Here is a 53,277-nt window from a genome sequence, read left to right on the forward strand (position 1 = left end):
CGCCAGCGTTCGTCCTGAGCCAGGATCAAACTCTCCAATAAGATTGTTTGACTTGCTCATAATTTAATGTCTTTTTTAAAAAAAGATCAAAAGTTTTAAACGTTGACGTTTTGTTGTTCAGTTTTCAAGGAGCAAATGTGCCATCTAAAAGCGACATCTATTACTATACCACTTTTCAATAAATGAGTCAATAATTAATTTGTTTTTAAAAAAACGCATTGTCTTACTGACCTGAATTATTATATCAGGATGATAATGCATATGCAATGTTTTTTTGACAAAATTAAAAGATTTCCTCGATATATAGATTTCTATTTTCCTCTAGATTCAAAATCTCTTCTGTATCAAAAAGCTTAATCAAAGGCCTCGTTGGGGACTTTTCAGTGATAAATAGGACTTCACCAAACCACCCGTTAGAAAGCTTAATTTTACTACCAATTGAAAAGTTAATAATACCACTGCTTAAAGCCCTTAAAGCAGCTAAATCAAACTGTCCAAAATAGTCCTGCTTCATCAATTCAAGAACTCGAAAAGGCGATTGCTTTTTCCTATATAATCGTTCTGATGTCATTGCGTGGTATGTATCTGCCACTGCAATTATTTTTGCTATTGGATGAATCTGATTACTTTTTAGTGAAATAGGATAACCGCTTCCGTCCAATCGCTCATGATGCTGAAGAACTGCAATCTTTGCACCTTCCTTCAGCAATGGTAAATCGTGAACCATATGATAGCTGTATTTCGGATGATTTTTTACTTCTGCAAACTCCTGGATTGTTAAAGCTGACTTTTTTTGCAAAATTCTCGGATTGATTTTTGCCATACCACAATCAGCTAATATTCCAGCTAATGCAGCCTGCACTACTTCTCCTTTAGGGTATTTAAGCTTGTTAGCAATATAACCACAAAGTAAGCCCACGGCAACAGCATGCTGGTAAGGATAGCTTTCGTTATTTGATAGATGATGTATGACAAATATCTCTGATGAGTCAATCATCCCTTCATTTAATAACGGCAAAAGAAGAAATCTTATTTTTGACATATTAATCGGTATTCCCGACTGCCAAAGTTGAAATTGCTTGTTATATTCCTGTGAGGCATAAAGAAACTGCTTGGTAAAGTCAACTTCGCTATCGTTATTATTCTTTGTATTAACAGCTGCCTTTATCGTCATTTCTGATTGAATTACATCAGGCGGAATGTATGGATCTCCTGTCACAAGTATTTTTTCAACTTCAACAGTGCTAATTAGAAATAACCTTAAAATATCAATCAGTTGATTTGTTAATACGGTATTTTTCTTCACGATTGGGTGGCTTGTTCTTCCGAATACATCCTCTGATACTATGCACCCCTCTATCAAATGACCTGTTTTGACACGCATGACTTCACCCTCACAGAATACACTTTTCCTTTATTTTACTAGTATATGAAAGTATACTGCAATAGCAAATAAAAGATCGATAATTACACGTTTGGATAAACAAAAAAGAAGCGCTATAATTTAGCGCTTCCCTTCTCTATTGGTTATTCCTCTTCATTCGGATCGGGATATTCCTCTGCATCGTCTATTACAGCATCCTCATCGCTGTTTTGCGTTTCTTGTTCAGAAACTGTTTCTTCTTCTCCCTCTTCTATCTCAGGAGATACCCTCTCAGATTCTTCATCCTTTTCAACCTTCGCAACAGTTGCAACAAACTCATGATCGTTTTCATCAAGACGAATCAGCCTTACACCTTGCGTATTTCTTCCCATTGAGGAAATATCACTAACAGCCATACGTATTAATACACCGCCTGTTGTAATAATCATGATGTCCTCTTCACCATTGACTACCTTCATGGATACCAGGCTGCCATTTTTCTCTGTGATATTACATGTTTTAATTCCTTTACCGCCTCTATTCTGAAGACGATACTCAACTGCAGCAGTACGTTTTCCGTAACCATTCTGTGTAACAATCAGAACTTCTGAGTCTTCCTCAAGCACTTCCATTCCGACTACTTCATCATCTTCATTTAACGATATCCCCTTAACACCTGAAGCTGTTCTACCCATTGATCGAACATCCGTTTCAGGGAATCGAATCAAGAGGCCGTTTTTCGTTCCGATAATAATCTCCTTCGTTCCATCCGTTAAACGAACAGAGATTAACTCGTCTCCCTCACGTAAACCTAAAGCAATCAATCCGCTGTTTCGAATATGGGCAAAGGACGTAATTGGCGAGCGTTTTGAAATTCCATGCTTTGTTGTGAAGAATAGGTACCAATCCTCTTCGAATTCCGCAACAGGAATAATGGCATTTATCCATTCATCCTTTTCAATCCCAAGCAGATTAATGATTGGAATCCCTTTTGCAGTCCGGCTGAATTCTGGAATTTCATATCCCTTCGCACGGTACACCTTTCCTTTATTCGTGAAGAATAGAATCGTGTCATGGGTAGACGTTGTTATCAAATGCTCGACAAAATCATCGTCATTTGTTCCCATGCCTTGAATCCCGCGCCCGCCCCGCTTTTGCGAACGGTATGTAGAGACAGGGAGTCTTTTTATATAATCATTATGCGTTAACGTAATAACAATGTTTTCGCGTGGAATTAGATCCTCATCCTCGATATCTTCAATTCCACCTGCAACAATTTCAGTACGTCTTTCATCGTTAAAACGCTCTTTGATTTCAGTTAATTCCTCACGGATAATTTCAAGGATCTTCTCATCGTCAGCCAAAATTGCCTTTAATTCAGCAATTAATTTAACAAGAGTTTGATATTCCTCCTCGATCTTTTCACGCTCTAAACCAGTCAAGCGCTGCAAACGCATATCGAGAATAGCCTGTGCCTGCTTTTCAGATAAATTAAAGGTTGTCATTAATCCTTCGCGGGCAATATCTGTTGTTTGTGAGTTCCGAATTAACGTAATAACTGCATCGAGATTATCAAGTGCAATTCGCAACCCTTCTAAAATATGCGCCCTTGCTTCTGCTTTTCTTAGCTCAAATTCTGTTCTTCTTCTAATAATTACTCGTTGGTGGTCAAGGTAATGAACAAGACATTCCTTTAAATTCAGAACCTTTGGTTCACCGTTTACAAGTGCAAGTGTGTTAATTCCAAAGGTTGTTTGTAAAGCCGTATGCTTATAAAGATTGTTTAATAAGACATTGGCATTCGCATCCTTGCGAACCTCTATGACGATTCGTAAGCCCCTTCGGTCAGATTCATCACGAAGATCTGTAATTCCATCAATTTTCTTTTCGCGTACAAGTTCAGCAATTCTTTCAATCAGTTTTGCCTTATTCACCTGGTAAGGAATTTCATTAACAATGATAACTTCTTTTCCATTAGATTTTGTCTCAATTTCAACCTTTGCACGGACTTTAATTGAACCTCTACCTGTTTCATAAGCCTTTCGGATACCGCTTCGACCAAGAATCATAGCACCTGTTGGAAAATCTGGGCCAGGAATAATATCAATAAGCTCTGGAATTGTTATTTCAGGGTCGTGGCTGACAGCAAGTACTCCATCAATTACTTCGCCAAGCTGATGCGGCGGGATATTGGTTGCCATACCAACTGCAATACCGGAAGTACCGTTCACAAGCAGGTTAGGGAAACGAGAGGGTAATACAACCGGCTCTCTCTCTTCACCATCATAGTTATCCTGATAATCAATGGTATCTTTATTAATGTCTCTTAATAATTCCATTGAAATTTTAGACATACGTGCCTCTGTGTAACGCATAGCCGCCGCTGAATCACCGTCGATTGAACCAAAGTTACCATGACCGTCAACCAGCATATAACGTTGGTTAAAATCCTGCGCCATCCTTACCATTGTTTCATAAACAGCCGAGTCACCGTGCGGGTGATATTTACCGATAACATCCCCAACAATACGGGCTGACTTTTTGTAAGGCTTGTCAGAGTGCATGCCAAGGTCATGCATAGCATACAATATACGACGATGGACAGGCTTCAATCCATCCCTTACATCGGGAAGGGCACGCGATACGATAACACTCATCGCATAATCCAAGAAGGATGTCCGCATTTCCTGACTAATATTAATTTCTTTAACCTTAGAATTTGGTGTTTCAGACAATTGATAAACCTCCCTTTTATGAAACGATATTGATCGTTCCTGGGTCGAAATTTATTATTTATAGTAAAGATGCTTAGACCTCTGTAAGCGGTTAAAGCCCCCAGCTTTTACCGAAAAAACCATGAAAGCGGGATAGAATCATATCTATCCCGGCTGTTTAAGTGACACACTTTATATATCAAGGTTTTTAACATATAATGCATTTTCTTCAATAAACTGACGCCTTGGCTCTACCTTATCTCCCATTAGCATTTCAAAAGTTTCATCGGCTTCAATAGCATCCTCCAAGTTTACCTGCAAAAGAGTCCGTGTTGCCGGGTCCATAGTTGTTTCCCACAGCTGTTCAGGATTCATTTCTCCTAACCCTTTATAACGCTGTACGTTAGGCTTTTGTGTAGGCGAGAAGGTTCCCATAACTTCCTCAAGCTGTTTATCATTATAGGCATACTCAATTCTTTTACCATGTTGTACTTTATATAACGGCGGTTGGGCAATATAGATATAACCCGCTTCAATAATTTGTCTCATGTAACGATAGAAGAAGGTTAATAATAGTGTACGAATATGCGCACCGTCTACATCCGCATCTGTCATGATGACAATTTTATGATACCTTGCCTTAGAAATATCGAAGTCTTCCCCAATACCCGTTCCGGCTGCTGTAATCATAGCACGTACTTCGTTATTTGATAGTATTCGGTCAAGGCGAGCCTTCTCGACATTCAGGATCTTTCCTCTTAATGGGAGAATGGCTTGGAAATGACGATCTCGACCTTGCTTTGCAGAACCTCCCGCAGAGTCACCCTCTACGATATAAATTTCGCTAATTGAAGGATCCTTGGATGAGCAATCAGCAAGCTTACCTGGTAAACTGGAAACCTCCAGGGCACTCTTACGTCTTGTTAATTCCCTGGCCTTTTTCGCAGCTAATCTAGCTCTTGTAGCCATCAATCCTTTGTCGACAATTTTTCTAGCTACTGAAGGGTTTTCTAGTAGAAACTTCTCAAAATGATCAGCAAAAACTGAATCAGTTATTGCACGAACTTCAGAGTTACCTAGCTTTGTTTTAGTTTGGCCCTCAAATTGCGGATCTGGATGTTTAATCGATACAATCGCAACTAAGCCTTCTCTAACATCTTCACCAGAAAGATTTGTCTCACTTTCCTTGATTAATCCATTTTTCCTTGCATAATCATTTATAACCCTTGTTAGAGCCGTTTTAAAACCAGACTCATGGGTACCACCCTCATAGGTATGAATATTATTTGCAAATGAATAAATATTCCCAGTATAGCTGTCATTGTATTGAATGGAGACCTCTACTGAAATTCCTTCACGTTCGCCTTCCATATAAATCGGATCTTCATGAAGTACTTCCTTTGTTCGGTTTAAATGTTCAACGTATGATTTAATACCGCCCTCATAGTGAAACTCAGCTTTTTTATTTTCAACACGCTTATCCTCTATGGTTATCAATAAACCTCTGTTCAAAAAGGCAAGTTCTCTAATTCTCGTTGCAAGTACATCATACTCAAATTCTGTTGTTTCTTTAAAAATTTCAGGATCTGGAGTGAAGTGAATGATTGTACCAGTCTTATCCGACTCACCGACAATGGCTAAATCAGCGCATGGTACTCCCCTTTCAAATTTTTGATAGTGAATATGCCCATCAAGATGGACAAAAACCTCTAATTCAGTTGAAAGGGCATTAACAACCGAAGCACCAACCCCATGCAATCCTCCGGAAACCTTATAACCGCCGCCGCCAAACTTACCACCGGCATGAAGAACAGTTAAAATAACCTCAACTGCAGGGCGACCAGTTTTTTCTTGAATTCCAACAGGTATACCACGTCCATTATCTGTTACCGTAATACTATTATCCTTTTCAATTACAACGTTAATCTCAGTACAATAGCCCGCTAAAGCCTCATCAATACTATTATCAACAATTTCCCATACTAGATGGTGAAGACCTTTTGCACTTGTTGAACCAATATACATTCCAGGACGCTTTCTTACTGCTTCAAGACCTTCCAGGACTTGTATTTGATTGGCATCATATGCTTGTTCAGGAACTGCATTTTGCTCCATTGCCATAACAGTCACCTACACTTTCCTTTGGCGTTGATTACAAAATCTATAGAAAACTTAACTTTTACAAGTAAATGAAGACATCTTAGGTAATAATAATTTCTTTAAAAGAATAGATATTAAAATATAAAAATGAGTAATAAGATAAAACTATAATAAAAATAGCCATGGATGAAAAAGTTTCTATTTAAAACTTTTGATGTTGAAATGTAGTCCCAGCACTAGACTATCAGTCAGAAACGGCCCATTTCTGCGACCGTCTTTTCAAGGTACTAGAAGCTAATGGGGAAAAGTAGATTTGTTCTGCAGTAACAATTACGGATTTATAAGATCCCTTAGCAATGTGTTCTGATTGATTGTTATACTGTTGTAAAAATTCATCCATGTTTGTTGAAGAAGTAAAGCTTTTCTTATCAATGATTGCGATAATATCCTCTGTCTTTATAACAGTTTCCTCTCCAAAATGAATATACAATCTTCCACCTCACTGAATCTTCTCTATCGTTCCGTTTTTCACATAAAAGGTAGACGCCTCTTTTAAGGTTTGATGGTCTATCCCCTCGACACTTGTTGTTGTCACAAAGGTTTGAACCTTTCCTTGGATAGTATTTAACAAGTGGGATTGCCGGTAGTTATCCAACTCTGATAGAACATCATCTAATAAAAGTATCGGGTACTCCCCAATCTCGGCATGAATAAGTTCTATTTCTGCCAATTTAATTGAAAGGGCTGTTGTCCTCTGCTGGCCTTGTGATCCAAACGTTTGAACGTCACGGTCATTCACAAAAAAAAGAAGGTCATCCCGCTGAGGACCAAATAATGTTACTCCACGGTCAATCTCTCTTTGTTTTACTTGATTATATTTATTTTCATATATACTTTTCATTTTCGACAAATCTTGCTCTTCTGATACATCAACAGATGGTTTGTATTTAATTTTTAATGTTTCAAGCCCGCGCGAAATCCCTTCATGAATGGGCATTGCCCAATTTTGCAGCAAATGAAGGAATTCAAATCGTTTTAATAGTATTTTTACAGCGATGGTAATAAATTGTTCTGTTAAGATATCAAGCATTGTTTCGTCAGTTTGTTTCTTAGTTTGCAGCTGCTTTAAGTAGTGGTTGCGCTGCTGAAGAATTTTATTCAACTGTCCAACTTCATGCAAATAGACAGGAGAAATCTGCCCTATCTCCATATCAATAAAGCGTCTTCTTACTTGAGGACTGCCTTTAACCAAATTTAGATCTTCCGGAGCAAACATAACAACATTCATATTTCCCACATATTGACTTAGCTTTTTTTGTTCAATATGGTTGTATTTTGCCTTTTTTCCTTTTTTTGAAATAACAAGCTCCATTGGCAGAGATCCATTACTTTTTTGAACTCTACCTTCTATTTTAGCATAATCTCTGTCCCAAAGGATAAGTTCTTTATCATTCGAAGTACGATGAGATTTAGCCATCGCCAGAACATAGATGGACTCCATCACATTTGTTTTGCCGTTTGCATTTTCACCGAGGATTACATTCACGTTGTTTTGGAACTGAATTTCGAGTTCTTCATAATTCCGGTAGTTTTTCAGTTGCAGTTGTTTGATAAACATTTAATTCATCCTTTGGAAATTGATCACCCTATTGAAGGATGTATGTGTCAAGACCAAGGATTTCAACCTTATCACCGGAACGAAGCTTCCTGCCTCGCCTTTGGTCTTTTTCTCCGTTGATGTGTACCTCATATTCACTTAAGAACCATTTAGCCATTCCACCAGTTGCAATTACATCTGCAGCCTTTAGAAATTGACCAAGTGTAATATAATCCGTATCAATTTTTATGGTTTTCATGCTGACTTCACTCCGTCATCAATAATATCTAATACTTCATTTTACTAAATATTTGTGAAGAATTCAAAGGTAACAGGAACCATTTTCGTGAGTTTATAGAGAAAACACCAATATCCTGCTAAATTCAGGAAAAGCCGCCGACATAATCGGCAGCTTTTCATAAGGGTATATCGATTTTATTCTGACTAGCTGAATTAATAGGTTCGAACAGGCAGAATCAATTGCAGGATTGTTTCATCATTGATTGGTTGAATGATAAACGGTCTCATTGCACCGGTAAAGCTAACTTTAATTTCTGTTCCTTCTAAGGCCTTTAGGGCATCCATCATATATTTGGCACTGAATGAAATTTTCAGCTCTTCCCCATCGACAGATAGTCCCTTAATTTCCTCGACTACCTTTCCTACTTCCGGGGTATTAGACGAAATTTCAACAATTTTATCCTCTAATGTTGCAAACTTAACGACATTATTTCGGCCCTCTCTTGCTAATAATGAGGCCCGGTCAATCGCCTGAAGAAACTCTTTTGTTTGTAAAACAACATCTGTTTTACTCTCGTTTGGAATTAATCTCGACGTATCAGGATAATTGCCTTCTAATAGTCTTGAGAAAAACAGCAGATGCTTTGCTTTAAATAAAATTTGATTTTCTGTAATAACGATTTCAACTAATTCATTGTTGTCCGCAAGAATCTTGCTCAATTCATTTAGACTTTTTCCTGGAATAACAACATTGTAATGCGCCGCTGGATCAATTTCTACTTTTGCTTTTCTTAATGCAAGACGATGACTGTCTGTTGCAATACAGTTTAGTTCGTTGTTTTCGATCTTCCAGTTGACACCTGTCAAGATTGGGCGTGTTTCTGAGGTGGACACTGCAAACGAAGTTTGTCGAATCATAGCCTTAAGCAGATCAGTAGGTATTTTAAATAGATTTTCTTCTTCAATTTGTGGAAGATGCGGATATTCATCTGCATCGAGACCAATTAAGTTAAATTCAGAGTTTCCAGAACGAATAACTGTTTGCAGATGGTTTTGTACTTCAATCTCAACTGTATCTGAAGGCAGTTTTTTGACCATTTCACTGAAAAATTTAGCTTGAAGCACAATCGCACCAGTTTGTTTAATATCGACAATTTCTTTATCCTCTTCTTCCTTTGGGATAAAGGATTCTATTGAGACATCTGAATCACTGCCGGTTAACGTAACGCCTTCATCTGAAGCGACAATTTTAATTCCAGTCAGGATTGGGATGGTTGTTCTACTCGTTACTGCTTTCATAACATCCTGGACACTTTGAACCAAGTGATCCCGTTGGATTATAAATCTCATTATTTTTAATCCTCCGTTTTAGGCTAATTTATATATATTTTTTTAATAAAAATAATAATAGTAATAGTAGGGCCTGTGATTATGTGGATAACTCCACAAGTCTAAGGAAACACAGCCTATCCACATGTGGACAGACTGTGCGTAAATTCAGCAAAGTTATTCACACTATTCTATTGTTAAAAGGTTAAGTAGATTTGTATTTAGGAACAATTGAATAAAGGTATTTATAGAATTGCAGTAAAACGAATTAAATGGAGTTAAACCTTTAATTCCTCATGAATATCTTTTAACTCTCGTTGCAACTGGGTATCCGATTGGAGTAACTTTGAAATCTTTTCATGAGCATGGATAACCGTAGTATGATCGCGTCCGCCAAACTCTTCGCCAATTTTCGGCAGTGAAAAGTCTGTTAGCTCCCTTGATAAATACATGGCAATCTGCCTTGGAAAGGCAACGGATTTTGTCCGTTTTTTTGCTTTGAAATCTTCCAATTTTACATTATAGTGCTCTCCAACAACTCGCTGAATTTCTTGAATCGTAATGACTTTAGGCTTTGACGTAGGAATAATATTCTTAAGAGCCTCGGCAGCTAAATCGGCATTAATATCTTTATTAACCAGTGAAGAATAGGCAACTACTCGAATTAGGGCACCCTCTAATTCTCGAATATTTGAGTCGATTTGATTAGCGATGTACAGCATGACTTCATTTGGAATTTCAAGCCCGTCCGCTTTTGCTTTTTTACGCAAAATAGCTATCCTTGTTTCCAAATCCGGTGGTGTAATATCCGTAATAAGTCCCCATTCAAAGCGTGACCGCAGCCGTTCCTCAAGTGTTGGAATTTCCTTTGGCGGACGATCACTGGAAATAACAATTTGCTTACTTTCCTCATGTAACGTATTAAATGTATGGAAAAATTCCTCTTGTGTTGATTCTTTTCCAGCTAAGAACTGAATATCATCAATTAGAAGAACATCTACATTTCGATACTTATTACGAAACTCTTCGGCCTTATTATCCCTGATGGAATTGATAAATTCATTTGTAAACTTCTCCGAAGACAGATAAACAACCTTTGCAGAAGGGTTATGATATAAAACATAATGGCCAATTGCGTGCATTAAGTGGGTTTTTCCTAGACCAACCCCTCCGTAGATAAATAATGGGTTGTAGGCTTTTGCAGGTGCTTCAGCTACAGCAAGTGAGGCTGCATGTGCAAACCGGTTTCCTGATCCAATAACAAAGGTATCAAAGGTATTCTTTTCATTCAGCATACTGGCAGGAAATTCCGAATGGCTATCAGCATTCTTCGTTTCTTTAGGAGGAGACGGCAGTTTTTCTCCTTTTTCGGCTTGACTTTGCGGAATAATGAATTTGACAGTGAATTCCTCTCCGGTGATCTCGTATAAAACCCCAGTGATTAACGGAGAATAACGTTCTTCAAGCCAATCTCGTGCAAATTCATTCGGAGCAGTTACAACTAAAGAATCTCCTTGAAGGGAATGGGCCTTCGTAGCTTTTAGCCATGTATCAAAGCTGGGCTTTGAAACCTTCTTTTCTACATTAGCTAATATACTATTCCAAAGATCCGTAATATTTTCCAACAGTTATCCCTCCTTTACTCTAGTTCGCATAAAAAACAAAAGGTTATACGGCAAGTACAACCTATTAGTAATCTATTTACGAAATGATGATTGTGGATAAATATATTAATAAGGAAATAATATAACCTTTCGACAATATCCACTAGTTGTGGACAACCTTTATAAACCTCCGTGAATAACTTATTCACAACTTATCAACAAACTGTGGATAAAATCGTTTTGTGGACAACTTGCTAAGGGTGAAAACACAAATATAATATCAAATAAATGCTAGCTATGCAACGGTTTTTGGGAGTTTATCCACAAGCTAAACAAGCTGTGATTAATAAATGTCCACAGGTAGTGGTTATGTGCAAAACCTGTCAATATATGTTGTGGATAAAAGGAAAAACTGTCGAAAATAATCCACAAGCCGTAAAAAAACGGAGTCGAATTCATTTCTGTGAAAAAATATTTTTTCATGGATTATTTTGTATATAGAATTACCTCGGACAAATAGCTGGAATGATGAAGTTTACTATATGATTTTGTATTCTCGTATCATTTATGTTATTTTTGTCCGTGACAGTAGTTGAAATTCAAGGTAATATTTGGGGGTAGAAAAATTATTTATGGGGAGTTATACTATTAAGAGTGTTGACATTTTTTGTTCACCTTATATATAATTAGAATACTGTCTTTAAGAGCAATTCCTCGAGGGAGGTGTCATATAATGAAAAGAACATATCAACCTAAAAAACGTAAACATAGTAAAGTTCACGGATTTCGTGCACGCATGAGCAGTGCAAACGGACGTAACGTTCTAGCACGTCGTCGTCGTAAAGGAAGAAAAGTATTATCTGCCTAGACCACTGAAATGTCAGTGGTCTTTTTTCTCATTAGGTGAAAAACTAGCATGGTGCTAGTAAAATTGTTGGCCCATTAAAGTTTCTGAAAATGCAGAGTGGGAATAATGAATAGAGAAGCCATTCCTTTAACGAATGTAAATGTAGGTGGATCCAGAATGAGAAAAGAGTATCGAGTTAAAAAAAATGAAGAATTCCAAGAGATATTTAAAAAGGGAAAATCGGTTGCCAATAGACAATTTGTTGTCTACACGTTAAAAAGGCCGGAGCAAAAACATTTTAGAATCGGACTATCTGTAAGTAAAAAAATCGGTAATGCGGTTACCAGAAATCAAATCAAACGATATGTCCGACAGGTATTTCATGAATTTGATGGTTATATACATAACGATGTTGACTATATTATTATTGCTAGAAAACCAACAGCCGATATGGACTTTTATGAAGTCCAAAAAAGCCTAACACATGTACTTAAATTAGCAAGAGTCCTTAAGAAATCCTTTGAGACTGTAAAGAAAGCGGAAGATCGCGACTGACTTAAATAAATTTCAATTAATAATATGCCATTTTAAAAGCGTTTACTTATAAAAGATGGTAAAATGGTTTAGATTGGACGTTGAGTGGAAAAAATATGTCATTATTAATCAGGCTAAATTTAAAGTAAAAAATACCTTATATGCTTTAAGGAGGAAAAAACGGTTGAAGAAAAAGCGAATATTTTTATTGATCGGTTTAATTTTGATGATTGCCCTTTTAGCGGGTTGTAATCAGACGAATGTTCCGATTACTTCTGAAAGTGAAGGCTTTTGGAATCAGTATATTGTATATCCGCTTTCATTATTCATTGTGAAAGTTGCTGAATTTGCAGGTGGAAGTTTTGGACTGGCAATTGTCCTTGTTACGATTATTATTAGGCTTGTTCTATTGCCGTTAATGATTAAACAAACAAAAAGTTCTAAAGCGATGCAAGCCATTCAACCTGAGCTGCAAAAGCTAAGAGAAAAGTATAGTTCTAAAGACCAAAAAACACAGCAAAAATTACAACAAGAAACAATGGAGTTATTCCAAAAATCCGGTGTTAATCCACTTGCTGGATGCTTACCGCTTGTTGTTCAAATGCCAATTTTAATCGGTATCTATCATGCAATTATGAGAACTCCGGAATTACAGGAACATGCTAATTTCCTTTGGTTTGATTTAGCGGCTCCAGATCCATTCTACTTATTACCGATCATTGCTGGTGTTACAACGTTTATCCAACAAAAAATTACAATGGTTGGAATGGAAAATAATCCGCAAATGGCTATGATGCTTTGGCTTATGCCAATTATGATCATTGTATTTGCAATAAATTTCCCAGCAGCCCTTGCACTCTACTGGGTTGTAGGAAACTTATTTATGATTGTCCAAACATACTTTATTAAAGGGCCGGATTTAAAAGCAGCTGCAGCGGCCGGAAAATCAGGAGGAGCAAAAAAGTGAAACAGGTTACTGCTACGGGACAAACAGTCAAAGAAGCAGTTGAATCAGCTTTAGCTCAATTACAAACAACAGAGGATCATACAGAAATTTCGATCATTGACGAGGGTAAAAAGGGGATTTTTGGAATCTTTGGCGCACGCCCTGCTGTTGTAAAGGTTTCAGTCAAAATGGACCCCATTGAAGAAGCAGAAAAGTTTTTAATAAGTGTATGTGAGAAAATGGGTGCTCCAATTACGATTGATGTAGAGAAAAGCGGAAAACAGGTTAAATTCATGCTATCTGGCGAAAAAATTGCATTACTTATTGGTAAAAGAGGACAAACACTTAATTCTCTGCAGTATTTAACCCAGCTGGTGATTAATCGTTTTTCTAATCAATATCTAAATGTCATCCTGGATGCTGAGGATTATCGGAAGCGAAGAAATGAAACGCTTATCCATTTAGCTGAAAAGTTGGCACAAAGGGCAGTTCAGTCAGGTAAAGAGGTTGCGTTAGAGCCGATGCCTTCGTATGAACGCAAAGTCATTCATTCTGCTTTAATGAATAATAAAAGAATTACTACGTATTCTAGTGGCGTCGATCCTCATCGACATATTGTGATTGCGCCAAATAAATAATGATTGTTAAAAGAAGCTGGTGCCCTTGGGGGTGACAGCTTCTTTTTTTACTTTCTCAATTAGAAAATGATTGCTGTAGAAATATAACGAATAAAGGAAACTGGGAAATAATATTGCCGTTTAGGAAATTTTCTTTCGTTCTTAGAGAAGTGCTTTGTTGTTATTCACATGTGGATAAGTTAAAATAAAATAATGGGTTTAAATAACTGTGGATAAGGTATAGAACTTTCTCTTTCGTGCAAACAATGGTAGTGGATAAAACAAGCTCATAAAATACAGCTTATAAGGATAGATGAGGTTTTTTCTTTAAGAGAGGTGAAAAGAGTGGAATTTGATACGATTGCAGCAATTTCGACTCCGATGGGAGAGGGAGCGATTGCGATTGTCCGCTTAAGCGGGAATCAGGCTTTTTCTATTGCAGAAAGGCTTTTTCGAAGTGTTAGCGGAAAAAACATAAGTGAGGAACCATCCCACACAATCCATTATGGACATATTATTGATCCGAAGACAAATGAGGTCGCTGAAGAAGTGATGATGTCTATCATGAGAGGACCGAAGACTTTTACTAAAGAGGATGTTGTTGAGATCAATTGCCATGGCGGATTGGTATCGGTAAACAGAGTATTACAGCTTTGTTTAAGAAATGGGGCTCGAATTGCAGAGCCTGGAGAGTTTACAAAAAGGGCATTTTTGAACGGCCGGATTGATTTATCTCAAGCCGAGGCTGTTATGGATTTGATTCGTGCTAAAACAGACAGGGCGATGAACGTCGCTCTTGGTCAAATGGAAGGCAGATTGTCCAACCTGATTACAAGGCTTCGCCAAGAGTTGATCGAAACCTTAGCGCAAATTGAAGTAAATATAGATTATCCTGAATATGACGATGTTGAAGAAATGACCCATAAGATGCTGAAAGAAAAGGCATCCTATGTGAAAAAGGAAATTGAACATTTATTGCAGACTTCCTCACAGGGCAAGATTCTTAGGGAGGGCTTGTCAACCGTTATTGTTGGTCGTCCAAATGTGGGTAAATCCTCCCTTCTGAATAGTCTTGTCCAGGAAAATAAGGCCATTGTGACAGATATTCCAGGGACAACTCGTGATGTAATTGAGGAGTATGTAAATGTCCGCGGGGTTCCGTTACGGTTGTTAGATACTGCCGGTATTCGTGAAACAGAGGACATTGTTGAAAGAATTGGTGTCGAACGGTCACGGCAGGTGCTAAAAGAAGCAGACCTTATTTTGCTTGTTCTTAATTATTCTGATGAATTAACGACGGAAGACGAAAACCTTTTTGATGTTGTAAACGGCATGGATGTTATTGTGATTGTGAATAAAACAGATCTTCCACAAATGATTGATATGGAACGTGTGAAGGAGTTAGCCAGTCATCATAAGCTGATTACCACGTCACTTATCGAGGAAAAAGGGATAGAGGAACTAGAAGAAGCGATTGCTGATCTCTTCTTTACGGGTTCCATTGAAGCGGGCGATATGACTTACGTATCGAACAGCCGCCATATCGCTTTACTAGATCAAGCCTATACGTGTATTAATGATGTGTTAGAAGGAATTGAGCTAGATACTCCGGTTGATATTATTCAAATAGATTTAACAAGAACATGGGAGCTTCTGGGAGAGATTATCGGTGAAAGTGTACAAGACAGCTTAATTAACCAATTATTTTCCCAATTTTGCTTAGGAAAATAGAAAAGCGGAAGCGCCTTCGGAACAAAAAGATTTTTGTTCCTGCGAAGCAAATTCAAGGAAGATTTCCTTGGGTGCTCACCCCCGACAAGCATAAGACGAGCCGGCATGAAGGTTGTTCTTTAACCTTCTTGACGGATTGTACGAAAAGTTTAGGCGACTGACCAGGGACGACCGGCATAAGACAAGCGCTGACAGAAGGCGTTCTTTGCCTTCCGAAGTGATTGGCTTATGTCCCGAGTCCCTAGGAGCCGACACTAGACATGCTTATGACCTCGAGGGGGTAGGCGCTGGAGCTAGACAAATAGAATAGCGGAGGCGCTCTTTAGGGCGGCCTCGAGACGCAAATTAGTTTAGGAGGCAACACCACCATGCAATATGAAGCAGGTAATTACGATGTGATTGTTATTGGAGCAGGACATGCGGGCTGTGAGGCAGGACTTGCAGCAGCCCGCCTTGGTGCTAAGACACTGATGGTCACAATTAATTTAGATATGGTCGCTTTCATGCCGTGCAACCCATCTGTCGGGGGTCCAGCAAAAGGAATCGTCGTAAGGGAAATTGATGCTCTCGGCGGGGAAATGGGAAAAAATATTGATAAAACCTACATTCAAATGAGAATGCTGAATACAGGTAAAGGTCCTGCTGTCCGCGCGTTACGAGCACAGGCTGACAAGGTTTCCTATCAGTTTGAAATGAAGAAAACACTAGAAAATGAAGAGAACCTTACCTTGATTCAAGGAATGGTTGAGCGTTTAATCGTAGAAGATGGTGTATGTAAAGGGGCCATTACCAAGACAGGGGCTATCTATCGTGCCAAAACGGTTGTCATCACAACGGGAACCTTCCTGCGCGGTGAAATTATTCTTGGGGAATTAAAATATTCCAGCGGTCCGAACAACCAGCAGCCTTCTATTAAGCTCTCTGAGCATTTAGAAGAACTTGGTTTTAATTTAGTCCGTTTTAAAACAGGAACTCCACCAAGGGTTAACAGCAAAACTATTGATTATAGTAAAACTGAGATTCAGCCGGGAGACGAAGAGCCCCGTGCATTCTCTTATGAAACAACGAAATATATCACGGATCAGCTCCCTTGCTGGCTTACGTACACAAATGAAGAAACACATACGATCATTGACCAAAATCTCCACCGAGCACCCATGTTCTCAGGAATGGTAAAGGGTACTGGGGCGCGCTATTGTCCTTCCATCGAGGATAAAATTGTTCGTTTCAGTGATAAACCTAGACATCAAATTTTCCTTGAACCTGAAGGACGTAATACAGAGGAAGTATATGTCCAAGGACTATCTACAAGTATGCCTGAAGATGTACAACATCGAATTCTACAATCCATTCCGGGTCTTGAAAATGCGCAAATGATGAGGGCGGGTTATGCCATTGAATACGATGCAATGGAACCATCACAATTGTGGCCTACATTAGAAACAAAGAAAATTAAAAACCTTTATACTGCGGGCCAAATTAACGGAACTTCAGGTTATGAGGAGGCCGCGGGTCAGGGCTTGATGGCTGGAATCAATGCTGGATTAAATGCACTCGAAAGAGATGAATTGATATTAAGTCGCTCTGATGCCTACATCGGCGTCTTAATTGACGACCTGGTTACAAAAGGTACAAATGAACCTTATCGTTTGCTTACTTCAAGGGCTGAATACCGATTGCTGCTTCGCCACGATAATGCAGATTTACGTCTTACTGAAATTGGCCATCAAATCGGTCTGATTTCGGAAGAACGTTACGAGCGCTTTACGAAGAAGAAAGAAGCAATTGAAGGTGAGAAGAAACGCCTTCAGAACCTCATTCTGAAACCAAATCAAGAGGTTCAAGGGTTAATTAAAAGTGTGGGAGGCAGCGAGCTGAAGGATGGAATCAGAGCATCTGATTTATTAAAACGTCCGGAGATGAGCTACGAGCATATTGAACAGCTTGCGAAAAGCGAAGCAGAGCTTGATTCAGAAGTAAAAGAGCAAGTGGAAATTCAAATTAAATATGAAGGCTATATAGAAAAATCTTTGCAGCAGGTTGAGCGGTTAAAGAAAATGGAAAATAAGAAAATCCCGGAAAATATTGATTACCAGGCTATTACAGGCCTAGCTACGGAAGCAAGGCAAAAATTAGAGAAGATTCGTCCACTGTCACTTGCACAGGCATCCAGAATTTCAGGGGTGAATCCTGCTGATATTTCAATCCTGCTTGTATATTTAGAGCAAGGGAAAATTGCGAAAGTCTCAAATGACTAAGGCACAAGGTATATCAAGCAAAAAGTGGGAAAGGATTTATTGATGAATACAGACCAATTTATCAAGTTGCTTGAGGAGAAGGGCATTTCCCTTACCTCTACTCAAATTGAACAATATGAAACGTATTACCGGCTGCTTGTCGAGTGGAACGAAAAGATGAATTTAACGGCGATTACGGAAAAGGAAGATGTGTATTTAAAGCATTTCTTTGATTCCATAACAGCCGGTTTTTACTTCAATTTTGATCAGGAGATTCAGGTTTGTGATGTCGGAGCTGGTGCCGGTTTCCCAAGCATCCCTATTAAAATTGCATTTCCAAAGATTCATGTTACGATTGTCGATTCTCTCAATAAGAGAATTCACTTTCTCGAGCATTTAGCAGAGCAGCTGCAGCTTAAGGATGTCCGGTTTATCCATGATCGTGCTGAAACATTCGGTCAATCGAGAGAACATAGAGAGGCCTATGATGTTGTGACAGCAAGAGCCGTAGCAAGAATGTCAGTATTAACTGAACTTTGCCTGCCGCTTGTGAAAATCGGCGGTACCTTTATTGCAATGAAGGGTGCCAGCGGAATTGAAGAACTCCATGCTGGAGAAAAGGCAATATCTTTATTAGGTGGTGCACTGAAGGAGTCCTTCGCCTTCTCCTTACCGTTTGAGGAGAGCGAACGGAATATCTTTTTAATCAGGAAAGAGAAGCAATCGCCAAAGAAATATCCTCGAAAACCTGGAACGCCTAATCGAAGCCCTATTGAATAGAGTTACTTTTTCTTTTCAAATATGGCATAATTCATTTATAAAATAATAAATAATGCTTTTTTACCATAGAGTTTAACTTCATTCAGCAGAAGTCTCTCACTATTATAAGTGTGGGACAAATGTAAAAAACTCTCTGATTCAGAGTTTAAACCCTGGCTGAATGAAGTTAAGCCTCCGGCGGATACCTCGGATTTTTCATCGGTAATTTATCGAGCGAGCTCGATAAAAATCCGGGTGCAAATTCGGCGGGGCGAATTTGATTATATAAGAAAAAAGATGACTTAGCTTGCGAGGGAAATGATTAGGTCAAAATTCACTTTTGTTGCAGGAGGACTTGTCGTTTTCTTCGAGAATAAGTATTTAGGGAGTTTCGTAAAGGTGGTGCAGGGTGATGAAGCAATCTATTTCACGCTTTTTTGGCCTCGGCGAAAAGGAAAACCGGCTGGAAATCGAGAATACGGCTGAAACCGATCTCGATGAAATAGTTAAAAATGAAGAAATTAAGAAGATCCCGATTGATCAAATCGTACCAAATCGGTTTCAGCCAAGAACTATTTTTGATGACGATAAAATTGAAGAATTATCCCGTACAATTCATACACATGGTATTATTCAGCCAATTGTGGTAAGGGAATTTGGACGGGATTCTTACGAAATTATTGCCGGTGAACGAAGATGGCGGGCAATGAAAAAGCTTGGATGGGACTTAGTTCCAGCAATAATTAAAAACTTTAATGACACTGAAACAGCTTCTGTTGCGCTGATTGAAAACCTCCAGCGGGAGGAGCTCTCTCCTATTGAGGAAGCTATTGCCTATGGTAAGCTGCTTGAGCTTCACCAATTAACACAGGAGGCACTGGCGCAGCGGCTTGGCAAAGGGCAGTCAACGGTTGCAAATAAGCTGCGTTTACTTAAACTGCCGCAGGAAGTACAGGATGCTTTATTGAACAAAACCATTACAGAACGCCATGCCCGTTCACTTATTCCACTAAAAAACCCGGAAAAACAAGTGAAATTATTAGAGGAAATTATTGAAAGAAATCTGAATGTGAAACAGACTGAAGACCGAGTTGCGAAGTTGCTTGAGCAGGCAGTCGAAAAGCCGAAGCCGAAACGAAAAGCGTTTAGCAAGGATATGCGTATTGCCGTTAATACAATTCGGCAATCCTTATCAATGGTGACAGACAGCGGAATTAAGCTTGATACACAGGAAGAGGAACACGAAGAATACTATCAATTTACAATTAAAATACCAAAAAAGAAATAGGAAAAGCGGATGTGGTCTAAAGCAGGCCGCCTGCCTTTTAATAGTTTACTATGTTTCTCCTGTAAAAGAGGGTGTTTGCGCACCCTCTCTTTTTTTTGTAGACAAGCCCTCACTATTTTTATAAAGAAAAGTTCTATTAACCTATTTGATTCATGATAAAATAGAATACATATATAAAAGCGGAGACGCCTTGCCCAGCCGCGACCAGCTTAAGACGAACCGGGGAGAAGGTTGTCCTTTAACCTTATCATCGGGGCGGCTTAAGACCTCGAGCGGCTAGGCGTCGCAGCTGGATAGTATAAAAGCGGAAGCGGCTCGACTTGCTTAATTAATTTCCATGGAAATAAAGGTAGGTGGTAATATGGGAAAAGTGATTGCAATAGCAAACCAAAAAGGCGGTGTGGGTAAGACAACCACTTCTGTTAATCTTGGAGCTTGCTTAGCTTACATAGGAAAAAAGGTGTTATTGATAGACATTGATCCGCAAGGGAATGCGACCAGTGGTGTAGGAATTGAAAAGGCCGACGTTGACCAATGTGTTTATGATGTACTGGTTGATGATGTGGAGGCAAATCAAGTAATTAGACCGACTGCAGTGGAAAATCTTTATTCCCTCCCTGCCACCATTCAGCTTGCAGGAGCGGAGATTGAATTGGTCCCTACGATTTCAAGGGAGGTTCGTTTAAAAAGGGCTCTGGAAAAAGTAATTGGCGAGTTTGATTATATTCTAATCGACTGTCCTCCGTCTTTAGGACTCTTGACGCTTAATGCATTGACAGCTGCCGACTCTGTCCTTATTCCCGTGCAATGTGAGTATTATGCCTTAGAGGGACTAAGTCAGCTTTTGAATACTGTTCGTTTGGTACAAAAGCATTTAAATAACGATTTAAAAGTAGAAGGTGTTCTTTTAACAATGCTTGATGCCCGGACGAATCTGGGAATCCAGGTCATTGATGAAGTCAAAAAATATTTTCAAGACAAGGTGTATAAGACCATTATTCCTAGAAACGTACGTCTAAGTGAAGCACCAAGTCATGGTGAACCAATTATTATTTATGATTCTAAATCCCGAGGTGCTGAAGTGTATTTAGATTTGGCAAAGGAAGTGGTTAAGAATGGCTAAAGGGCTTGGTAAAGGTCTTGGCAGAGGTCTTGGGAAGGGACTCGACGCATTATTGCCTAATGAGGATAAAGATGTCGTTATTAAGGAAATTAATATTAGGGATTGCAAGCCTAATCCTTATCAGCCGCGGAAAATCTTTGATGAAGAAGCAATCGAGGAGCTAAAGCAATCCGTCATAGAGCATGGTATTTTGCAGCCGCTTATTGTAAGAGCGACAATTAAAGGCTATGAAATTGTTGTTGGTGAAAGACGGTATCGTGCTGCAAAAGCGGCAGGCCTTACAAAGGTTCCTGTTATTGTAAGGGAGCTATCCGAGCAGCAAATGATGGAATTTGCGATACTAGAGAACCTGCAGCGAGAGGATTTGACTCCAATTGAAGAGGCCTCAGCCTATCAATTATTAATAGAAAAATTAAAGGTTACGCAGGAAGAACTAGCGAAAAGACTAGGAAAAAGCAGACCACATATTGCGAATCATATTCGGCTTCTGTCGCTTCCTCAAAAAATTCAGGAGCTAATTTCAGAAGGTAAAATTTCAATGGGACATGGACGTGCCCTTTTAGGCCTTCGTAAAAAAGAGGTAATCCCTAACGTCGTTGAAAAGATTTTAAAGGACGGGTTGAATGTTCGGCAGTTAGAGCAATTAATTCAGCAATTAAACAGCCCTGTTCCACGTGAAACGAAGAAGCCTGTTCCAGAGAAGGATATTTTTATACAAGCACAGGAATCTAATTTACGTGAACGATTCGGTACAACGGTCCATATTAAGCAAACAAAGAATAAGGATAAGGGGAAAATAGAAATTGAGTTTTTCTCGAACGAAGACCTTGAACGAATATTGGAAATGCTAGAAACAAGATCGGTCAATTAAACCATCAAATCTGGATGGTTTATTTTTTTGAAATGGACAGAATAAATGAACTGACAAATGACAGGGAGCCTCTTCTCCCTTCTTCTTATGGGGTGAACAAATGTTTTTATTAGGTACGGCAGTAAATAGTCTGCTTATTATTATTGGTTCCATCATTGGCAGGTTTCTCAACCGGATTCCGGAGCAAATGAAAACAACAGTTATGTATGCCATGGGTCTTGCTGTTATAGTGTTAGGCATGCAAATGGGATTTAAAAGTGAGAATTTCTTAGTTGTTATCCTGAGCCTGGCGTTTGGAGCGATGATTGGTGAAACCTTAAAATTGGAGGATAAGCTGAACGATTTAGGAGTTTGGCTGGAAAATAAGATAGGCTCCAAAGCACAGGGAAGTATTTCCCAAGGATTTGTTACAGCTACCTTGATTTTTGTTATTGGTGCGATGGCTATTCTTGGAGCACTGGACAGCGGAATTCGTGGGGATCACTCTGTTTTGTATACAAAGGGGATTATTGATGGAATTACTGCTTTTATCTTAACAACTACATTAGGAATTGGTGTTCTGTTTTCAGCAGTTCCTGTCTTTTTATATCAGGGACTTATTGCTTTATTTGCTACCCAAATTGATCGGTTGGTTCCTGCTGCCTTAATGGATCAATTTATTGTCGAAATGACGGCAACAGGCGGAATCATGATCATTGCCATTGGCTTGAATGTGACAGGATTAACAAAGATTAGAGTTGCAAACCTATTACCAGGAATCCTCGTTACTGCAGTGATAGTGACTGTAATGTACTTTTTCAACCGTTAATAAAGGGTGTCAGGCACCACAAAAAGACAAATCGCTTCTATTTGTCTTTTTGTGGTGCCTGACACCTTATGGAGTTTGCTCATGGTCTATTGCCCATGAGAGTTTGGAAAAGGAGTATTTTGGTTCATAAAATGTACTTGAATGGTATATGCCGTCCGCGATTGTTTTGGCCATTTCCATTACAAGATGCAGTCTGGTGTTTTGTAGAACAAAATATTCCATAAATCCACTGACGTTTACAATGCCAGTTATATGGATATCTCCAACAGCTGGAAGGTCCTTATTGACCCCTGATCCAGGCTTTACCGGTCCACAGCCTATTTGGATGACTCCTACGCTTTTCAGTCTCCCTAAGCAGGCATCAATACCGATAATAAATGGATTTATATGTTTGGCTTTAATTTCAGTTAATTTCTCTGCTAAGTTTAAGGCGTGAATGGGATTTTCTAACGTTCCATATACATGAAAGGATTGGGGTGTTTTTTCTTGGAGTAAAGTGCCGATAAGCGGCCCTAATGAGTCACCAGTTGAGCGATCTGTTCCGATACAGACAAAGACAATGGGACGATTGAGTGAGTCAGGCATTAACGCTATTAATTCCCTTGCCACCTTGTCTACGGCATCCTGCTCATCGTGGTTTACTCTGAATGCTTCATTTTTTATTTTATTAAAAATGCTCGATTTATAATTCAACACGCACTCTCCCCCCTATTTAAAGGCTAGAAAATTATTTGTGGGACCTTTTTTAAAATAGTCTTTTTAGGCCATAATCGTTTTTCATTTATTGGTGGTACGATCAGATTTCTTTTCAAATAAACAGTTTTCTATTAGTATACGGATAATTTTCTATATCTATACATATCTTTGCTACTTTAATTTTTTAAGTGCGAATCGGAAACCTTATGGTATAAGGAAGTTAGATGGAGAAAGGGAGACTTTATTCTTCAAAGATAAAGGGATAGTTGTTAAAATGAACATGTCTTATGAGATAGAATGAAACTCAATAAATATGTAGGGTGAGAAGATGGATTATATTGGAAAAATGATACAACGTATTTTAGGAAAGTTGTCTAATGAGGACGTCTGGCTACGCATTGGTGAAGGTTCCTTAAAGATTTTGGGCATTATTATTGTATCTATGCTTGTTGTTCGGTTAGGGAAATTGGCGATTCAAAATATCTTTGCTGCAAGGAGACATTCTCCCTTAAGAATCTCTGAACGCCGAGAGGCAACACTTTTAAAGCTATTGCAAAATATTCTGACGTACGTCATTTACTTTGTTGCTATATTAATGATTCTTTCAACCCTTACCATCGATGTAGGCGCATTGCTTGCAGGGGCTGGAATTGTCGGGCTTGCGGTTGGATTTGGCGCACAGAGCCTTGTAAAGGATATTATTACAGGATTTTTTATCATATTTGAAGATCAGTTTTCTGTCGGTGATCATGTTAGAATCGGTCAATTTGAAGGTACGGTGGAGGAAATTGGTCTAAGAACAACGAAAATTAAGCAATGGACGGGAGAGCTTCATATTTTACCGAACGGAAGTATTATTGAGGTTACAAATTTTTCTTTGCATAATAGTGTAGCCGTTGTTGACATTAGCGTTTCATATGATGAAGATATAAAAAGAGTGGAACAGATTATTGAAGATTTTCTTGTAACGGCGAAAGACAAATATGAGGATATTGTCGATGAGCCGAAGTTATTAGGGGTCCAAAGCATGGGTGCATCGGAAGTAATGCTGCGGGTTACTGCTGAAACCGCTCCTATGAAGCACTTTCCGATAGCCAGGGAATTGAGGAAGGAAATTAAGCTTTGTCTGGATAAACACGGAATTGAAATCCCATATCCAAGGCTTGTTATGTATTCTAGGCAGGAGCATGAGTCTGCATATAAAAAGGGAGTATAGCGGAATAGGAGGAATTTTAATTGGAAACAAAAGAATTTGGTTTAAATGATGTTGTGGAAATGAAAAAGGCCCATCCTTGTGGAACGAACCGCTGGAAAATTATTCGATTAGGGATGGATATACGGATAAAATGTGAAGGCTGCTCACACAGTGTCATGATTCCAAGAAAAGAGTTTGCCCGCAAAATGAAGAAAATACTCGTAAAGCACGAAGAGGTGTCTGAATAATCATTTGCGCTTTTCTAAATAAATCACTATAATTGTTTGAGGTTTGTATTCGTTTAAAATGAAATGAATTTTTCTTGAAAATAGAGGATGTATGATTGAGCTACTATACTTGAGGAGTGACGAGGATGGCTTTAACAGCTGGAATAGTAGGATTGCCCAATGTTGGTAAGTCTACTTTATTTAATGCAATAACACAGGCAGGTGCTGAGTCTGCGAACTATCCATTTTGTACAATCGATCCAAATGTTGGGGTAGTAGAGGTACCGGATGTCCGTCTAAATAAATTAACGGAGCTGGTTCAGCCGAAAAAAACAGTACCGACAACATTTGAATTTACAGATATTGCGGGAATTGTAAAAGGTGCAAGTAAAGGCGAAGGTTTAGGAAACAAATTCCTTTCCCATATTCGTGAGGTGGACGCCATTTGTCAGGTTGTCCGTTGCTTTGAAGATGAAAATATTACACATGTTTCTGGCAAAGTAAACCCGATTGATGATATTGAAGTAATCAATCTTGAGTTGATTTTGGCAGATCTTGAGTCAGTTGAAAAGCGGATTGGTCGTGTTGAAAAGCTGGCTAAGCAAAAGGATAAGGATGCGGTTATTGAGTTTGAAGCCCTACAAAAGTTGAAGGAAGCTTTTGAAGCAGACAAGCCGGCGAGAACGGTTGAATTTACAGATGAAGAGCAGAAATTTGTAAAGGCACTTCACCTTCTTACAATTAAGCCTGTTCTTTATGTTGCCAATGTAGGAGAAGATGATGTGGCGGATCCATCAGAGAATCCTTATGTACAAATGGTTAAAGAATATGCTGCAAAAGAAGATGCTGAGGTCATTGTCATCTGCGCCAAAATTGAGGAAGAAATTTCAGAGCTTGAAGGGGAAGAAAAGGAAATGTTCCTTTCAGAGCTTGGAATTGCGGAATCTGGTCTGGATCAGTTGATTAGAGCTGCATACAGCCTATTAGGATTAGCGACATATTTTACAGCTGGTGTACAGGAAGTACGTGCGTGGACATTCCGTACTGGTATGAAGGCGCCGCAATGTGCTGGAGTTATTCACTCAGACTTTGAAAAAGGCTTTATCCGTGCCGAAACGGTTTCATACGAGGATCTGTTAGCTGCGGGAAATATGGTAGCAGCAAAAGAAGCCGGTAAAGTTCGCCTTGAAGGTAAGGATTATGTAGTGAAAGACGGAGACGTCATGCACTTCCGTTTTAACGTTTAATATTTATAGAGGTGTCAGGCACCACATATGGACAGTTTCAACAATTTGTCCTTTTGTGGTGCCTGACACCTTTTTTTTAACTTCATTCAGCAGAAGACCTCCACTTCTAAAGTTTAGGGGTGGATGCAAATAAGCTCTCTGATTCATAAGAGTTGAAATCCCAGCTGAATGAAGTTAAGCCTCCGGCGGATGCCTCTGATTTTTTAATGGAAATTTATCGAGCGAGCTCGATAAAAATCCGGGCGCAAATTCGACGAGCGAATTTGATTTTTTGATTCGACATTGCTTTTCATTTATCGATATGCTATAATCTTTTTCTGTGAGTAATTAATAATTGCTCCTTGCCCAATGATGGGCCGCTTAGACCAAAAGGAGGTGAACGTGATGAGAAAGTACGAAGTTATGTACATCATCCGCCCAAATATTGAAGATGAGGCCAAAAAAGCTCTTGTTGAGCGTTTTAACGGTATCCTAACAGATAATGGCGCGGAAATTGCAGAAGCTAAGGATTGGGGTAAACGTCGTCTTGCATATGAGATCAATGATTTCCGTGACGGTTATTATCAACTAATCAATGTTAATGCTGAGCCAGCTGCTGTTGAAGAATTCAGCCGTTTAGCTAAAATCAGCGAAGACATCATTCGTCATATTGTTGTTAAAAACGAAAAGTAAGCTTAACATAAATAATTTTCAAACCATTTGTTTCAGCAGGAAACAAATAGCTGTTGGAAGGAGTTGATTCTGATGTTAAATCGTGTTGTTCTTGTTGGTCGTTTAACGAAGGATCCTGAATTGCGTTACACGCCAAGCGGTGTAGGTGTTGCTACCTTTACATTGGCTGTGAATCGTACATTTTCAAATCAACAAGGTGAACGGGAAGCAGACTTTATTAATTGCGTGGTGTGGCGTAAACAGGCAGAAAACGTGGCAAACTTTTTGAAAAAGGGAAGTCTTGCTGGTGTAGATGGCCGTGTCCAGACACGGAATTATGAAGGACAAGATGGCAAACGTGTTTACGTTACGGAAATTGTTGCTGAAAGTGTACAATTCCTTGAACCAAAAGGTGGTTCTGGCGGCGGCGGTAACAGAGGCGATTTTGGTAATGCAGGCTTCGGCGGCGGTCCGCAGGATTACGGATATGGAAACAACAATCAGAATCAGCAACGCCAACAACCAAACAAATCAAATAACCAGGGCTATACTCGCTTAGATGAGGATCCATTTGCTCAGGATGGTCAAATTGATATTTCTGATGATGATCTTCCATTCTAAGAGTATAACTACCTGAACGTGATAAAATACCTATAAAGGAGTGACTGAACTATGGCAATGGGTGGACGCAGAGGCGGACGTGCAAAACGTCGTAAAGTTTGCTATTTCACAGCAAATGGTATCACTCACATCGACTATAAAGATGTAGATTTACTTAAAAAATTCATCTCTGAACGCGGTAAAATTTTACCTCGTCGTGTGACTGGTACAAGCGCTAAATACCAACGTAAATTAACAACTGCTATCAAACGTTCTCGTACAATGGCATTGTTACCATACGTATCTGGCGAATAATAATTAAAGCGGAGGCAGCCTTGCTGCCGCTCCCTTTTTAAAGGACATCTGAATGGATGTCCTTTTTATTTTGTTCACAAGATGCTACTGGTTGATTTGTTCGTGAGTAGGATGGTTGAACATCAAGAGGATAGTCGATAAAATGGAGTAATAAAAGATGATGAATATAATCCTCAGTAAGGGGTGTAAAATTGAAAAATGTACATAAGCTGACAGAGGGGGCTATTTTATTAGCAGCATATACTATCATGCTGTTAATCACAATCTACGTGCCGATACTTGGTGCTGTTGTTAACCTATTCCTGTCCCTTCCGTTTATTATGTTTGCTGCAAAACATAACCGACAGTCTTCCATTGTCTTTATGGTTGCTGCCACACTGTTATCATTAATCGTTGGTACCTTTTTTGCTATTCCATTAACGCTGGCCTATGGGTTAACAGGAATTGTGATGGGTGATTTTGTCCGGAATCAAAAAGGCAGAGCTGCTGTATTCCTCGCAGGTTCGATTACCTTTCTTCTAAACTTAGTCATCCAATACGCGGTAGCGGTTGCCTTTTTTAAAATGGATTTTATCCAACAAAGCATTGATTTAGTTAGAGAATCTGTCGATCAATCCATGGGCATGCTGGAAATGCTGGGTCAGGAACCAAATACAGTACTACTTGAACAGTTGAATGCAGGGATTGACCTGCTTCAGTCGCTTATTCCAAGTATATTTGTGGTGATTTCCTTAGCAACGGTATTTCTAATCCAATTAGTTAGCTTCCCTATCGTGAAAAGGTTTGGAGTGAAAATTGGAGAATGGAGTTCCTTTAGAGACCTGACACTGCCAAAGAGTCTCCTTTATTATTTTATATTTGCTCTCTTGGCGTCCTTTTTTATTCAAACTGAAAATGGGGGCTACTTCCACTTAGCTTTAACAAATATCCTATTTGTACTACAATTATTAATGGTTGTACAGGGACTTTCTTTTATATGGTATTTCAATCACTCCAGAGGATGGTCAAAGGCTCTGCCCATCATTATAACCGTCATGGTATTCGTTATGCCGTTTCTTCTTTATATTGTTTGGATTTTAGGTATAATTGACTTAGGATTTGATTTAAGGAAAAGGTTATTAAAATAACTAAACACTACTGTTCAGGAGCTGAAATCATGCCTTTAAACTTAAAAAAGCGATCCATTCGTAATCTTTTATATGGATTGATGGGTATAACAGTGGTGCTTCTAGGGATAACAGCTTACTATAATTGGCTGATTAGTGCTGCCGGATTTGTCCTGTCTGCTCCCCTCTTTTTTTTCATCATACTTTTCGATATACGTGAGCAAAAAGAGATAGAAAAGTATATTTCAACCCTTTCGTATCGTGTGAAAAAGGTCGGAGAAGAAGCACTAATGGAAATGCCGATTGGGATTATGCTGATTAATGATGAGTACTACATTGAGTGGACAAATCCATTTATTTCATCCTGTTTTTCTGAGGATACATTAATCGGAAGATCATTATATGATGTAGCCGAATCGATTGTCCCCTTAATTAAGCAGGAAGTAGAGACCGAGATTATTACTCTTCATGACCGAAAATTCCGTGTCATACATAAGCGTGATGAGAAGCTCCTCTACTTTTTAGATGTTACAGAGCAGGCTGAAATAGAAAAGCTTTACGAGGATGAACGAACCGTAATCGCTGTTGTATTCCTTGATAACTATGATGATGTGACACAGGGAATGGACGATCCTACCAGGAGTAGTCTCAATAATTTAGTTACCTCTATTTTAAATCATTGGGCCCAGGAAAACGGACTGTTTATTAAAAGAGTGTCATCCGACCGTTATATAGCCGTATTCAATGAATCCATTCTACAGGATCTTGAAAAAGGAAAGTTCACAATATTGGATGATGTCCGGGACGCCACAACGAAGCAAAATGTCGGTCTAACATTGAGCATTGGGGTGGGAACGGGAGTCTCCTCCCTGCCTGAGCTTGGGGCTCTTGCACAATCTAGTCTTGACCTTGCACTTGGAAGAGGCGGAGATCAGGTAGCCATTAAACAATCGAATGGGAAGGTTAAATTTTTCGGCGGTAAATCAAATCCGGTTGAAAAAAGGACTAGAGTTCGAGCTCGCGTTATTTCCCATGCATTGAGAGAATTGGTTGTTGAAAGTGAAAAGGTCATTATTATGGGTCATAAATACCCTGATATGGATGCTATCGGTGCTGCCATTGGTATTTTAAAGGTGGCTCAGATGAATCAGCGTGAGGGCTATGTTGTCGTTAACTTTAATGAGATTGATACTGGTGTTAGAAGGCTGATGGAGGAAATTCAAAAGCATGAAGTATTATTTTCCCGCTTTATCACTTCAGAGCAGGCATTGGAAATTGCTACAGAAGATACATTGCTTGTCATTGTCGATACACATAAGCCATCAATGGTCATTGAAGAAAAGCTGTTAGCTAAAATTGATCATACGGTGGTCATTGACCACCACCGCCGTGGTGAAGAGTTTATCAGTCATCCACTTCTTGTATATATGGAACCGTATGCATCCTCGACATCTGAATTAGTGACGGAATTACTTGAATATCAGCCGAAGAACAGTAAAATTGAAATGCTGGAGGCTACTGCTTTATTGGCAGGAATTATTGTCGATACGAAAAGCTTTACATTAAGAACCGGATCAAGAACCTTTGATGCTGCATCCTATTTGCGGGCACATGGGGCGGACACTGTGTTAGTTCAGCGATTCTTAAAGGAAGATATCGATACGTATGTAAGAAGAGCGAAGCTGATTGAGGCTGTTACTTATTATCATGATGGGATTGCCATTGCCACAGGCAATGAAGATGAACTATATAATCAGGTGTTACTTGCTCAAACCGCAGATACTTTGTTATCAATGGATGGAGTGAAAGCATCCTTTGTACTTTCCAGACGGTCAGAAAGTATGATTGGCATTAGTGCCCGTTCTTTAGGGGAAATCAATGTCCAAATCATTATGGAAGCTCTGGATGGAGGAGGACACTTAACGAATGCCGCAACCCAGCTAACTGGTGTCACAGTTGAAGAGGCAGAACAGCGTCTTAAGATGGCAATTGATGAATATTTCGAAGGGAGAACGAAAGAATGAAAGTAATTTTTCTAAAAGACGTAAAAGGTAAAGGTAAAAAAGGTGAAGTAAAAAATGTTGCTGACGGATACGCACAAAACTTTCTATTAAAACAGGGTTTAGCAGTTGAAGCAAACCCAACAAATGTCAGTAGCTTAAATGCACAAAAGAAAAAGGAAGAAAAGCTAGCAGCAGAAGAGCTTGAAGAAGCAAAAAAGTTAAAAACGAAGGTTGATGAAATTACCGTGGAGCTGTCTGCAAAATCTGGAGAAGGCGGCCGTTTATTCGGGTCAATTACAAGCAAGCAGATTGCAGAAGAATTACAAAAGAAGCATGGTATTAAAATTGATAAACGTAAAATTGAATTAGAGGATGCTATTCGTTCACTAGGATATACGAAAGTACCTGTCAAGCTTCATACGGAAGTAACGGCTACTTTAAATGTTCACGTGAAGGAAGCATAATCACAGACAAACGGATCTTTTGGTATTATACTTATTTTGGAAGTTCCATTCTCCAAAAAACATGTTACAATATAAAAGTATTAGGAATGTGATCAGCCTTCTGGTCACATTTCTTTAACGAATGAAGGTTACTAAAAGTCCTTTACAGGCTCCCTTTAGCCACGATGGAAGTAGATCACGATTGGAACTATCACTTGTGATGTGCATGAATGGTTGAATTGAAGGGTGCTTTTTTATATGCTGATAAATAATTATTAAAATTGATAGTTTACAATAATAGATGATTGATATAGATTGAGCCTTTTATTGATATATAACTAGATAAGTGCTCATGCAATTGCGTCTTATGCTATGCCTGAGGCTAGCGAGGCGCTTGCGCATTCCAGATAGGGGGTTAATGAATGAGTGAATTAATGGCGGATCGTCTTCCACCTCAAAATATGGAGGCTGAGCAGGCAGTATTAGGGGCTATTTTTCTTGAGCCGTCATCACTTACGTTGGCATCCGAGATTTTGATTCCTGAGGATTTTTACCGCGGCGCCCATCAGCGTATTTTCGATGCTATGCTGTCTTTGAATGACAAAGGGGAAGCAGTCGATTTAATTACAGTTTCGGGAGAGCTTGCTGCAAAGAAACTATTAGAGGACGTTGGCGGATTTAGTTATTTAAGTGAACTAGCCGGTTCTGTACCGACGGCAGCGAATATTGAATACTATGCGAAAATTGTTGAAGAAAAGTCCATCTTGCGCAGATTGATTCGAACAGCAACAAATATTGCACAGGAAGGCTATACGCGTGAGGATGAAGTTGATGCATTGTTAAGTGAAGCGGAGAAAGATATTTTAGCCGTTTCACAAAGAAAAAATTCAGGTGCATTTCACGATATTAAGGATGTCCTAGTTCGTACCTACGACAATATTGAACAGATGCATAATAGTGCCGGCGAAATTACCGGTATCGCTACTGGGTTCACAGAGCTTGATAAAATGACAGCAGGCTTTCAGCGAAATGACTTAATTATTGTAGGAGCTCGTCCTTCTGTTGGTAAGACAGCCTTCGCGTTAAATATTTCTCAGAGTGTTGCAACAAAAACAGGTGAAAATGTTGCGATCTTCAGTTTGGAGATGGGGGCGGAACAGCTTGTTATGCGTTTGCTTTGTGCTGAGGGGAATATAGACGCCCAGAGATTAAGAACGGGAGCATTGACTGATGAAGACTGGGGTAAGCTAACGATGGCGATGGGAAGCCTATCAAATGCAGGGATTTTCATCGATGATACACCTGGGGTTAGAGTGCAGGACATCCGAGCGAAATGCCGCCGTTTAAAACAGGAGCATGGACTTGGAATGATTCTGATTGACTACCTGCAGTTAATTTTAGGAAGTGGACGTTCCGGCGAAAACCGTCAGCAAGAGGTATCAGAAATTTCCCGTTCCTTAAAAGGACTTGCACGTGAGCTGCAAGTGCCTGTTATCGCGCTTTCACAGCTTTCCCGTGGTGTGGAGCAGCGCCAGGACAAGCGTCCAATGATGTCAGATATCCGTGAATCAGGAAGTATTGAGCAGGATGCTGATATTGTTGCCTTTTTATATCGTGATGATTATTATGATAAAGAATCAGAGAATAAGAATATCATTGAAATCATTATTGCAAAGCAGCGTAACGGCCCAACTGGAACAGTCTCTCTTGCCTTTGTCAAAGAGTATAACAAATTCGTTAATCTTGAACGGCGGTTTGATGACTCAGCTGTTCCACCTGGTGCATAGCAATAAATTGTTATACAAAAGGCCTGCAGGGTTCCAATACCAGCAGGTCTTCTTTCTGTTTTTTCTATTAATCTAGTAGGATAAAAACGGGGATAGTTATATTTATACGAACATATTATTATATTTAATTTAAAATGTTCGGGTTTTATTGATTTTAGGAGCAATCATTGGTAAACTATAAGTTGTTTGATGATTATAACTTTATTTGTCTTGTGCCCTCGGGGAGGTTAACAGTTTTTAGCGTAACCTGTGCGTCGAGGCAAGACCCCAAATCTAGTTGAAAACGTATACTTATTTTATTTTTAAAAAATAATGACAGTAACCTTTGGAGGTGCTTTTTTACATGACATCAGTAGTAGTTGTTGGTACACAATGGGGAGACGAAGGAAAAGGGAAAATTACTGACTTTTTATCTGAAAACGCAGAGGTAATTGCCCGTTATCAAGGTGGAAATAATGCTGGGCATACCATCAAATTCAATGGTGAGACGTACAAGCTTCATTTAATCCCATCAGGAATTTTCTACAAAGAAAAAATCAGTGTAATTGGGAATGGAATGGTAGTTGATCCAAAAGCGCTAGTTCAGGAATTAGCTTACCTACATGATAAAGGTGTTTCAACTGATAATCTTCGTATCAGTAACCGTGCACATGTTATTTTACCTTACCATATCCGTTTGGATGAGGTTGAGGAAGAGCGTAAAGGTGCAAATAAGATCGGTACAACGAAAAAAGGAATTGGACCTGCATATATGGATAAAGCAGCTAGAACAGGAATCCGTATTGCAGACCTTTTAGATCGTGAAGTATTTGAGGAAAAGCTTGCACATAATTTAAAAGAGAAAAACCGTATGTTAGAAAAGTTCTATGAAACAGAAGGTTTTAAAATTGAAGACATCTTAGATGAATACTATGAATATGGCCAGCAGGTTAAACAATATGTATGTGACACATCTGTTGTGTTAAATGATGCATTGGATGACGGTCGCCGCGTATTATTTGAAGGTGCTCAAGGTGTTATGTTGGACATTGACCAAGGTACATATCCATTTGTTACTTCGTCTAACCCGGTTGCAGGTGGTGTAACAATCGGTTCTGGTGTTGGACCTTCAAAAATTACACATGTAGTTGGAGTATGTAAGGCCTATACAAGCCGTGTAGGTGATGGTCCATTCCCTACTGAATTAAATAACGAGATCGGTAATCAAATTCGTGAGGTTGGCCGTGAGTATGGAACAACAACAGGTCGTCCGCGCCGTGTTGGCTGGTTTGACAGCGTTGTTGTGCGTCATGCCCGTCGTGTGAGTGGTCTTACAGACTTATCTCTTAACTCCATTGATGTATTATCTGGAATTGAGACATTGAAAATTTGTGTGGCTTACCGCTACAAAGGGGAAGTTATTGAAGAGTTCCCTGCTAGCTTAAAGGTACTTGAAGCATGTGAACCTGTATATGAAGAGCTTCCTGGATGGACTGAGGATATTACAGGCTGCCGTTCACTTGATGAGCTTCCTGAAAATGCACGTCATTATGTAGAGCGTGTATCTCAATTAACAGGTATTCCGTTAACTACATTCTCAGTTGGACCAGATCGTACACAAACAAATGTTATCCGCAGCCCTTGGCGTCAGGCTTAATTTAGAAAAGCAGAGGCCCAGAGCTAGACAGTATACCTAGAGAGGCTTTAATAAGCCTCTCTTCTCTTTTTTTGAAATAAAGGAAAAAAATAAAAAAAGTTGTTGCACTTTCCTATTTTTCTATGATATTATAAGAAACGTCGTCAAGAGAGACACTAATTATAGTAAGAGCCATTAGCTCAGTCGGTAGAGCATCTGACTTTTAATCAGAGGGTCGAAGGTTCGAGTCCTTCATGGCTCACCATTTTTATGGCCCGTTGGTCAAGCGGTTAAGACACCGCCCTTTCACGGCGGTAACACGGGTTCGAATCCCGTACGGGTCATCTAGGAAGCGGAAGCGCCTTGTCCACCAGACGCTAGGCGCTGGAGCTAGACTGCTATCCAATGTAAAAAGTAAATAAAATTTGGTCCGGTAGTTCAGCTGGTTAGAATGCCTGCCTGTCACGCAGGAGGTCGCGGGTTCGAGTCCCGTCCGGACCGCCATCTTTATTCCAGCAGGGCACCTGCTGTTTATATAGAACTTTTTATTTAAATAAACAATATGGCTCAGTAGCTCAGTCGGTAGAGCACGTTGAATAAGCTTCCTTGTAAAGGCTTCAGCGTACCCATCGAATCGCTTCTTGAGTAATCTCCCTGAGATGGGGACGATGGACGACTACCATCCAATGTGAGGATTTAAAATTTAATATGGCTCAGTAGCTCAGTCGGTAGAGCAATGGACTGAAAATCCATGTGTCGGCGGTTCGATTCCGTCCTGAGCCATCTAATGTAACAAAAAGGAGTATGATACTATCATACTCCTTTTTGTTACATAAATTTAATCTATTGGACAAAACTGAAGGCTACCTCCCATATTCTCCATGTGGAAGCAAAAGAACCGTCCGCCTGCTTAGTCACAATTCTGTAATAAAGGGGTGGGTCTCTATTGAAATAGATGAATGTCAAGAGATAAAATGATAAAGTAAACAAGGAAACATGCGTGTAATGTTATGTATTATTTATTACTTTTATTGAGATGACGAAAGGATAGATATTTAAAAATTGAAGGGAACGATGGAAAAATATGAATAAGAAGATTCTTGTTGTAGATGATGAGAAACCAATTGCAGATATATTACAGTTCAATTTAGTGAAGGAGGGGTATGAAGTTAAGTGCGCATATGACGGCAATGAGGCATTGGAGATGGTGGATGCATTCGTACCTGACCTTGTTTTACTCGATATTATGCTTCCGCAGTTGGATGGGATGGAAGTATGCCGTGAAATTCGTAAAAAGTATGAAATGCCGATTATTATGCTGACGGCAAAGGACTCTGAAATTGATAAAGTACTGGGACTTGAGCTTGGTGCTGATGATTATATTACAAAGCCATTTAGCACAAGAGAATTAATAGCAAGGGTAAAAGCAAATCTAAGACGACATCAGCAGGTTGCTGCAGTTACAGAGGAAGATGAGAAAAATGAAATCTCAATTGGGTCATTGACGATTCATCCTGATGCCTATATTGTTTCAAAACGCGGTGAAACGATTGAATTAACCCATCGTGAGTTCGAGCTGCTACATTACCTAGCTCAGCATATTGGACAAGTCATGACAAGAGAGCATTTACTGCAAACGGTTTGGGGTTACGATTATTTTGGTGATGTTCGTACTGTGGATGTAACCGTCAGACGTCTAAGAGAGAAAATAGAAGATAACCCGAGCCACCCACTTTGGATTGTAACTAGAAGAGGAGTCGGCTATTATCTTCGTAATCCTGAGCAGGAGTCATAATTTTCCATGAGAAAAGTAGGTTTTTTTCAATCTGTTCAGCATAAAACAGTTCTCATTTATATGCTGCTAATTATAATTGCTATGCAAGTGATTGGTGTTTACTTTGTCAGACAGTTAGAAACAACCTTAAAGGACAACTTTAAAACATCCATAAACGACAAAGTGAACCTGCTTAACTATTATGTTGAGGAACTGTTATCAAAGGATACGCTGCCTGAAGAAAATGAAATATCTTTAGAAGATAATATGAGAAATATGTTAGGTGATTATCGCACAACAGATATTATTGAGGTCAGGGTCATCGACGGCAAAACACAGAAAATCCTCGGTACCTCCGATCCGGATACCCAGGAAATTGTTGGGCAAAAGGCAACAGATACAAGAATTCGAAGGGTTATTGCGACTGCCCAGTCAGACGACCGTGAGATGATTGACCCTCATACTGGAAAGAGAATCTGGGTGTTAACCAGTCCTGTTATCTCAAATGGAGATGTAATAGGGGTCATTTACTTTGTATCAAAAATTGAAACTGTTTTTCTTCAAATGAAGCAAATCAATCAAATCTTTATTACGGGAACGATAATCGCGTTAGCTATTACAGCAGTCTTAGGCTTTTTACTTGCAAGGGCAATTACAAAGCCGATATCGGATATGAGAAGGCAGGCAATTGCTTTATCAAAAGGTAACTATTCCCGGAAGGTAAAAGTATATGGCAATGATGAAATTGGCCAGCTTGCCTTTGCCTTTAATAATTTAACTAAAAAGCTTCAGGAGGCACAAAGCTCGACTGAAAGCGAACGGCGAAAGCTGTCATCTGTTCTTTCATTTATGACAGATGGCGTCATTGCAACAGATAGACGGGGACGCGTTATTTTAATCAATGATCAAGCGGCATTGATGTTGAATGTTTCACGTGAAACTGTACTTTCAACACCCATTGTATCTCTTCTCGATCTTGAAAATGAATATACCTTCGATGAGCTAGTTTCGGAAAAGGACTCTGTTATTCTAGACTATGGTACCGATGGAAATCCATATATTTTGCGTGCAAACTTTTCTGTTATCCAAAAGGAAACGGGCTTTGTAAATGGTTTGATTACCGTTTTACATGATATTACGGAGCAGGAAAAAATTGAAATGGAACGCCGTGAGTTTGTTGCAAACGTATCACATGAGCTGAGGACGCCTTTAACAACGATGAGAAGTTATCTGGAGGCGTTAACCGATGGGGCATGGCAGGATAAAGACATTGCACCAAACTTCTTAAATGTAGCCCAAAATGAAACAGAACGAATGATTCGTTTAGTGAATGATCTGTTACAGCTTTCAAAAATGGATAGTAAGGATTACAAGCTGTCAAAGGAATGGGTTGATATTGTGGTGTTTTTTAACCGGATTATTGATCGTTTTGAATTGACAAAGGAGCAAACGGTACTTTTTGAAAGAAAGCTCCCAGATAAAGCGATTCTATTAGAAATAGACCCTGACAAACTGACGCAGGTCATTGATAATATTATTTCTAATGCGTTAAAGTACTCTCCTGAAGGAGGAAAAGTAACCTTTAGAATTAAGGAGCAGGAAGATCAGATTGTTGTCAGCATTACAGACCAGGGCGTCGGTATACCTAAAGGAAACGTAAATAAAATCTTTGGCCGCTTCTACCGTGTTGATAAAGCCAGGTCCAGGAAGCTGGGGGGTACAGGACTTGGATTGGCAATTGCTAAGGAGATGGTTGAAGCACATGACGGTGATATTTGGGCTAGAAGTATCGAAGGTAAGGGAACAACGATATTCTTTAGCTTGCCCTATGAAAAGTACGAGGACGAGGAGGATGATTGGAGTTGACATATGAAAGTATTAAATCCATCATCTTAACCATTCTTGTTGGTGCTAGCTTGCTTTTAACCTGGAGTCTATGGACATATCAGCCAAACTATGAAGAGCTGGAAAATGGTGAAACAGTTCAAGAGGTTAGTTTCAGCCCGAAAAAAGCCTTGAAGGATATCGTGAAGCCAGACCAAATTCTCTACCATAGTGAAGATGGTTTCCATGGGACCTTCCGGGAAGAAGAAATTGAGAAGGTAATTAATGCAATAAGCCAGTGGCATATGACTGGGTTTGAGAATTTAGCACTGGAAGGCTCGAATGTTTATTCACTAATAGATAATCAAGAGGCTGTTGAGATTCTTTACCCTAGTGAAATTGCCATCAATCTATATAAAAATGTCCTAGGTATAAAGGAAAAGGATATACCGAATTTCCACTTTAACCAAATCGTCATTCCATTAAATATCGAGCAGAGAGAGCATGGCGTGATATATTTTGTTTCAAATGAAGAGAAAAGGGTCTATAGAAGCATGATTCCCTTTTCGCTCATCTCGGAGTTTAAGGGACATTACTTTGAGGCAGCAAAGGCATATAGCAAGTATTTCCCGTATACTACTACCTCTGGACGAAGAATTTACCTGCCTGAGGGTGAAACGGAAATGCTGAGCTATCAGCATCTTTCTTCTGAATTGGACTCTGATAAATTTAAAGACGCCTTATTCAACGATCCAAGTCTTGTCCAAAAGAATTATACGGCTACAGGTGTGGAGTATACAGATGCTTCAAGCTTAATGCGAGTGAACACAGATATCAATACAATTTCCTATATTGACCCTTCAGAGTTGGCCAACCAGGAACTAGATACAAATAATCTATTAAAAAGAAGTATTGATTTTGTCAATGGACATGGTGGGTGGACAGATAATTATCGATTTGTTGGAATGGATAAAGAGCAGCATATGGTCCATTTTCGTTTATATGGACAGGATGGTTATCCTATTTTTAGCGAAAATACTGCTATAGCAAAAATACGGCTTATTTGGGGAAATACGGATATTAACCGTTATATACGCAGCAACTTTTCTCTTGGCTTGCTGACCTCTACATCCCCCCGGAAATTGGACTCGGGTGCAGTCGTACTTGAAAAAATCCAAAAGATAAATCAATTTAATCCGAATTTGCTTGAAAACATTAAAATTGGTTATGACATGAAAATGAATGACCAGTCACTGCTGATTCAATTAGAGCCGAGCTGGTACTACCTATATAATGGGGTTTGGAAGCAGCTGAAAACTAGTGAATATGGAGGGGAAGTTCATGGATTGGAGTAAAATTAAAACCATTTTCATTATTTCCTTCCTTATTCTTGATATTTATCTAATGTATGAGTTCTTTAAAATTTGGGATGCCAGTCAATATGAAGTGGTGAAAACGGAAAGTGAGGCTTCGATTGAAAAACGTTTGATGGCAGACGAAATTGACTATGTTACGCTGCCTAAAGGCTATGTTGAAGATCATTATTTAAAAGCAAAACCGAAAGTTTTTAAAGATGAGGATCTAAAGAAAAGCGTATTAGCAGATCAAACTGTTTCAATTGACAGCGGTACGACCCTGGAATCGACACTTGATAAGCCACTGAAGATTTCAGATAAATTTGGTCCGTCAGAATTAAATAGTTTTATTAAAAGTCAAATCCTATATGGTGAAGACTATCGTTTTTGGGAAAAAAGCAGGGATGGAACAATGATTATATATTCTCAGAATTATGAAGGAAAAACACTGTTTGAGAATGTTAATGGGAAGCTTATTTTCCAAATTGAAGATAATGAAATTGTATCCTATAGGCAGACATATCTAGAGGAGATTGACAAGCTTTCTAAATCAGAGAAAATAATTCAACCGATAAAGGCAATTGAGACACTTTATACAAATGGGTTATTAAAGCCTCATAGTTCGATTACAGAACCAGAATTAGGCTACTATACGCTAGTCCCTCTTTCTGACAAAGCCCAAGTATTGAATCCAGCCTGGTGCTTTGTCGTAAACGGGAAAGAAAGGTTATTTGTTAGTGCCTTTGAAGGAGAAATAGTTGAATTAAACGAGAATAATGTAGTGGAGTGAGAAATAATGGCTTTACAATTTAGTGTTCTAGCGAGCGGCAGTACGGGGAATGCAACCTTTATTGAATCAGAAAATCATTCCTTCTTAGTAGATGCCGGTTTTAGCGGCAAACAAATGGAAGCGTTGTTCGAACAAATTGGTCGTGATATTAAAAAGCTTTCAGGGATCTTTGTGACACATGAACATAGTGATCATATTAAAGGTGTTGGCATACTCGCTCGAAAATATAAGCTTCCAGTCTATGCAAACGAGAAAACCTGGAAGGCTATGGACCACTTAATTGGGGAAGTTCCAACAGAGCAGAAATTTACTTTTGACATGGAAACCGTAAAAAGCTTTGGTTCAGTAGATATTGAATCCTTTGGTGTATCACATGATGCGGCAGAGCCTATGTTTTACGTTTTTCATCATGAAGGTAAGAAGCTGGTGATCATTACGGATACTGGTTATGTGAGTGACCGCATGAAAGGAACTATTTCAAATGCTGAGACGTATGTATTTGAAAGCAACCATGATGTAAGTATGCTGAGGATGGGACGCTATCCCTGGAATATAAAGCGAAGAATTTTAAGTGATGTTGGCCATGTCTCCAATGAAGATGCCGCACTTGCAATGAGTGATGTCATAGGTGATCATACAAAAGGGATTTATCTTGCCCATTTGAGTTTGGATAATAATATGAAGGATTTAGCCAGAATGGCCGTCACCCAGACACTTGAAACAAAGGGGATTATTGTCGGAGAACAGGTTACACTGTATGATACAGACCCTAAGACCCCTACGCCTATCACAACGATTTGATGTAAGTAAAACGGATGGAATTTAGCATGTATGCTCGCTAAATTCCTAGGTTAGATTCATGCGGCGAGTTTGTTTTTAGTTATTTAAAAATAGAATGAGTATAATAATGGTTAGATAGGTAAAATAAAACGTAGAGAAAATATCGGGAGAAAGGATGTGGACTCGGTGGGTTATTATGACCAAGATGACGAAAGTCGTGTGAAGCAGCCAAAGGGAAGAAAGGGCGGCTTTTTTCTTACCAGCTTGGCAGGTGCTATTGTTGGAGCATTGCTTGTTCTATTGGCCGTACCAACTCTTTCTGATTATGGACTTCTTCCCTACTCTGTGCAGAAGGCTAACCAAGTGGAAGTGAAAAATAACGATAATAAAAGCAATATGATTACCCAAAATGTTTCATTGGAAGTGGAGACAGGTGTAACGAAGGCTGTTGAAAAAGCGGGTGACGCAGTTGTCGGTATTACAAATATTCAATCGGCAAGCTTCTGGTCGCAGCAAGGAGATGCAAGTCAAGAGGCTGGAACAGGATCGGGTGTTATTTACAAAAAGGAAGGCGACAGTGCCTTTATTGTCACCAATAACCATGTCGTTGAAGGAGCGGATCAGCTGGAAGTGACACTGTCTGATGGGACAAAGCTATCTGCCGAGCTGAAAGGCAGCGATCCATGGACCGACCTTGCTGTTATTGAGGTTCCAGGAAAGGATATCAAAACAATTGCTGAGTTTGGCGACTCGGATACCCTTAGGTCAGGAGAGCCAGTCATTGCAATTGGGAACCCGCTCGGATTGGGATTTTCCGGATCTGTCACAAGCGGAATTATCTCCGGTCTTGAACGGACCATTCCTGTTGATTTGAATTCGGATGGTGTGGAGGATTGGCAGGTAGAGGTTCTCCAAACTGATGCAGCCATCAATCCTGGAAACAGCGGAGGTGCATTAGTGAATATTGCCGGCCAGGTAATCGGCATTAACTCGATGAAGATTGCCCAGGAGGCGGTTGAAGGAATTGGTCTGTCCATACCAATCAATTCAGCGATACCAATTATTGAAGACTTAGAACAGCATGGTGAAGTAAAAAGACCTGCAATGGGTGTTCAGCTTCGAAATCTAACGGAAATCTCCTCCTATCATCAGCAGGAAACATTAATCATGCCGAATGATGTGAAGGAAGGCGTCATGATTGAAAGAGTTGTGCCAAATTCGCCGGCAGATAAAGCAGGACTTCAGGAACTCGATGTTATTGTTGAAATGGATGGAGAGAAAATCACCGATGTAATTTCTTTACGAAAACATCTTTACAATGAAAAACAAATTGGTGATCAAATGACTGTAACCTATTACCGTGAAGGTAAAAAGCAAGAAACAACCATCACATTGGCTGGTGAAACCTATTAATGCATGATACGAAGACAGGAGGACCATTATGGTTTTCCTGTTTTTTTATTATCTATGGTATTATGGTTTGTGGATAATGCTTAATTAATTTTATCCACATGTTGAAAAGTTAAAAGAAGATGGAATGTTATCAACAGGTTTTTATTTTAAGCAGAGGTAGAAAGATAGAAAATTGTCTAAAATAGTTATCAACAGGGTGTGAATATTGTCGAAATGCACCGATATATCTTGTGGGGAACGAATGGTCCCATACAAGATGTGGATAGAAATTGTGGATATGTGGATAACTGTTGTGGATATCTTGTTTATAAGGTGAGGGTAAGATGTGAATATCTCAATTATTACAGTTGGAAAATTAAAAGAAAAATACTTAAAAATAGGAATAGAGGAATATTTAAAGCGATTGTCAAGCTATGCAAAAGTGGAAGTAATTGAAATACCAGATGAAAAGGCACCCGAAGAGTTGAGTGCTGCTGAGATGGAGCAGGTAAAGAATAAAGAAGGAGAAAAGCTTCTGGCTAAATTATCTCAAGAAACATATGTAATTGCACTAGCAATTGATGGGAAAATGAAATCCTCAGAAGAACTCGCTGATTCTCTTGATAAACTAGCTACTTACGGAAAAAGCAAAATTGCCTTTGTGATTGGTGGATCACTAGGATTAAGCGATGATGTATTAAAGCGTGCAGATGAAAAACTCTCCTTTTCTAAAATGACCTTCCCACACCAGCTTATGAGGCTCATTTTATTGGAGCAGGTATACCGAGCGTTTCGGATTAATCGGAATGAACCGTACCATAAATAGGTGCGGTTTTTTCTGCCCCCTATTAGTCGGGTGTATCGTAACATAAGTATAAGAGGGAATTAATAATTGTATAATCCAATTTCAAGCAATACATACTGTATATTTATAGTCAGAGTGCTTCAAACTAATGAAAGTTTATTGATTTAAAATATATACGTATAAATTACTCAAATACTAGTCATTCTAAGGGGCAGATTATGTTAGATGAGATTCATTTCATTCGAGTGGTGTCATTAGTAATAATTATTTTGATTTTGGTTGCTTCCTTTTTTTATAAGCGTATGGGTCCTGCTATTGGGGAGTGGAAATCAAAAAGGGAAGATCGCTTGTTACAAAAATTGTTAGAGCAAAAGGCATACAATCAAATTTCTACTTACTATCGAAAAAAAGCTTCACGCTCGAAAGCTGCATATAGAAGAGATAATGAGTTGGGTTTAGCAAAATTGTACGACCATCAACCAGTTGCGGCCATTCAATATTTTAGAACTGCTCTTCAAAGGGCTATAGGGGAACATATGGATGTCATAAATAATAATCTAGCAATCGCTTATCTTCAAAATGGTGATTATCGTGAAGCAATTGCCGTTTTAGAAGATCAGCGCGAAAAAGGATATGTCTCAATAAATCCATATATCCTGGGACTAATCATTCAGGGTCGTTTTGAAGAAGCAAAGGCCTTTTTTCATGAGCATATAGATATTGAGGATATTGAAGACAAAGACATTCAAAAATTGTTAAATGTCAATATTAAACGACCTGAAACTTTAACTCATGTAAAAGAACTTTATGAAAAAGAGCAATTATGGCTGTATCATCCTGTTTTAAAGTATCTCATTGAAAAATGGGAACTTGAAATTTTTTATGTAAGGACTGATCGCTATGAAAAACTTATGGAAGAAGGTCGCGTTCTCCTTTCTTACTTCGATAACCAAGTAGAATTATTTACGAATCCAACTCTTCGTTTTTTTCGATCCATTTTAGCCTTAATCCTACCAAGGATAGGAAATTACCATGATTGCGCCAGTCTATATGGATTAATTAATGGACTAGATTCATTTAGTCGTCAACTACCACTGTCAAATCAAATTTCTGAAAAATACGAGCAATTCTTTAAGAAAGTCTATTATATTTTTTATAATACAAGAAGTGTTGATTCTTATGATGAAAAAAGTGAAGAACTACTAATACACGAACAATGTCCAGCTGATGCAAAGCCCATAGTTACAAATGATTTTAATTCACAGATCTATATAAGCCAAACAATAGATTATGCAATTCGTTATGAGAGAATTAATGACCCTCACCGCTTACCGATAGCGTATGTTGATTTAATTGAAAAACCCGAAGCCTTAAAGATTAAAGAGTCCGTTACACCAATACTTGACCTTATATCACAAATTGAACCTAAAACAAAGGATATTCTTATCTCATTGGTTGATCAAGCTATCAGTGAATTTGGCTCTATATCATCAAATGATATTAACGAAATTCTATTAATGATTCCTATAGAGTATCATGACAAGTTTAAAACGTTTATCTTGAATGTGGAGGATGGAGAATAATAACTGATTAAGCTTTTGTTGAAGAGATTTAGTAATGATATAATGAGCAAAAAACTTGGAGGCAAACATGTTATCATTTGAAGAAAAACTAAAAGTCATAGAATCCTTCCCTCAATTGGAACGAAAAGATGTTTCATTAAGACGTGTCAATTTTCATTATGTTGAAAGCGGAAGTGAAAAAAAGAATGTAGTGTATCACTTACATCCAAATGGAAATGGATTTGTATATGCGGACGAACTAAAAGAGTATGATACAGACAATAAAGGTATGGTGAATATTCGAGATTTCTCAGAGGCAGAACTAAGAGAAATTATTGGAAAATCAATACAATCATTAGTACCCAATACAATAGAAGAAAAGACTATTGCTGAAGAATCGGTGGAAGAAGAGGAATGGATTAATTCTGAAAATAATGCGCTTCTACTTCTTCAAGAAGAAGGCTTTTGGAACATATATGCCGGCGTAAATCTAGAAAATAGTTTTGCTAGCTATGAGGAAGCTTGTGAATACCTAAAAGAAGAAGGATTTAACAAAGTAGAAACATGGTAGAAGCTGGGACACAAGTATTTAAGTTGACAAAACCCCGAACTATAACGGTTCGGGTATTTATTTGGTGTATTAAATAGAATTGTTGATGTTAAATACTCCCTTTGAAAACTAGTGGAATGGAGCGACTCGACTCCTGGCGGGTTAGAACAAATTCTGAGACCCCGCAGCGAAGCGAGGAGGCTTAGATTGCTCCCCGTGGAAAGCGAGTGTCTGCAGCACAATGGAACGAACTTGTTTTTCCAACCAAACTGATCAATAACAAACAAAGTATACTATTTTTTACTTAATAGGAAGAACCATTTAGACATTATCTACTCAACTGCATTAACTACACGAGTGGCCAGAGCACTTGTGAATATTGCAGTTCCAGAATTAACAGGCGTTAAAGTGATTGATCCAAGCTGTGGCATCGGGACAGTATTGGTAGAGGCCTTATCTATGGGAGTTAATATCACAGGTAGTGATTACAATCCTTTAGTAATGAAAGGCATTCGTAATAATCTCACGCATTTTGGACTATCTGGACCTGTATTTTTAAGGGATATCAGAGACATAACAGAAATGTATGATGTTGCAATTATAGACATGCCTTATAACCTTTGCTCAGTCGTTTCAGATAAGGAAAAATTTGAAATGCTCCGATGCGCACGTCGCCTCGTTAAAAAAATGGTCGTCGTGACGACTGAAGATATAGATGGAATACTTAATGAAGTGGGTTTTGAAATAGCAGATCGATGTGAAGCTACAAAGGGGAAATTTATACGCCAGATAATTGTTTGTTATTAATGCATGGGGGTGGAAGGGTGGACCAATTTATTGTATTGATCCTTTTCTATGGAAAAGAACATTTTAACAGTAAAGCACCAATTCTTTGAATAAAATATAGGAGCAAATCCTGTTAATGGATAAAAATCTTCTCATTTAGATATATTACGGAGAACCGTACCGTAAATAGGTGCGGTTTAAATGAATACGCTCTACAAAATTTTAAAAGAGCATCCGTTACCAGAATTGAATTTAACTATTTAAAAATCGTATTAATAAAAATAATATATTAGGGATGTGACAAGATGAAATATAGTAAAACAATCATGATAAAGTTAATAAACGAGCACCGTGAATTGCATGATGAGCTAAAGAAGATAAAAGTCGAAATGGGCTTAGAGAAAAATTTGGCCATTAAAGCGCTGTACCATTCAGCTGTAGCGAATAATGGTCCATATATGAAAGACTATCAAGCTTTAGATCGCTTGCACTAATAGAAATACCCTGTTTACTTGAGTTGAGGAGCAGGGCGTGAACTGTACTATAAGTAAATGAGTTTTTTTGTAATGGAATCATTATAACGTTAAAGGGATGAAGTATTATGACGGACGATATGGTGCTAAGACAAGTGGAAGTGGTTCGAGCCATTACCCTTCAAAGGGTGGAATCTATTACAGAAGATATGGCTGATATTATGCCTAAGGGATTTAACAATACGATTCGTTGGAACATTGGTCATATTTTAATTGTTCAGGATCAGCTTGCTTCAAACTTTGTGGGATTGCCGCAACAGCTTTCTCCTGAATTTGTCGCCCTATTTGGCAATCGGACGAGACCAAGCGAATGGCAAGTAGAACCTCCAACGTTGCAAACCTTAACCTATGAATTAAAAAGGCAAACTGCTTACATCAAAGAATCTCTTGGTAACCGCCTGCAGGAAAAGGCAATAAAACCCTTTGTACGGCTTGGTTTTAAGATGGAAACAATCGGAGAAATTCTAGCGTTTAGTTTACATCATGAAGGAATGCATACGGGAATTATTTATGCGATTCAACGGGCAATTGAAGGTTCTAACAATTGAAGAAACAGTGTTAAAGACTTAAATATATAGTAGGTTTAAAAAAACTTTAATCATTAATTAAACCCACTCCTTAAATAGAGTGGGTTCTTTGACATTCATTTCGACGAACTATTTTTTAATATTCTGCCCTATAAGCATCTAGGAATAGTTGTCCAAGGTTACCTTTTCCTTTATAACCTAAATCACGCAGGCCATTATCGATCACTGTTAATACAGATAGCACCTTTTCAATGAAGGCATTTTCGCCCATATGACCAATACGCAAGATAACATCCTCATATTGGGCCAAAGAAGTAGCGATGAAAAGATTGTATGCTTCTTGGATGTGTTGTTGTAAGCGTAATGCGCCTATTTCTTCAGGAATAATGATGGCCGTTACTGTATTGGAGTATCCTGATTCTATGAATAATGTTAGTCCATATTCTTCAATAGATTTTCTTACAGCGCTCGCAATTCTCGCATGTCGCTCATAAACTGCCGATTGGCCTTCTTTTAAAATATTGTCCAAGGCAACATCTAAAGCTTCAATATTGCCAGCAGGCATTGTATAAGGCAAGGTGCCTTTTTCAATATATCCCTTGAAAATTTGTAGGTTTGCATAATATGAAGCAATAGGTGTTATACGGTTATCCATCGCTTTTTTAGCGTCCTCACTAATAGAAACGATAGCTAAGCCAACAGGTGCTGAGATCGCCTTTTGAGTACCTCCACAGCAAATATCAATTTGATGTTGGTCAACATCGATTGGTTCACCAACCATACCGGCAACTGAATCGACTACTGTTAGAATGCCATATTCTTTTAATAAGGGAGAGAGTTGACTAACATCATTTAAGATGGACGTTGGTGTATCACAATGAACGAATGTTGCATATTTGAAGTCATGATCCTTTTCTAAATAGTTCCGTACTTCATCAGCAGGTATGTCTTTATGATAGTCAAAACTTAAGACAACAGGTTCTCCTCCATACATTCTGACAAAATCCTGGAAACCTTCACCGTATATCCCGTTATCAAGTACAAGGACACGGTCACCCTTTTCAGTTAAGCTCGCACAGGCAGCTTCTAAAGCTAGAATCCCTTCTCCGGCAAGTAATAGTACCTCACTTGTCGTACCCATGACCCGGCCCATTTTTTGGCATACCTCATGATAATAGTGGATGAATTCTTTATCAAAATCCGTGTTATTTGTTTTTTTAGCTAACGCAAGAAGTACATTCTCACGCACGTCTGTTGGTCCTGGTGCATAGCTTTGTTTAAATCTCATATGAATCGTTCCTTTTCAATCGGTGTATTTTATGGCAAATGATTTTTATTATTTCTATTTGAGAATAGTATAGTGATGAAAAAATGAATTGGATTTATTTTCTTATTATATATTATTTGTTATATTCAGACGAGATTATATAAAGGAAGATTGAAAAAATATAAAGGAAATAGGTGATCAAATGAAAGAGTCCTATACAGGAAGGACATGTTGGCTGGGAGACTATATAAAACAAGAAAAATGGGGGCAAAATCGTCCTCATTTCTTCATTCCCTTTTTAGCAAAGGGCGATCCTGCAAGTATAGAGCCAAATCTGGGCAGTTCCCTTCAACAATCTCCTTTACAATAAGCCTCGATAATAATTGGCTGTAAACCGTCCCATTATCACCAAAGGCAAATAGAAAATAGCTAGTAGGATATTCATCATATTTGCCAATGATGGGAATGCCGTCTAATGTACCTCCATAAAATGCAGAAGAGTAATACTCTGGCTCCACCTTAATCGATGGAAACATTTTATTAAATTCGTTAATTAATTTATTTTTTTTGTGAATCAGTTTGCTATCACGATCTTCCGGGTATGTAGTATTATCATCAAGTCCCCCTATGATAATCCGGTTATCTCTAGTTGTACGCATAAATAAATAGGGACGTGCGGTTTCCCAAATGAGTGTCCTGTTATACCAATCTGTAAGATCTTCAACTGGATTGGTTGTTACAGTATATGTACTGACAAAGGAAGCCTTTTTCTCTTTTCTAATTTCCATTCCTTCATAACCTGCTGCAAAAATAACATAGCGTGCTTGTATAGAGCATCCGTTTTTTGTCGAGACAATCATCTTTCCTATTTCCTTATCATAATGATGACCGTTCATTTCCGTATTTTCATAGATACGGGTTCCTTTTCCAGCAGCATAATCCAGTAGTGCATGGGTGAATCTGAAGGGATTGATTTCTGCGTCATTGTAGGAATAAATGGCGGCATCCCTGCTAAAAGGGTATTTTGCTTCAATGTCATCCTTTGTTAAAAAGGTAAGCTCACAGTTATGCTGCTTTAAAAATTCATATTCCTTTTTTAGACTTTCAACGTCTTCTGCACAGCTAGCGGAATATAAGGTATCTCTTCTGTTAAATTCACAATCAATTGTGACGTTCATGGAGGCTGCCTCCATTTCGTTAATGGCTTCCTTTAATAAGTGTAAATGCCTTTTCATGTAATCTGTTCCAAAGGTGTTAATCATATCGATAAACATTTTTTCACCGGAGTATTGAATAAGGGCCGTATTAGTGCTAGTACTACCGCTGCCAATATTTGATTTTTCAATAACGGCCACATCTAAATTAGCATCAGCAAGATAATAGGCACACTGGGCCCCGGAGCTTCCACCACCGATGATTAACACATCACATGATAGGTCTTCCTCCAATGCTGGGTATGAAGGAGCATCAGGAAGAGTATTAGGCCAATAATATGTTCCAGATTGTAAATTCATTTATATCCCCCAGTTATAAAAATTATAATGTTAATATACCCAGCCACATTTTTATACATGCAGAAAATTGTACTTAGAATAGTCATGTAGGGCCTCTCCGTATGCGAATGAATGGAAGTGTATTATACAGGTATAATACGGTGGAAGGACCCCCAATTTTCCTGCCTTGCAAACTGTGGATAAGCGGACATAAAGTTTATTATGATAGGAGCTTGAGCTAAATGAGGAAATGCGCTGAAAAGAAACCTATCGCCGTATTTTATAGCTGTTAAGGCAAGCGGTAACTCACGTCTAAATATTTCATTTCGTTTTGCTGCTATAGTTGGTTGAAATTGCCCGTTGTCTATATAGATAAACACGCAATAATGGATGGAAATCCCGTCAGTGTTCCATTCCCCTAATACCTCGTCTCTCATTGGATTAGTTTTCTTCCATGCATAATGATTTCCAATTGTTAAAAATAGATCTCCGGTTACATCAGAGTGTGTTAGCGTGTAACGCCTTGGTATAATAGGCTCTGTTGTAGTAACACCATCCATATATACCACAGATAGTTTTTCTGGATTGAAGTGGACCAAGCAATCAACTCCATTCATTTTTTTTCCCTATGCTGATTGGTATTTATGTATTTGTAAATTTATGTATTCATACCGCATAAATCTTCATTTGTCTGTGCCCATTATTAAAGGCAGCCTTGTTTAATGCTAGAGCTGCCTTTCATTTCCGTGTTAACTTCGAATGTCACGTGCTGTTTTTTATTTCATTGTCTGTTTTGTTGAATGTGTTAAAACGGTGGGTGAAGGGGGGAGCTTCTCTGTGTTCGGCTCAGGCTTTAAGCCTTTTTTTTGAATTCCATTATTTTGATAATTTATCATAATCCTGACCATCACTAATCCATAAATAATAATACCGACCAATACCGGGTAGAAGATTAAATCAATCATCTTGTCACCGTCCCTTATAGACTTTTTCCTGTAGCATATGCTTTTGAAATGGACGTGCTTAGGAAAAATTGATAAATGTGCTTTAATCATGGGACGACTAAAAGACGCTTGGATATCCAAGCGTCTTTTAGTGTATATAATCTTTTTTATACTATTCTTAGATTTTTCCAACAAGGTCAAGGCTTGGCTTAAGTGTTTCGGAGCCTTCCTGCCATTTAGCAGGGCAAACTTCACCAGGATTGTTGCGAACATACTGTGCTGCCTTAATTTTGTTAACAAGTGTACTAGCATCACGGCCAATACCATCAGCATTAATTTCAAGTGCTTGGATGACGCCATCTGGATCAATGATAAATGTACCGCGGTCGGCCATTCCCTCTTCTTCGATTAGAACATCAAAGATGCGAGAGATTTGGTGTGATGGATCACCAATCATAGTGTAAGTGATTTTTCCAATTGCATCTGATGTATCGTGCCATGCTTTATGAGTAAAATGGCTATCAGTTGAAACGGAATAAACCTCTACTCCTAATTCCTTTAATGTTGGATATTGTGCTTGAAGGTCTTCAAGCTCTGTAGGGCATACGAAAGTAAAATCAGCTGGATAAAAACAAACAATACTCCATTGACCTTTTAAATTTTCTTCTGTAACATCTATGAACTCACCATTACGATAAGCCTTTGCATTGAATGATTGTACTTCTTTACCAATTAGAGACATAATTTATTTCCTCCTGTATATATGTGGTTTATTTGTTGTTTAGTGTTTTGATTAGAATAATTCTAATACAATAATTATTATTATATAAAACGGAGGAAATGTCAATGGTTAATTAAAATTATTATAAATAAGTAATTATTATTATAGTTTTAATGCAGTGAAATGTCTTATTTGAAGATTGATATGGAGCTATTAGTTAAGGGGAAGGACTGACTACTACTAAATTCGGTGATTTCTCCATGAAAAACAATAGGGGCTATTGCGAGGAGCAACAAGTATAGTTAGCCTGATTACGCCTTTTCTACTATTAGGTTAAGACGGCAGGTGTGATGAATCAGGCGGGTTAAAAGGAGTGCTCGCGTTTTTTGCTTATAAAGCTAAACGTACATTGATATCTACACTTCTATGTTTTTTTCAGGAGGACAGATTTATAGTAGGAGGGTATTTTATTTTAAGTGGCTGGTCTATTAATACTTAATAGACCAGCCTTTCAATCGTGAGAATGTCCTCTTTAGCCGACTTAGATTTAGGATTTAGTATTAACTTTAGCCAAGTTTTAGAAATGGTTCGGCTTCTTTCTTTTTTACTATCAACAATAAACGTAATCGGCATATTTTTTAGCGCAGTGCTCTGAATGAGAAGATTTGCATTCTCGAGTAAATAAGGAATATTTACTTGCTGATTTTGATCAAATAGTTTAATGACTTCAATATGAGGATCAAAGGATAAAGGGTTACAATCTTTTATTCGCATATCTACGATTGTTCCGCTCGTAATTTGAGATTCTTTTAGGTAGCTTTGATCTATTACATGGACTGGCAGACTCTTTTCTACTACTTTTAGCGACAATCGGCCATTTCTTTTATAAATTGTTAAGCTTAGACGTTTCACATAGTTACAGGCATGGATTCCCCATTCTGTTAATAGGGCAAGTAATAGACTTGCAACTGGCGCAAGGATTACTGGCTTCAATACAAAATCAACCGGGTTAAAGCTTACATTCCAAACGTAAACATTTAAATAGTTAAGTGCGGCGAAAGGTATCAACATACTAGAAATAAGAAAAAGGACAACTGTTTCTAATTGTAAACTTCTGCTAGAATTGTTAACCATTTCTATCAACTCCCGTTTCATTTTTTTTCATTGTAACATAGAGGCAATGCAATTATGAGAAAAACCATCATTCAAATTCCCTCATTCATAGATAAGAATCTGCATTTAATCCTCGTAAAAGGAATACATTTTGTCTAAGTATGAACAGGAGTAGCGAATAAGTACAATTCAAGGGGATAGATTGATATGAATGTTTAAAAAATGTAGATAGATAGGGTTTTGTCAGTCGTAAGCGGGAATTTAGAGGTTTTATAGTAAGAGAGTTCGAGAAATGTCTAACTGGGGGTGGAACTAAAGGACAAAAGGCAAGGGGAGAGTTTGAAAAAAGTCCTTCATAAAGGTAATGAAGGACAAAAGGCAAGGGGAGAGTTTGAAAAAAGTCCTTCATAAAGGTAATGAAGGACAAAAGGCAAGAAGAGAGATTGAAAAATGTCCTTCACAAAGGTA

General features: G+C 38.6%; 49 protein-coding genes and 4 tRNA genes. 38 read left to right on the forward strand and 15 right to left on the reverse strand.

What is annotated here, in order from left to right:
• Positions 1–283 precede the first annotated feature (283 nt).
• The 8 genes from ACHUFV_RS22085 to dnaA form a co-directional block, all read right to left on the reverse strand.
• On the reverse strand, positions 284–1,384 hold the full coding sequence (locus ACHUFV_RS22085; protein WP_394237934.1) for an HD-GYP domain-containing protein: 1,101 nt from the start codon (positions 1,382–1,384) through the stop codon (positions 284–286).
• Positions 1,385–1,527: 143 nt separating this feature from the next.
• Positions 1,528–4,047: a DNA gyrase subunit A gene (gene gyrA, locus ACHUFV_RS22090; protein WP_394238132.1), complete on the reverse strand. Its 2,520-nt coding sequence runs from the start codon at positions 4,045–4,047 to the stop codon at positions 1,528–1,530.
• Between the two features lie 222 nt (positions 4,048–4,269).
• Entirely contained in the window at positions 4,270–6,192 is a 1,923-nt protein-coding gene (gene gyrB / locus ACHUFV_RS22095; protein WP_394238134.1) for a DNA topoisomerase (ATP-hydrolyzing) subunit B, read from the reverse strand.
• A 229-nt stretch (positions 6,193–6,421) separates the two neighbouring features.
• On the reverse strand, positions 6,422–6,667 hold the full coding sequence (gene remB / locus ACHUFV_RS22100; protein ID WP_394237935.1) for an extracellular matrix regulator RemB: 246 nt from the start codon (positions 6,665–6,667) through the stop codon (positions 6,422–6,424).
• Between the two features lie 9 nt (positions 6,668–6,676).
• On the reverse strand, positions 6,677–7,795 hold the full coding sequence (gene recF, locus ACHUFV_RS22105) for a DNA replication/repair protein RecF (RefSeq protein ID WP_394237937.1): 1,119 nt from the start codon (positions 7,793–7,795) through the stop codon (positions 6,677–6,679).
• Positions 7,796–7,823: 28 nt separating this feature from the next.
• Positions 7,824–8,033: a S4 domain-containing protein YaaA gene (gene yaaA, locus ACHUFV_RS22110; protein ID WP_394237938.1), complete on the reverse strand. Its 210-nt coding sequence runs from the start codon at positions 8,031–8,033 to the stop codon at positions 7,824–7,826.
• Between the two features lie 194 nt (positions 8,034–8,227).
• Positions 8,228–9,364, reverse strand: coding sequence for a DNA polymerase III subunit beta (gene dnaN, locus ACHUFV_RS22115; protein WP_394237940.1), 1,137 nt, complete (start codon positions 9,362–9,364; stop codon positions 8,228–8,230).
• A gap of 257 nt (positions 9,365–9,621) precedes the next feature.
• Complete coding sequence (gene dnaA / locus ACHUFV_RS22120) at positions 9,622–10,968, reverse strand: chromosomal replication initiator protein DnaA (RefSeq protein ID WP_394237942.1); 1,347 nt, start codon at positions 10,966–10,968, stop codon at positions 9,622–9,624.
• 712 nt (positions 10,969–11,680) lie between these two features.
• Here dnaA and rpmH point away from each other — a divergent pair.
• The 11 genes from rpmH to ACHUFV_RS22175 all read left to right on the forward strand — a co-directional run bounded on the left by rpmH (position 11,681) and on the right by ACHUFV_RS22175 (position 22,708).
• A complete protein-coding gene (rpmH, locus tag ACHUFV_RS22125) occupies positions 11,681–11,815 on the forward strand; it encodes a 50S ribosomal protein L34 (RefSeq protein ID WP_338450429.1) in 135 nt (44 codons plus the stop codon).
• Positions 11,816–11,971: 156 nt separating this feature from the next.
• On the forward strand, positions 11,972–12,349 hold the full coding sequence (rnpA, locus tag ACHUFV_RS22130) for a ribonuclease P protein component (protein WP_394237945.1): 378 nt from the start codon (positions 11,972–11,974) through the stop codon (positions 12,347–12,349).
• A 163-nt stretch (positions 12,350–12,512) separates the two neighbouring features.
• Positions 12,513–13,295: a YidC family membrane integrase SpoIIIJ gene (gene spoIIIJ, locus ACHUFV_RS22135; protein ID WP_394237946.1), complete on the forward strand. Its 783-nt coding sequence runs from the start codon at positions 12,513–12,515 to the stop codon at positions 13,293–13,295.
• Positions 13,292–13,912 (forward strand): RNA-binding cell elongation regulator Jag/EloR, encoded by a 621-nt coding sequence (gene jag, locus ACHUFV_RS22140; RefSeq protein ID WP_394237948.1) that lies wholly within the window; start codon positions 13,292–13,294, stop codon positions 13,910–13,912. Before spoIIIJ ends, jag begins: the two co-directional genes overlap by 4 nt.
• Positions 13,913–14,236: 324 nt before the next feature.
• Complete coding sequence (gene mnmE / locus ACHUFV_RS22145; RefSeq protein WP_394238136.1) at positions 14,237–15,622, forward strand: tRNA uridine-5-carboxymethylaminomethyl(34) synthesis GTPase MnmE; 1,386 nt, start codon at positions 14,237–14,239, stop codon at positions 15,620–15,622.
• Positions 15,623–15,990: 368 nt separating this feature from the next.
• The gene (mnmG, locus tag ACHUFV_RS22150) at positions 15,991–17,880 is read left to right on the forward strand and encodes a tRNA uridine-5-carboxymethylaminomethyl(34) synthesis enzyme MnmG (protein ID WP_394237950.1); all 1,890 of its coding nucleotides are present in this window, start codon (positions 15,991–15,993) and stop codon (positions 17,878–17,880) included.
• Between the two features lie 42 nt (positions 17,881–17,922).
• Positions 17,923–18,639 carry a 16S rRNA (guanine(527)-N(7))-methyltransferase RsmG gene (gene rsmG, locus ACHUFV_RS22155; RefSeq protein WP_394237952.1) on the forward strand — a complete coding sequence of 239 codons (717 nt, stop codon included), beginning with the start codon at positions 17,923–17,925 and terminating at the stop codon, positions 18,637–18,639.
• A gap of 391 nt (positions 18,640–19,030) precedes the next feature.
• Positions 19,031–19,906, forward strand: coding sequence for a nucleoid occlusion protein (noc, locus tag ACHUFV_RS22160; protein WP_394237954.1), 876 nt, complete (start codon positions 19,031–19,033; stop codon positions 19,904–19,906).
• Between the two features lie 361 nt (positions 19,907–20,267).
• Positions 20,268–21,029: a ParA family protein gene (locus ACHUFV_RS22165; RefSeq protein WP_394238138.1), complete on the forward strand. Its 762-nt coding sequence runs from the start codon at positions 20,268–20,270 to the stop codon at positions 21,027–21,029.
• The gene (locus tag ACHUFV_RS22170) at positions 21,022–21,900 is read left to right on the forward strand and encodes a ParB/RepB/Spo0J family partition protein (RefSeq protein WP_394237956.1); all 879 of its coding nucleotides are present in this window, start codon (positions 21,022–21,024) and stop codon (positions 21,898–21,900) included. The genes ACHUFV_RS22165 and ACHUFV_RS22170 overlap by 8 nt, the downstream gene beginning before the upstream one ends.
• A gap of 100 nt (positions 21,901–22,000) precedes the next feature.
• Positions 22,001–22,708: a DUF554 domain-containing protein gene (locus tag ACHUFV_RS22175; protein ID WP_394237958.1), complete on the forward strand. Its 708-nt coding sequence runs from the start codon at positions 22,001–22,003 to the stop codon at positions 22,706–22,708.
• Between the two features lie 66 nt (positions 22,709–22,774).
• Here the strand turns inward: ACHUFV_RS22175 and yyaC are convergent, their stop codons facing one another.
• Positions 22,775–23,401, reverse strand: coding sequence for a spore protease YyaC (gene yyaC / locus ACHUFV_RS22180; protein ID WP_394238140.1), 627 nt, complete (start codon positions 23,399–23,401; stop codon positions 22,775–22,777).
• 331 nt (positions 23,402–23,732) lie between these two features.
• Here yyaC and ACHUFV_RS22185 point away from each other — a divergent pair, with 331 nt between their 5' ends.
• From ACHUFV_RS22185 to ACHUFV_RS22315, 27 genes are all read left to right on the forward strand, one after another.
• Positions 23,733–24,620: a mechanosensitive ion channel family protein gene (locus ACHUFV_RS22185; RefSeq protein ID WP_394237960.1), complete on the forward strand. Its 888-nt coding sequence runs from the start codon at positions 23,733–23,735 to the stop codon at positions 24,618–24,620.
• Between the two features lie 20 nt (positions 24,621–24,640).
• On the forward strand, positions 24,641–24,847 hold the full coding sequence (locus ACHUFV_RS22190) for a DUF951 domain-containing protein (RefSeq protein WP_394237962.1): 207 nt from the start codon (positions 24,641–24,643) through the stop codon (positions 24,845–24,847).
• 125 nt (positions 24,848–24,972) lie between these two features.
• Complete coding sequence (gene ychF / locus ACHUFV_RS22195) at positions 24,973–26,073, forward strand: redox-regulated ATPase YchF (protein WP_394237964.1); 1,101 nt, start codon at positions 24,973–24,975, stop codon at positions 26,071–26,073.
• 384 nt (positions 26,074–26,457) lie between these two features.
• On the forward strand, positions 26,458–26,745 hold the full coding sequence (gene rpsF / locus ACHUFV_RS22200) for a 30S ribosomal protein S6 (RefSeq protein WP_394238142.1): 288 nt from the start codon (positions 26,458–26,460) through the stop codon (positions 26,743–26,745).
• Between the two features lie 72 nt (positions 26,746–26,817).
• The gene (gene ssb / locus ACHUFV_RS22205) at positions 26,818–27,345 is read left to right on the forward strand and encodes a single-stranded DNA-binding protein (protein ID WP_394237966.1); all 528 of its coding nucleotides are present in this window, start codon (positions 26,818–26,820) and stop codon (positions 27,343–27,345) included.
• Between the two features lie 57 nt (positions 27,346–27,402).
• On the forward strand, positions 27,403–27,639 hold the full coding sequence (gene rpsR, locus ACHUFV_RS22210; RefSeq protein ID WP_150442543.1) for a 30S ribosomal protein S18: 237 nt from the start codon (positions 27,403–27,405) through the stop codon (positions 27,637–27,639).
• Between the two features lie 191 nt (positions 27,640–27,830).
• Positions 27,831–28,766, forward strand: coding sequence for a YybS family protein (locus ACHUFV_RS22215; protein WP_394237968.1), 936 nt, complete (start codon positions 27,831–27,833; stop codon positions 28,764–28,766).
• A 29-nt stretch (positions 28,767–28,795) separates the two neighbouring features.
• Complete coding sequence (locus ACHUFV_RS22220) at positions 28,796–30,769, forward strand: DHH family phosphoesterase (RefSeq protein ID WP_394237970.1); 1,974 nt, start codon at positions 28,796–28,798, stop codon at positions 30,767–30,769.
• Positions 30,766–31,212 carry a 50S ribosomal protein L9 gene (gene rplI, locus ACHUFV_RS22225; RefSeq protein ID WP_394237972.1) on the forward strand — a complete coding sequence of 149 codons (447 nt, stop codon included), beginning with the start codon at positions 30,766–30,768 and terminating at the stop codon, positions 31,210–31,212. The genes ACHUFV_RS22220 and rplI overlap by 4 nt, the downstream gene beginning before the upstream one ends.
• A gap of 401 nt (positions 31,213–31,613) precedes the next feature.
• Positions 31,614–32,978 carry a replicative DNA helicase gene (gene dnaB, locus ACHUFV_RS22230; protein ID WP_394237974.1) on the forward strand — a complete coding sequence of 455 codons (1,365 nt, stop codon included), beginning with the start codon at positions 31,614–31,616 and terminating at the stop codon, positions 32,976–32,978.
• 343 nt (positions 32,979–33,321) lie between these two features.
• Positions 33,322–34,614 carry an adenylosuccinate synthase gene (locus tag ACHUFV_RS22235; protein WP_394237976.1) on the forward strand — a complete coding sequence of 431 codons (1,293 nt, stop codon included), beginning with the start codon at positions 33,322–33,324 and terminating at the stop codon, positions 34,612–34,614.
• Between the two features lie 168 nt (positions 34,615–34,782).
• Positions 34,783–34,858: transfer RNA gene (locus ACHUFV_RS22240), tRNA-Lys, on the forward strand.
• 7 nt (positions 34,859–34,865) lie between these two features.
• A tRNA-Glu gene (locus ACHUFV_RS22245) sits at positions 34,866–34,937 on the forward strand.
• An 83-nt stretch (positions 34,938–35,020) separates the two neighbouring features.
• Positions 35,021–35,097: transfer RNA gene (locus ACHUFV_RS22250), tRNA-Asp, on the forward strand.
• A gap of 206 nt (positions 35,098–35,303) precedes the next feature.
• Positions 35,304–35,376, forward strand: a tRNA-Phe gene (locus ACHUFV_RS22255).
• 301 nt (positions 35,377–35,677) lie between these two features.
• Positions 35,678–36,388, forward strand: coding sequence for a response regulator YycF (gene yycF / locus ACHUFV_RS22260; RefSeq protein ID WP_394237978.1), 711 nt, complete (start codon positions 35,678–35,680; stop codon positions 36,386–36,388).
• 6 nt (positions 36,389–36,394) lie between these two features.
• On the forward strand, positions 36,395–38,233 hold the full coding sequence (walK, locus tag ACHUFV_RS22265; protein WP_394237980.1) for a cell wall metabolism sensor histidine kinase WalK: 1,839 nt from the start codon (positions 36,395–36,397) through the stop codon (positions 38,231–38,233).
• Positions 38,230–39,546: a YycH family regulatory protein gene (locus tag ACHUFV_RS22270; protein WP_394237982.1), complete on the forward strand. Its 1,317-nt coding sequence runs from the start codon at positions 38,230–38,232 to the stop codon at positions 39,544–39,546. Before walK ends, ACHUFV_RS22270 begins: the two co-directional genes overlap by 4 nt.
• Positions 39,533–40,336 carry a two-component system regulatory protein YycI gene (locus ACHUFV_RS22275; protein WP_394237984.1) on the forward strand — a complete coding sequence of 268 codons (804 nt, stop codon included), beginning with the start codon at positions 39,533–39,535 and terminating at the stop codon, positions 40,334–40,336. Before ACHUFV_RS22270 ends, ACHUFV_RS22275 begins: the two co-directional genes overlap by 14 nt.
• 6 nt (positions 40,337–40,342) lie before the next feature.
• Positions 40,343–41,137, forward strand: coding sequence for an MBL fold metallo-hydrolase (locus ACHUFV_RS22280; RefSeq protein WP_394237986.1), 795 nt, complete (start codon positions 40,343–40,345; stop codon positions 41,135–41,137).
• A 165-nt stretch (positions 41,138–41,302) separates the two neighbouring features.
• The gene (locus ACHUFV_RS22285) at positions 41,303–42,529 is read left to right on the forward strand and encodes a S1C family serine protease (protein WP_394238144.1); all 1,227 of its coding nucleotides are present in this window, start codon (positions 41,303–41,305) and stop codon (positions 42,527–42,529) included.
• A 325-nt stretch (positions 42,530–42,854) separates the two neighbouring features.
• Complete coding sequence (gene rlmH / locus ACHUFV_RS22290; RefSeq protein ID WP_394237988.1) at positions 42,855–43,334, forward strand: 23S rRNA (pseudouridine(1915)-N(3))-methyltransferase RlmH; 480 nt, start codon at positions 42,855–42,857, stop codon at positions 43,332–43,334.
• Between the two features lie 197 nt (positions 43,335–43,531).
• Positions 43,532–44,896, forward strand: a complete 1,365-nt coding sequence (locus tag ACHUFV_RS22295) for a tetratricopeptide repeat protein (protein ID WP_394237990.1) — start codon at positions 43,532–43,534, stop codon at positions 44,894–44,896.
• A 67-nt stretch (positions 44,897–44,963) separates the two neighbouring features.
• On the forward strand, positions 44,964–45,446 hold the full coding sequence (locus tag ACHUFV_RS22300) for a hypothetical protein (protein WP_394237992.1): 483 nt from the start codon (positions 44,964–44,966) through the stop codon (positions 45,444–45,446).
• 309 nt (positions 45,447–45,755) lie between these two features.
• Positions 45,756–46,232 carry a TRM11 family SAM-dependent methyltransferase gene (locus ACHUFV_RS22305; RefSeq protein WP_394238145.1) on the forward strand — a complete coding sequence of 159 codons (477 nt, stop codon included), beginning with the start codon at positions 45,756–45,758 and terminating at the stop codon, positions 46,230–46,232.
• A 284-nt stretch (positions 46,233–46,516) separates the two neighbouring features.
• Positions 46,517–46,705 carry a hypothetical protein gene (locus ACHUFV_RS22310; protein WP_394237994.1) on the forward strand — a complete coding sequence of 63 codons (189 nt, stop codon included), beginning with the start codon at positions 46,517–46,519 and terminating at the stop codon, positions 46,703–46,705.
• 107 nt (positions 46,706–46,812) lie between these two features.
• Positions 46,813–47,292, forward strand: a complete 480-nt coding sequence (locus ACHUFV_RS22315; protein ID WP_394237996.1) for a DinB family protein — start codon at positions 46,813–46,815, stop codon at positions 47,290–47,292.
• A 115-nt stretch (positions 47,293–47,407) separates the two neighbouring features.
• On the opposite strand, the gene ACHUFV_RS22320 is transcribed toward ACHUFV_RS22315, so the two are convergent.
• From ACHUFV_RS22320 to ACHUFV_RS22345, 6 genes are all read right to left on the reverse strand, one after another.
• A complete protein-coding gene (locus tag ACHUFV_RS22320) occupies positions 47,408–48,559 on the reverse strand; it encodes a pyridoxal-phosphate-dependent aminotransferase family protein (RefSeq protein ID WP_394237998.1) in 1,152 nt (383 codons plus the stop codon).
• 266 nt (positions 48,560–48,825) lie between these two features.
• Positions 48,826–50,052 carry an NAD(P)/FAD-dependent oxidoreductase gene (locus tag ACHUFV_RS22325; protein WP_394238000.1) on the reverse strand — a complete coding sequence of 409 codons (1,227 nt, stop codon included), beginning with the start codon at positions 50,050–50,052 and terminating at the stop codon, positions 48,826–48,828.
• 122 nt (positions 50,053–50,174) lie between these two features.
• A complete protein-coding gene (locus tag ACHUFV_RS22330) occupies positions 50,175–50,630 on the reverse strand; it encodes a staygreen family protein (RefSeq protein WP_394238002.1) in 456 nt (151 codons plus the stop codon).
• Between the two features lie 177 nt (positions 50,631–50,807).
• On the reverse strand, positions 50,808–50,996 hold the full coding sequence (locus ACHUFV_RS22335) for a hypothetical protein (protein WP_394238004.1): 189 nt from the start codon (positions 50,994–50,996) through the stop codon (positions 50,808–50,810).
• A 157-nt stretch (positions 50,997–51,153) separates the two neighbouring features.
• Positions 51,154–51,717, reverse strand: a complete 564-nt coding sequence (gene ahpC, locus ACHUFV_RS22340) for an alkyl hydroperoxide reductase subunit C (protein WP_394238006.1) — start codon at positions 51,715–51,717, stop codon at positions 51,154–51,156.
• 474 nt (positions 51,718–52,191) lie between these two features.
• Positions 52,192–52,830: a hypothetical protein gene (locus ACHUFV_RS22345; RefSeq protein ID WP_394238007.1), complete on the reverse strand. Its 639-nt coding sequence runs from the start codon at positions 52,828–52,830 to the stop codon at positions 52,192–52,194.
• Positions 52,831–53,277: the final 447 nt, after the last annotated feature.

The sequence above is a fragment of the Niallia oryzisoli genome (assembly GCF_043641075.1).
Taxonomy (GTDB): Bacteria; Bacillota; Bacilli; order Bacillales; family Cytobacillaceae; genus Bacillus_BD; species Bacillus_BD oryzisoli_A.

Bases quoted from the DNA above. Each gene is read 5' to 3' on its own strand.
- gyrB (WP_394238134.1), bottom strand. From the start codon at position 6,192: ATGGAGCAAAATGCAGTTCCTGAACAAGCATATGATGCCAATCAAATA.
- rnpA (WP_394237945.1), top strand. From the start codon at position 11,972: ATGAGAAAAGAGTATCGAGTTAAAAAAAATGAAGAATTCCAAGAGATA.
- ACHUFV_RS22170 (WP_394237956.1), top strand. From the start codon at position 21,022: ATGGCTAAAGGGCTTGGTAAAGGTCTTGGCAGAGGTCTTGGGAAGGGA.
- ssb (WP_394237966.1), top strand. From the start codon at position 26,818: ATGTTAAATCGTGTTGTTCTTGTTGGTCGTTTAACGAAGGATCCTGAA.
- ACHUFV_RS22325 (WP_394238000.1), bottom strand. From the start codon at position 50,052: ATGAATTTACAATCTGGAACATATTATTGGCCTAATACTCTTCCTGAT.
- dnaN (WP_394237940.1), bottom strand. From the start codon at position 9,364: ATGAGATTTATAATCCAACGGGATCACTTGGTTCAAAGTGTCCAGGAT.
- recF (WP_394237937.1), bottom strand. From the start codon at position 7,795: ATGTTTATCAAACAACTGCAACTGAAAAACTACCGGAATTATGAAGAA.
- ACHUFV_RS22165 (WP_394238138.1), top strand. From the start codon at position 20,268: ATGGGAAAAGTGATTGCAATAGCAAACCAAAAAGGCGGTGTGGGTAAG.
- dnaB (WP_394237974.1), top strand. From the start codon at position 31,614: ATGAGTGAATTAATGGCGGATCGTCTTCCACCTCAAAATATGGAGGCT.
- ACHUFV_RS22315 (WP_394237996.1), top strand. From the start codon at position 46,813: ATGACGGACGATATGGTGCTAAGACAAGTGGAAGTGGTTCGAGCCATT.
- yycF (WP_394237978.1), top strand. From the start codon at position 35,678: ATGAATAAGAAGATTCTTGTTGTAGATGATGAGAAACCAATTGCAGAT.
- ACHUFV_RS22335 (WP_394238004.1), bottom strand. From the start codon at position 50,996: ATGATTGATTTAATCTTCTACCCGGTATTGGTCGGTATTATTATTTAT.
- ACHUFV_RS22175 (WP_394237958.1), top strand. From the start codon at position 22,001: ATGTTTTTATTAGGTACGGCAGTAAATAGTCTGCTTATTATTATTGGT.
- ahpC (WP_394238006.1), bottom strand. From the start codon at position 51,717: ATGTCTCTAATTGGTAAAGAAGTACAATCATTCAATGCAAAGGCTTAT.
- ACHUFV_RS22295 (WP_394237990.1), top strand. From the start codon at position 43,532: ATGTTAGATGAGATTCATTTCATTCGAGTGGTGTCATTAGTAATAATT.
- rsmG (WP_394237952.1), top strand. From the start codon at position 17,923: ATGAATACAGACCAATTTATCAAGTTGCTTGAGGAGAAGGGCATTTCC.
- noc (WP_394237954.1), top strand. From the start codon at position 19,031: ATGAAGCAATCTATTTCACGCTTTTTTGGCCTCGGCGAAAAGGAAAAC.
- rpsF (WP_394238142.1), top strand. From the start codon at position 26,458: ATGAGAAAGTACGAAGTTATGTACATCATCCGCCCAAATATTGAAGAT.
- mnmG (WP_394237950.1), top strand. From the start codon at position 15,991: ATGCAATATGAAGCAGGTAATTACGATGTGATTGTTATTGGAGCAGGA.
- walK (WP_394237980.1), top strand. From the start codon at position 36,395: ATGAGAAAAGTAGGTTTTTTTCAATCTGTTCAGCATAAAACAGTTCTC.
- ACHUFV_RS22345 (WP_394238007.1), bottom strand. From the start codon at position 52,830: ATGGTTAACAATTCTAGCAGAAGTTTACAATTAGAAACAGTTGTCCTT.
- ACHUFV_RS22235 (WP_394237976.1), top strand. From the start codon at position 33,322: ATGACATCAGTAGTAGTTGTTGGTACACAATGGGGAGACGAAGGAAAA.
- rpsR (WP_150442543.1), top strand. From the start codon at position 27,403: ATGGGTGGACGCAGAGGCGGACGTGCAAAACGTCGTAAAGTTTGCTAT.
- ACHUFV_RS22320 (WP_394237998.1), bottom strand. From the start codon at position 48,559: ATGAGATTTAAACAAAGCTATGCACCAGGACCAACAGACGTGCGTGAG.
- ACHUFV_RS22280 (WP_394237986.1), top strand. From the start codon at position 40,343: ATGGCTTTACAATTTAGTGTTCTAGCGAGCGGCAGTACGGGGAATGCA.
- rpmH (WP_338450429.1), top strand. From the start codon at position 11,681: ATGAAAAGAACATATCAACCTAAAAAACGTAAACATAGTAAAGTTCAC.
- ACHUFV_RS22300 (WP_394237992.1), top strand. From the start codon at position 44,964: ATGTTATCATTTGAAGAAAAACTAAAAGTCATAGAATCCTTCCCTCAA.
- ACHUFV_RS22220 (WP_394237970.1), top strand. From the start codon at position 28,796: ATGCCTTTAAACTTAAAAAAGCGATCCATTCGTAATCTTTTATATGGA.
- ACHUFV_RS22085 (WP_394237934.1), bottom strand. From the start codon at position 1,384: ATGCGTGTCAAAACAGGTCATTTGATAGAGGGGTGCATAGTATCAGAG.
- ychF (WP_394237964.1), top strand. From the start codon at position 24,973: ATGGCTTTAACAGCTGGAATAGTAGGATTGCCCAATGTTGGTAAGTCT.
- yaaA (WP_394237938.1), bottom strand. From the start codon at position 8,033: ATGAAAACCATAAAAATTGATACGGATTATATTACACTTGGTCAATTT.
- ACHUFV_RS22185 (WP_394237960.1), top strand. From the start codon at position 23,733: ATGGATTATATTGGAAAAATGATACAACGTATTTTAGGAAAGTTGTCT.
- ACHUFV_RS22275 (WP_394237984.1), top strand. From the start codon at position 39,533: ATGGATTGGAGTAAAATTAAAACCATTTTCATTATTTCCTTCCTTATT.
- ACHUFV_RS22310 (WP_394237994.1), top strand. From the start codon at position 46,517: ATGAAATATAGTAAAACAATCATGATAAAGTTAATAAACGAGCACCGT.
- gyrA (WP_394238132.1), bottom strand. From the start codon at position 4,047: ATGCGGACATCCTTCTTGGATTATGCGATGAGTGTTATCGTATCGCGT.
- rplI (WP_394237972.1), top strand. From the start codon at position 30,766: ATGAAAGTAATTTTTCTAAAAGACGTAAAAGGTAAAGGTAAAAAAGGT.